The sequence below is a fragment of the Micromonospora sp. NPDC049048 genome, from assembly GCF_043197615.1.
Classification (GTDB): domain Bacteria; phylum Actinomycetota; class Actinomycetes; order Mycobacteriales; family Micromonosporaceae; genus Micromonospora.
In genome coordinates, this window is the sequence record NZ_JBICTM010000005.1 from 54,924 (window position 1) to 112,132 (window position 57,209).

General features: G+C 73.5%; 45 protein-coding genes and 5 tRNA genes (2 of these 50 cut by a window edge). 25 read left to right on the plus strand and 25 right to left on the minus strand.

Translation table 11 applies throughout. The features are described from left to right. Positions 1-335 carry the start of a VOC family protein gene (locus ACGFIG_RS17235; RefSeq protein WP_393003898.1) on the minus strand. 385 nt of this gene lie to the left of the window's left edge, so the window shows 335 of its 720 coding nt (coding positions 1-335); the start codon lies at positions 333-335; the stop codon falls past the left edge of the window. A 154-nt stretch (positions 336-489) separates the two neighbouring features. Further along, positions 490-1,092 carry a hypothetical protein gene (locus ACGFIG_RS17240; protein ID WP_393003900.1) on the minus strand — a complete coding sequence of 201 codons (603 nt, stop codon included), beginning with the start codon at positions 1,090-1,092 and terminating at the stop codon, positions 490-492. Between the two features lie 832 nt (positions 1,093-1,924). On the opposite strand from ACGFIG_RS17240, the gene ACGFIG_RS17245 reads away from it, so the two are divergent. The 3 genes from ACGFIG_RS17245 (at position 1,925) to ACGFIG_RS17255 (ending at position 6,263) form a co-directional block, all read left to right on the plus strand. After that, positions 1,925-2,746, plus strand: a complete 822-nt coding sequence (locus tag ACGFIG_RS17245) for a universal stress protein (protein WP_393003902.1) — start codon at positions 1,925-1,927, stop codon at positions 2,744-2,746. A 133-nt stretch (positions 2,747-2,879) separates the two neighbouring features. Further along, the gene (locus ACGFIG_RS17250) at positions 2,880-5,282 is read left to right on the plus strand and encodes a phosphoketolase (RefSeq protein WP_393003904.1); all 2,403 of its coding nucleotides are present in this window, start codon (positions 2,880-2,882) and stop codon (positions 5,280-5,282) included. 108 nt (positions 5,283-5,390) lie between these two features. Beyond that, positions 5,391-6,263, plus strand: a complete 873-nt coding sequence (locus tag ACGFIG_RS17255; protein WP_393003906.1) for a universal stress protein — start codon at positions 5,391-5,393, stop codon at positions 6,261-6,263. Between the two features lie 62 nt (positions 6,264-6,325). Here ACGFIG_RS17255 and ACGFIG_RS17260 read toward each other — a convergent pair whose 3' ends face one another. Beyond that, entirely contained in the window at positions 6,326-8,668 is a 2,343-nt protein-coding gene (locus ACGFIG_RS17260; RefSeq protein WP_393003908.1) for a heavy metal translocating P-type ATPase, read from the minus strand. 189 nt (positions 8,669-8,857) lie between these two features. On the opposite strand from ACGFIG_RS17260, the gene ACGFIG_RS17265 reads away from it, so the two are divergent. Next, positions 8,858-9,868 carry an Acg family FMN-binding oxidoreductase gene (locus tag ACGFIG_RS17265; RefSeq protein ID WP_393003910.1) on the plus strand — a complete coding sequence of 337 codons (1,011 nt, stop codon included), beginning with the start codon at positions 8,858-8,860 and terminating at the stop codon, positions 9,866-9,868. A 143-nt stretch (positions 9,869-10,011) separates the two neighbouring features. Further along, entirely contained in the window at positions 10,012-11,643 is a 1,632-nt protein-coding gene (locus tag ACGFIG_RS17270) for a GAF domain-containing protein (RefSeq protein WP_393004689.1), read from the plus strand. Positions 11,644-11,653: 10 nt separating this feature from the next. Here the strand turns inward: ACGFIG_RS17270 and ACGFIG_RS17275 are convergent, their stop codons facing one another. Then, positions 11,654-12,292, minus strand: a complete 639-nt coding sequence (locus ACGFIG_RS17275) for a response regulator (RefSeq protein ID WP_393003912.1) — start codon at positions 12,290-12,292, stop codon at positions 11,654-11,656. 327 nt (positions 12,293-12,619) lie between these two features. On the opposite strand from ACGFIG_RS17275, the gene ACGFIG_RS17280 reads away from it, so the two are divergent. After that, positions 12,620-13,609: an Acg family FMN-binding oxidoreductase gene (locus ACGFIG_RS17280; protein ID WP_393003914.1), complete on the plus strand. Its 990-nt coding sequence runs from the start codon at positions 12,620-12,622 to the stop codon at positions 13,607-13,609. 315 nt (positions 13,610-13,924) lie between these two features. Here ACGFIG_RS17280 and ACGFIG_RS17285 read toward each other — a convergent pair whose 3' ends face one another. Further along, complete coding sequence (locus tag ACGFIG_RS17285; protein ID WP_393003916.1) at positions 13,925-14,926, minus strand: NAD-dependent epimerase/dehydratase family protein; 1,002 nt, start codon at positions 14,924-14,926, stop codon at positions 13,925-13,927. A gap of 273 nt (positions 14,927-15,199) precedes the next feature. Here ACGFIG_RS17285 and ACGFIG_RS17290 point away from each other — a divergent pair, with 273 nt between their 5' ends. Continuing rightward, a complete protein-coding gene (locus ACGFIG_RS17290; RefSeq protein ID WP_393003918.1) occupies positions 15,200-15,574 on the plus strand; it encodes a hypothetical protein in 375 nt (124 codons plus the stop codon). Next, positions 15,574-19,140, plus strand: coding sequence for an AAA domain-containing protein (locus tag ACGFIG_RS17295; RefSeq protein WP_393003920.1), 3,567 nt, complete (start codon positions 15,574-15,576; stop codon positions 19,138-19,140). The genes ACGFIG_RS17290 and ACGFIG_RS17295 overlap by 1 nt, the downstream gene beginning before the upstream one ends. Before the next feature lie 24 nt (positions 19,141-19,164). On the opposite strand, the gene ACGFIG_RS17300 is transcribed toward ACGFIG_RS17295, so the two are convergent. Both ACGFIG_RS17300 and ACGFIG_RS17305 read right to left on the minus strand, forming a co-directional pair. Next, positions 19,165-19,239: transfer RNA gene (locus ACGFIG_RS17300), tRNA-Val, on the minus strand. Between the two features lie 48 nt (positions 19,240-19,287). Next, positions 19,288-19,360, minus strand: a tRNA-Gly gene (locus tag ACGFIG_RS17305). Positions 19,361-19,545: 185 nt separating this feature from the next. Here ACGFIG_RS17305 and ACGFIG_RS17310 point away from each other — a divergent pair. Then, positions 19,546-19,785 (plus strand): DUF6458 family protein, encoded by a 240-nt coding sequence (locus tag ACGFIG_RS17310; RefSeq protein WP_393003922.1) that lies wholly within the window; start codon positions 19,546-19,548, stop codon positions 19,783-19,785. A gap of 605 nt (positions 19,786-20,390) precedes the next feature. Here ACGFIG_RS17310 and ACGFIG_RS17315 read toward each other — a convergent pair. The 3 genes from ACGFIG_RS17315 to ACGFIG_RS17325 form a co-directional block, all read right to left on the minus strand. After that, a tRNA-Val gene (locus ACGFIG_RS17315) sits at positions 20,391-20,465 on the minus strand. 13 nt (positions 20,466-20,478) lie between these two features. Beyond that, positions 20,479-20,549 (minus strand) — tRNA-Cys (locus ACGFIG_RS17320). Positions 20,550-20,583: 34 nt separating this feature from the next. Then, a tRNA-Gly gene (locus tag ACGFIG_RS17325) sits at positions 20,584-20,656 on the minus strand. A gap of 297 nt (positions 20,657-20,953) precedes the next feature. Between ACGFIG_RS17325 and ACGFIG_RS17330 the strand changes: the two genes are divergently transcribed. After that, the gene (locus ACGFIG_RS17330; RefSeq protein ID WP_393003924.1) at positions 20,954-21,556 is read left to right on the plus strand and encodes a TetR/AcrR family transcriptional regulator; all 603 of its coding nucleotides are present in this window, start codon (positions 20,954-20,956) and stop codon (positions 21,554-21,556) included. A gap of 188 nt (positions 21,557-21,744) precedes the next feature. Next, entirely contained in the window at positions 21,745-22,320 is a 576-nt protein-coding gene (locus tag ACGFIG_RS17335; protein ID WP_393003926.1) for a TIGR03086 family metal-binding protein, read from the plus strand. Positions 22,321-22,469: 149 nt separating this feature from the next. Here the strand turns inward: ACGFIG_RS17335 and ACGFIG_RS17340 are convergent, their stop codons facing one another. After that, the gene (locus ACGFIG_RS17340) at positions 22,470-23,648 is read right to left on the minus strand and encodes an alkane 1-monooxygenase (protein ID WP_393003928.1); all 1,179 of its coding nucleotides are present in this window, start codon (positions 23,646-23,648) and stop codon (positions 22,470-22,472) included. A 274-nt stretch (positions 23,649-23,922) separates the two neighbouring features. Here ACGFIG_RS17340 and ACGFIG_RS17345 point away from each other — a divergent pair, with 274 nt between their 5' ends. Then, on the plus strand, positions 23,923-26,853 hold the full coding sequence (locus ACGFIG_RS17345) for a M36 family metallopeptidase (RefSeq protein ID WP_393003930.1): 2,931 nt from the start codon (positions 23,923-23,925) through the stop codon (positions 26,851-26,853). A 160-nt stretch (positions 26,854-27,013) separates the two neighbouring features. Here ACGFIG_RS17345 and ACGFIG_RS17350 read toward each other — a convergent pair whose 3' ends face one another. Beyond that, entirely contained in the window at positions 27,014-27,934 is a 921-nt protein-coding gene (locus ACGFIG_RS17350) for a hypothetical protein (RefSeq protein WP_393003932.1), read from the minus strand. 352 nt (positions 27,935-28,286) lie between these two features. Here ACGFIG_RS17350 and ACGFIG_RS17355 point away from each other — a divergent pair, with 352 nt between their 5' ends. Both ACGFIG_RS17355 and ACGFIG_RS17360 read left to right on the plus strand, forming a co-directional pair. Then, entirely contained in the window at positions 28,287-28,955 is a 669-nt protein-coding gene (locus tag ACGFIG_RS17355; RefSeq protein WP_393003934.1) for a class I SAM-dependent methyltransferase, read from the plus strand. Between the two features lie 9 nt (positions 28,956-28,964). After that, positions 28,965-30,128, plus strand: a complete 1,164-nt coding sequence (locus ACGFIG_RS17360; RefSeq protein WP_393003936.1) for a cytochrome P450 — start codon at positions 28,965-28,967, stop codon at positions 30,126-30,128. Between the two features lie 49 nt (positions 30,129-30,177). Here ACGFIG_RS17360 and ACGFIG_RS17365 read toward each other — a convergent pair whose 3' ends face one another. The 3 genes from ACGFIG_RS17365 to ACGFIG_RS17375 form a co-directional block, all read right to left on the minus strand. Then, positions 30,178-30,462 (minus strand): hypothetical protein, encoded by a 285-nt coding sequence (locus ACGFIG_RS17365; RefSeq protein ID WP_393003938.1) that lies wholly within the window; start codon positions 30,460-30,462, stop codon positions 30,178-30,180. 54 nt (positions 30,463-30,516) lie between these two features. Next, positions 30,517-31,245: a dethiobiotin synthase gene (gene bioD / locus ACGFIG_RS17370; protein WP_393003940.1), complete on the minus strand. Its 729-nt coding sequence runs from the start codon at positions 31,243-31,245 to the stop codon at positions 30,517-30,519. Between the two features lie 158 nt (positions 31,246-31,403). Next, positions 31,404-32,540: an 8-amino-7-oxononanoate synthase gene (locus tag ACGFIG_RS17375; RefSeq protein WP_393003942.1), complete on the minus strand. Its 1,137-nt coding sequence runs from the start codon at positions 32,538-32,540 to the stop codon at positions 31,404-31,406. Positions 32,541-32,694: 154 nt separating this feature from the next. Here ACGFIG_RS17375 and bioB point away from each other — a divergent pair, with 154 nt between their 5' ends. Genes bioB through ACGFIG_RS17390 form a run of 3 tightly spaced genes read left to right on the plus strand, consistent with a single transcriptional unit; the run spans position 32,695 to position 34,432 of the window. After that, entirely contained in the window at positions 32,695-33,690 is a 996-nt protein-coding gene (gene bioB / locus ACGFIG_RS17380) for a biotin synthase BioB (RefSeq protein ID WP_393003944.1), read from the plus strand. An 8-nt stretch (positions 33,691-33,698) separates the two neighbouring features. After that, complete coding sequence (locus tag ACGFIG_RS17385) at positions 33,699-33,920, plus strand: hypothetical protein (RefSeq protein WP_393003946.1); 222 nt, start codon at positions 33,699-33,701, stop codon at positions 33,918-33,920. 5 nt (positions 33,921-33,925) lie between these two features. Next, entirely contained in the window at positions 33,926-34,432 is a 507-nt protein-coding gene (locus ACGFIG_RS17390) for a GNAT family N-acetyltransferase (RefSeq protein WP_393003948.1), read from the plus strand. A gap of 94 nt (positions 34,433-34,526) precedes the next feature. On the opposite strand, the gene ACGFIG_RS17395 is transcribed toward ACGFIG_RS17390, so the two are convergent. Next, complete coding sequence (locus tag ACGFIG_RS17395) at positions 34,527-35,051, minus strand: DUF488 family protein (RefSeq protein WP_393003950.1); 525 nt, start codon at positions 35,049-35,051, stop codon at positions 34,527-34,529. Between the two features lie 167 nt (positions 35,052-35,218). Continuing rightward, a complete protein-coding gene (locus ACGFIG_RS17400) occupies positions 35,219-38,170 on the minus strand; it encodes a glycoside hydrolase family 9 protein (protein WP_393003952.1) in 2,952 nt (983 codons plus the stop codon). 377 nt (positions 38,171-38,547) lie between these two features. Here ACGFIG_RS17400 and ACGFIG_RS17405 point away from each other — a divergent pair, with 377 nt between their 5' ends. Together ACGFIG_RS17405 and ACGFIG_RS17410 are read left to right on the plus strand one after the other, a co-directional pair. Continuing rightward, positions 38,548-39,324 carry an LPXTG cell wall anchor domain-containing protein gene (locus ACGFIG_RS17405; RefSeq protein ID WP_393003954.1) on the plus strand — a complete coding sequence of 259 codons (777 nt, stop codon included), beginning with the start codon at positions 38,548-38,550 and terminating at the stop codon, positions 39,322-39,324. A 369-nt stretch (positions 39,325-39,693) separates the two neighbouring features. Continuing rightward, positions 39,694-41,259 (plus strand): aldehyde dehydrogenase family protein, encoded by a 1,566-nt coding sequence (locus tag ACGFIG_RS17410; protein ID WP_393003956.1) that lies wholly within the window; start codon positions 39,694-39,696, stop codon positions 41,257-41,259. 175 nt (positions 41,260-41,434) lie between these two features. Here ACGFIG_RS17410 and ACGFIG_RS17415 read toward each other — a convergent pair whose 3' ends face one another. Both ACGFIG_RS17415 and ACGFIG_RS17420 read right to left on the minus strand, forming a co-directional pair. Continuing rightward, positions 41,435-42,487 (minus strand): GNAT family N-acetyltransferase, encoded by a 1,053-nt coding sequence (locus tag ACGFIG_RS17415; protein WP_393003958.1) that lies wholly within the window; start codon positions 42,485-42,487, stop codon positions 41,435-41,437. Between the two features lie 123 nt (positions 42,488-42,610). Continuing rightward, positions 42,611-43,315, minus strand: a complete 705-nt coding sequence (locus tag ACGFIG_RS17420; protein WP_393003960.1) for an amino acid-binding protein — start codon at positions 43,313-43,315, stop codon at positions 42,611-42,613. Between the two features lie 153 nt (positions 43,316-43,468). Between ACGFIG_RS17420 and ACGFIG_RS17425 the strand changes: the two genes are divergently transcribed. Both ACGFIG_RS17425 and ACGFIG_RS17430 read left to right on the plus strand, forming a co-directional pair. Next, positions 43,469-44,557 carry a phosphotransferase family protein gene (locus ACGFIG_RS17425; RefSeq protein WP_393003962.1) on the plus strand — a complete coding sequence of 363 codons (1,089 nt, stop codon included), beginning with the start codon at positions 43,469-43,471 and terminating at the stop codon, positions 44,555-44,557. Further along, complete coding sequence (locus tag ACGFIG_RS17430; protein ID WP_393003964.1) at positions 44,557-45,771, plus strand: acyl-CoA dehydrogenase family protein; 1,215 nt, start codon at positions 44,557-44,559, stop codon at positions 45,769-45,771. The genes ACGFIG_RS17425 and ACGFIG_RS17430 overlap by 1 nt, the downstream gene beginning before the upstream one ends. Positions 45,772-45,900: 129 nt before the next feature. On the opposite strand, the gene ACGFIG_RS17435 is transcribed toward ACGFIG_RS17430, so the two are convergent. From ACGFIG_RS17435 to ACGFIG_RS17460, 6 genes are all read right to left on the minus strand, one after another. Further along, positions 45,901-46,947 (minus strand): LacI family DNA-binding transcriptional regulator, encoded by a 1,047-nt coding sequence (locus tag ACGFIG_RS17435; RefSeq protein ID WP_393003966.1) that lies wholly within the window; start codon positions 46,945-46,947, stop codon positions 45,901-45,903. Between the two features lie 85 nt (positions 46,948-47,032). Further along, positions 47,033-48,466: a GH1 family beta-glucosidase gene (locus tag ACGFIG_RS17440; RefSeq protein WP_393003968.1), complete on the minus strand. Its 1,434-nt coding sequence runs from the start codon at positions 48,464-48,466 to the stop codon at positions 47,033-47,035. Further along, entirely contained in the window at positions 48,463-49,305 is an 843-nt protein-coding gene (locus ACGFIG_RS17445) for a carbohydrate ABC transporter permease (RefSeq protein WP_393003970.1), read from the minus strand. Before ACGFIG_RS17445 ends, ACGFIG_RS17440 begins: the two co-directional genes overlap by 4 nt. An 11-nt stretch (positions 49,306-49,316) precedes the next feature. Then, complete coding sequence (locus ACGFIG_RS17450; protein WP_393003972.1) at positions 49,317-50,288, minus strand: carbohydrate ABC transporter permease; 972 nt, start codon at positions 50,286-50,288, stop codon at positions 49,317-49,319. Between the two features lie 239 nt (positions 50,289-50,527). Further along, positions 50,528-51,820, minus strand: a complete 1,293-nt coding sequence (locus ACGFIG_RS17455; protein ID WP_393003974.1) for an ABC transporter substrate-binding protein — start codon at positions 51,818-51,820, stop codon at positions 50,528-50,530. Positions 51,821-52,208: 388 nt separating this feature from the next. Then, positions 52,209-52,754, minus strand: coding sequence for a plasmid pRiA4b ORF-3 family protein (locus ACGFIG_RS17460; RefSeq protein WP_393004691.1), 546 nt, complete (start codon positions 52,752-52,754; stop codon positions 52,209-52,211). Between the two features lie 150 nt (positions 52,755-52,904). Between ACGFIG_RS17460 and ACGFIG_RS17465 the strand changes: the two genes are divergently transcribed. From ACGFIG_RS17465 to ACGFIG_RS17480, 4 genes are all read left to right on the plus strand, one after another. After that, positions 52,905-53,651, plus strand: a complete 747-nt coding sequence (locus ACGFIG_RS17465) for a pyrimidine reductase family protein (RefSeq protein WP_393003976.1) — start codon at positions 52,905-52,907, stop codon at positions 53,649-53,651. 155 nt (positions 53,652-53,806) lie between these two features. Next, positions 53,807-55,561, plus strand: coding sequence for an ATP-binding protein (locus tag ACGFIG_RS17470; protein ID WP_393003978.1), 1,755 nt, complete (start codon positions 53,807-53,809; stop codon positions 55,559-55,561). 16 nt (positions 55,562-55,577) lie between these two features. Next, complete coding sequence (locus ACGFIG_RS17475; protein WP_393003980.1) at positions 55,578-56,726, plus strand: exonuclease SbcCD subunit D; 1,149 nt, start codon at positions 55,578-55,580, stop codon at positions 56,724-56,726. Beyond that, positions 56,726-57,209, plus strand: the beginning of a protein-coding gene (locus ACGFIG_RS17480) for an AAA family ATPase (RefSeq protein WP_393003982.1). It continues 1,991 nt past the right edge of the window; only the first 484 of its 2,475 coding nucleotides appear in the window; its start codon is at positions 56,726-56,728; its stop codon lies beyond the right edge, outside the window. Before ACGFIG_RS17475 ends, ACGFIG_RS17480 begins: the two co-directional genes overlap by 1 nt.

A 57,209-nucleotide genomic window follows, 5' to 3' on the forward strand; every position in this document is an offset into this window, starting at 1 on the left:
CCCAACCCGTCGTAGTTCTTCCGCGCTCGGGGTCGGGTCATTCGCGGTGTGCCAGACACCAACACCTTGCCGTACGCGGCCCGCATGCCAGCGGCGAACGCCCGGTGCAGTCCCTCGATGTCCGAGGTGAGTACGAGGCAGGAGCCGTATGACTGCTCCGGGTCGAAGCCGGCGATCTCGAAGAAGTGCAGGTTCAGATCCTCGCGTTGCAGCGCCACGTACGGGTTGGGCTTGCGTTGCTTGTACGTCGTACGGAACCCGAGGACTTCGTAGAAGGCGGCGATGTCGTCGATGGATGCGCACGGCAGCAGGGGAACGGTCACCTCGTTGGCCATGCCTCATTCCTAGGTACCGAAGAACCTCCGTCGCACATGGAAATGACCGATCGTCCGGCCGGCTCACCCGATCGGGCCATCGGCACAGACGCCGCTGGCCGGCACCCCGGGTGGGGGGTACCGGCCAGCGGCATCACTCATTCACGTGCGCGGGTCAGCTGTTCCAGTGCTCGGTGACGAGGTCGGCGGCCATCTGCTCCCACTGGGCGTAGTGGTCCGGGTACGCCGACACCTGCACGGTCTGCGCGGCCTTGGTCAGGGGCATGTCCTGCCATCCGTCGACCTGCTTGAGGCCCTTCAGGAACGCGGTGGTGGAGTATTCGGGGTTGGTGATCTGCTCGACCGTGCCCCACCCGCTGGACGGGCGCTGCTGGAACAGGCCCTGCGAGTCGTGGTCGTTGCGGTCACCCAGGTGACCCAGGTTCTCCAGCTTCGACTCCTGCAATGCGGTCGCGATCGACACCACGGCGGCACGCTCATCCATGCCGGCCTTCTTCGTCGCCGCGATGATCGCCTTCACGTTGGCCACCTGCTCGTCGGACAGGTCGACCCGCGACTGCGCGCCCTGCACACCATGCGGCACCAACTTGCCCTTATCGACCGACGGCTTGTCAGCCTGCACCGCGACGGCGGTGATCGGGGCGGTGGCCTCGACGGGGGCGGTGGAGTCGGCATGGTTCAGCGGACCGGCGGCCAGACCACCGGCAACAGCCAGACCAGCGATACCCAGAACGCTCTTACGCATGAACGTGTTCATCACAGATGCTCCATTCGGGGGTCGACACCCACGCACCGAGGAGGATCGGCTACACGCGGGTGCAAGCACCGTCAGGCGCCCAATGAACTTCGAAAGGGGAAACTCCAGTAAGGGACTGGAGGAAGATCAGATCGGTCACGTCAGCCACGGAACCGGGCTGTCTCGCGGGGCGGGGGATGCCCTCACGTCGACCGTGACCATGTGTAACCACGACCGGCCCGCCACCATTCCCGGGGATCCCCGCCCGCCGGCTCAAAGCGAGGCGGTGTGGCCTCGTTCCCTTCGGGCGGATGGCCCTCCCCGCACGGAGCGGGTTGGCCCTGCTCGGTCGTACGCACGGTGTAACGACCCCGCCCCGGCCACGATTCCGCCCCCACGATGCGGCCGGTCACACCCCGAACCGGATATCCCGCCCTGACAGACCGACGGTGGAACATAACCGACCAACTCCAACCCGACACCCGCCCACAGACCGGATAGTCGACGTATCTGGGCCGAGATGACGGCTCGCCGAGATGTTGTTAGAAAACGGCCCCTGGAGGGGCACATTCCTACCAAGATCTCGCCAGACCGAGAACTCGGCCGGACCGGGACCGAAAGTCGCCGCGGGCGGACGCAGCAGTGGGGACCGACGCGGTGTGGCCCGCGTGCCCGGGCGCAGGGATCAAGCCTGACCGCCCGGAGCCGGGCACGGCGGGCCACCCCCACCACGACGCCCCGTAACAGACCCCCACGCACGAGCATCGCGACGCCCGCAATCCCGCCCGCAGTGGTACCGACGCGACTAGCCTCGACGGAAGGGCCGGGCGCGACGCCTGCGGAGGTGATTCGGATGGCCGCACCCACCGACGCGGCGGTGCTGGTCGGGCTCGGCACGGAGCGCAACCTGCCCGTGGTCAGGCTGGCGGCACAGGAGGCCGCCGCACACGGCCGCTCGCTGTGCCTGCTGCACGCGTTCAACTGGACGGCCGCGCTGGAAGCGCCGTCGGTCGCGGGGCCACGCGCGGACGCCGAGGAGCTGATGTCCCGGGCCGCGGAGATCGCCAACGAGGTCGCGCCGGCGCTGCCGGTGGGCGGCGAGATCATCGAGGGTGCCCTCGTCGAGACCCTGCTCCGCCGGTCGGAAACGGCGTTCCTGCTCGCCGTCGGGGACGGCGGCATGGCGACCTGCGGCGAGTGCGTGCCGGCCGACGCGCCGGCGGTGCAGCTCGCCGCCCGGGCCGGCTGCCCGGTGCTGGTGGTCCGCCGGGAGCCGCCGCCGCAGGGGCCGGTGCTGGTCGGGGTGGACGGCTCCGTCAGCTCGCAGGCCGCGCTGGAGTGGGCGTTCGAGTGCGCGGCCGGGCGGGAGTCGCGTCTGCTGGCGGTGCGCGTCGTCGAGCCGGAGGAGGACGGCGAGGATCCCGGGCTGCTCGCCGACATGGTGGAGCGCTCGGCGCAGCGGTTTCCGTCGGTGGCCACGGAGTGCCACACGATCCGGGGCGACCCCGGCACCGTACTGGTGGAGCAGTCCCGCTCGGCGCAGGTGGCGCTGGTCGCCGCCCGGGGCGACGAGCCGGGGCGGGGCATGCTCGGGGCGGTGAGCCAGGCGCTGCTCTACCACTCCCCCGCGCCGCTGATCGTGGTGCGCGGGCTGACGGGGATTCCGGTGGACTGACGCGAACGCCCGCCGCCCACGGGACCAACGGCCCTGATCCGCACCGGTGTCGACCGGAGATGCTGAGACCGGCCCGGACGAATCCGCGCGCTGAGGATGCAGTATCGCCCTACCCGCGAGAGGCTCATGCAGTATGGACACCGCTCTCGACCTGCACAGCCCCCTGACCGAAGACGAGCTGCGCCGGCTGGACGCCTACTGGCGGGCGGCGAACTACCTGACCGTCGGGCAGATCTACCTGCTCGACAACCCGCTGCTGCGCGAGCCGCTGGCCCCCGAGCACGTCAAGCCGCGCCTGCTCGGCCACTGGGGCACCAGCCCCGGACTCAACCTGCTCTACGCCCACCTCAACCGGGTCATCGTCGCCCGTGACCTGTCCGCCCTGTTCGTCACCGGCCCCGGTCACGGCGGTCCGGCGATCGTCGCCAACACCTGGCTGGAGGGCACCTGGAGCGAGCTGTACCACCACATCGGCCGCGACGAGGTCGGCATGGCCCGGCTGTTCCGCCAGTTCTCGTTCCCCGGCGGCATTCCCAGCCATGTGGCGGCGGAGGTGCCGGGTTCGATCCACGAGGGCGGCGAGCTGGGGTACGCGCTCAGCCACGCCTACGGCGCGGCGTTCGACAACCCGGACCTGCTGGTGGCCTGCGTCATCGGCGACGGGGAGGCGGAGACCGGCCCGCTGGCGGGAAGCTGGCTCTCCAATGTCTTCCTCAACCCGGCGCGCGACGGCGCGGTGCTGCCGATCCTGCACCTGAACGGCTACAAGATCGCCAACCCGACGGTGCTCGACCGGATCGGTGAGGACGACCTGCTCGCCATGATGCGCGGCTTCGGCTACGAGCCGTACGTGGTCGCGGGCGACGATCCGGCGACGGTGCACCAGGCGCTCGCCGGCACGCTGGACCGGGCGCTGGACGAGATCGCCGCCATCCAGCGACGGGCCCGCTCGGGCGGCGCCGCCGAGCGCCCCCGCTGGCCGATGATCGTCCTGCGTACGCCGAAGGGCTGGACCGGCCCCCGCGACGTCGACGGCAAGCAGGTCGAGGGCACCTACCGCGCGCACCAGGTGCCGCTGTCGGAGGTACGCCGGAACCCGGAGCACCTGGCGGAGCTGGAGCGCTGGCTGCGCAGCTACCGGCCGGAGGAGCTCTTCGACGCCACGGGCGCGCCGGTCGCCGAGCTGGCGGCGCTGCCGCCCCGGGGCGAGCGGCGGATGAGCGCCAACCCGGTCACCAACGGCGGGCTGGTGCTGCGTGACCTGGCGCTGCCGGACTTCCGCGAGTACGCCGTCGACGTGCAGCGGCCCGGCGCGACGGTGGCCGGCGCGACGGGTGCCCTCGGCCCGTGGGTTCGCGACGTGATCACCGCCAACCCGCAGACGTTCCGCCTCTTCGGTCCGGACGAGGTCGCCTCGAACCGGCTCGGCGCCGCGTTCGAGGTCACCGGTCGGGCCTGGATGGCCGGCATCGTGCCCGACGACGACCACCTCTCGCCCGACGGGCGGGTGATGGAGGTCCTCTCCGAGCACCTCTGCCAGGGCTGGCTGGAGGGCTACCTGCTGACCGGCCGGCACGGCATCTTCACCAGCTACGAGGCGTTCATCCACATCGTCGACTCGATGGTCAACCAGCACGCCAAGTGGCTGAAGGTGACCCGGGGCATCCCGTGGCGGGCGCCGCTGCCGTCGCTGAACTACCTGCTCTCCAGCCACGTCTGGCGGCAGGACCACAACGGCTTCTCCCACCAGGACCCGGGCTTCATCGACCACGTGATGAACAAGAAGGCCGAGGTGGTCCGCGTCTACCTGCCGCCGGACGCCAACACACTGCTCTCCACGATGGACCACTGCCTGCGCAGCCGGCACTACATCAACGTGGTGGTGGCCGGCAAGCAGCCCGCCCCGAACTGGCTGTCGATGGACGAGGCGATCCAGCACTGCCGGCGCGGCATCGGAATCTGGGACTGGGCCAGCACGGACGCCGGCAGCGAGCCGGACGTGGTGCTCGCCTGCGCCGGGGACGTGCCGACCCTGGAGACGCTGGCCGCCGCCGACCTGCTGCACCGGCACCTGCCGGAGCTGAAGGTACGGGTCGTCAACGTGGTCGACCTGATGCGGCTGCAACCGCCGACCGAGCACCCGCACGGGCTGTCGGACAAGGAGTTCGACACGATCTTCACGCGGGACAGGCAGGTCATCTTCGCGTACCACGGCTATCCGTGGCTCATCCACCGGCTCACCTACCGTCGGACCAACCACGAGAACCTGCACGTGCGCGGCTACAAGGAGGAGGGCACCACCACCACGCCGTTCGACATGGTGATGCTCAACGACCTGGACCGCTTCCACCTGGTCATCGACGTGATCGACCGGGTGCCGGGCCTGGCCGACCGGGCCGCCCACCTGCGGCAGGAGATGGTCGACGCGCGGCAGTCCTGCCGGGACTACACCCGCGAGCACGGCGAGGACGACCCGCGGGTCGCGGAGTGGCGATGGGTACGCGAGACGGACCCCGGCCTGCGCGGTGACCAGTGAACGCGAGGAGTGAGCTTGCGAGCCCCGCAGTCGTTCACGAAAGGCCAGCCCAGTGAACGCGAGGAGTGAGCTTACGAGCCCCGAGGCAACGGACGAGAGGTGGACGCGATGAGCGGCAACGAGATCCTGGTCGGCTACGACGGTTCCGCCGACGCCGACGCCGCCCTGGGGTGGGCGCTGGAGGAGGCCGGGCGCAGCGGGCGGCCGGTGCGGCTGGCGTACGTCTTCGAGTGGCTCACCGTGGCCGGCTGGATCGGTCCCGGCGTCGCCCCCGGCGTCTGGCCGGACGAGACGGCCCGCCGGCAGGTCGAGGAGCTGGTACGCAAGGCGGCGGCGGACGCGTCCGCCGCGCACCCGGAGCTGACCGTCACGGGTGAGGTGTTCGACGGGCCGCCCGCGCTGGTGCTCCAGGAACGTTCGGCGCAGGCCGACCTGCTGGTGCTGGGCACGCGCGGGCACGGCGGCTTCGGCGGGCTGCTCGTCGGCTCGACCGCGGTGGCCGTGACCGCCCACGCGCACTGCCCGGTCGTGGTCGTGCGCGGCGAGTCGGTCGCCGGCGGGCGCACCGGGCACGTGGCGGTCGGCGTGGACGGCTCCGACTGTTCCCTGCTGGCCCTGGGCTTCGCGTTCGAGCAGGCCGAGGCGCGGCGGGTACCGCTGCACGTGGTCCGGGCCTGGCAACCGCCCGCCGGCCAGCGTCCGCCGTCGGGCCCCGAGGCGCGGGAGGCCACGGCGGCCGACCGGGCCGAGCTGGACGAGCCGCTGGCCCGGTGGGGCACCACGTTCCCCGACGTGCCGGTGACCGTCGAGGTGGCGGAGGGCCGCCCGGCGTCCCTGCTGGTCGACGGGAGCCGCAACGCCTGCCTGGTGGTGGTGGGCACCCGGGGCCGGGGCGGCCTGAAGGGGATGCTGCTCGGTTCGGTGAGCCAGCAGCTCATCCAGCACGCGCACTGCCCGGTGGCGGTGGTCCGGGAACGCTGAGCGGTGAGGAGGGGTCCCCTGCGCATCGGAAACGCGATGGCAGGGGACCCCTCCTTGCCGGCCTACCGGCCGTCGGCCGGTTCCGCCGGGCTGAGCGAGAAGTAGTCCTCCTCCTCCTGCGCGAGGTGCAGCCGCAGGATCGCCGCCAGCCCGTAGAGGGCGGCGAGCAGGTCGGTGAGCTGGTCGCGGCGCAGCGGGCCGTCGCCGGCCTGCGCGAGGTGCGCGCCGATCCGGTCCACCAGCCGCCGGATCTCCACGTGACCGCGGCTCATCGTCGAGGTCGCCTCGGCGCTGCCCAGCGGGTCGGCCAGCGCCGGATAGAGCTGACGTTCCTCGGCCGCCTCGTGCGGCAGCACCTGGTCGACGAGCCGGCGGTGCGTCTCGCGCAACGCCGGCAGGCACTGGGGCGCGTCCGGCGCGGTGGCGACCAGGTCGGCGGTGTCCCCCAGCGCGGCGAGCACGTCGCGGATCCCGCTGTGTTCGGCCGCGTACCGGTCGAGCAGTTCCCGGGTGCCCGCCGGCACGTCGCGGCGGCGCAGCCCGCCCCCGAGGGCGCGCAACGCGTTGAGGATCACCAGCACGTCGATGCCCTCCTGGAGGAACGCCCCGGCGACCGGTGGCAGCCGACCCAGGGCCGCCACCAGCATCGCCAGCACCGCGAGACCCATCCCGACGGTGGCGCTCTGCACGGCGATCCGGCGGGCGTACCGGGCGATCTCCACCGCGTCGGCGAGCCGGTCCAGCCGGTCGATGGTGAGCACCGCGTCGGCCACGTCGGCCGAGGCGGTCGCCCCGGTGGCGCCCATCGCCACGCCCACGTGCGCCTCGGCGAGGGCGGGGGCGTCGTTCACCCCGTCGCCGACCATGACGGTGACGGCCCGGCGCGCCTCCTCGCGTACGCGGGTGGCCTTCTCCGGGGGCGAGCAGCGGGCCACCACGTCGTCCACGCCCACCACCCCCGCCACCTGAGCGGCGACGTCGGGCCGGTCCCCGGTGACCATCACGATGCGCCGCAGCCCCGCCTCGCGCAGCCGGCGCACGGTGCGGCGGGCGTCGGGGCGTACCGGGTCCTCCAGCAGGATCGCCCCGATCGGGCCCCGCTCGTCGCTGACCCAGACCACCGAACGACCGGCCAGCTCGGCCCGGGACCGGGCCCGCCCCGCCCAGTCGGGCAGGTCGACGTCGAGCTGACCGACCCGGATCTGCCGGCCGTCGACCGACCCGCGTACGCCCCGGCCCGGCTCCTCGGTCACCCCCGCCGGCTCGGTCAGCGGCAGGCCCCGCTCGCGCGCCTGCGCCACCAACGCGCGGGCCAGCACGTGCGGGGAGAGCTGCTCGACCGAGGCGGCGAGCCGCAGCACGTCGTCGCGGTCGCCGTCGGGGGCGGCCACGACCTCGGCGGCGCGGGGGCGGCCGGCGGTCAACGTGCCGGTCTTGTCGACCAGCAGGGTGGCGGCCCTGCCCAGCAGCTCCAGTGAGCCGCCGTCGCGGACCAGCACCCCGCGCCGGGCGGTGCGGGAGAGCCCGGAGACGATCGCGATCGGGGTGGCCAGCAGCAGCGGGCACGGGGTGGCGACCACCAGCACGGCCACCGCCCGCACGAACTCGCCGGAGAACAGCCAGCCCAACCCCGCCAGGACCAGGGTGAACGGCACGAACGCGGCGGCGTAGCGGTCGGCGAGCCGCACCATCGGCGCCTTGTGGGCGGTCGCCTCCTCGGCGAGCCGGACGATCCCCGCGTACGTGCTGTCCGCCGCGTTGCGCGTCGCGCGCATCCCGAAGCCGGCGCCGGCGTTGACCACGCCGCTGGCGACCTCCTCGCCGGCCGCGCGCCGCACCAGCTGAGACTCGCCCGTCACCACCGACTCGTCGAGGGTCACCGGCTCGTCGACCTGCCCGTCGACCGGCACCACGTCGCCCGGGCCGACCAGCAGCCGGTCCCCCGCCGCCACCCGGTCCAGCGGCACCTCCTCGACCTCCCCGCCCGGGCCGCGCCGGCGGGCGGTGCGGGGGGCGCGGGCGAGCAGCGCGCGCAGGTCCCGGGTCGCCCGCCGCTGGGCGTACGCCTCCAGGGCCCGGCCGGTGGCCAGCATGACCGCGATCACCGCCCCGGCCAGGTACTCCCGGATGATCAGCGCGCCGACCAGGGCCAGCACGGCGATCACGTCCACCCCGAACTGCCGGCGCCACAGCTGCCGCAGCACCGACCAGGCGGCGGGCACCAGGGCGGCCACGGTGGCCGAGGCCCACACCACGTCGGCCGCGTCCCGGCGGCCGGCGAGCCGCAGCGCCGCTCCGGCCAGCACCAGCGCCGTCACCCCGGCCAGGGGTGCCCAGAGCAGCAGGCGCGACCGGTCCCGCCGTACCGGCTGCTCCGGCACGCACTCCGACGGTTCGGTTCCCACCTGCGGATCGTCCCAGCGCCCACCGCGCCCCGGAGGGCATCCGCGCGAACCGGCCGGGGCGGAACGCCCTGCCGCGCCGGGACCTGCGTACCGTGCGTCGACAGGGGCGATGGCGCAGGATGAAGCGGCAACCCTGCCCGGGGCACCGTCGGGCTGGGGCACGATGGGGAAAAACGAAAGGTCGTGACCATGAGCCACGAGACGCCGGCGACGGACCGCCCGCTGACCACCGCACTCGCGGAGGCCGCCGCGACGGCCGGGCACGCCCCGTCGGTGCACAACAGCCAACCGTGGCGGTGGCGGGTCCTGCCGGACGCGCTGGAGCTGCGGCTGGTCCGCGATCCCCGGCTGGCGGCCACCGACCCCGAGGGCCGGCTGGTGGCGTACAGCTGCGGGGCGGCCCTGCACCACGCGCGGGTGGCGCTGGCCGCGGAGGGCTGGACGGCCGTGGTGCAGCGGACGCCCGACCTGGCCGACGCGGATCTGCTGGCCCGGCTGACCGGGCTGACCCGCGCGCAGGCCGACACGCAGGCCATGCGCCTGGTGCAGTGCATGCAGGTCCGGCACACCGACCGGCGTCCGGTCAGCGACGAGCCGGTGCCGACCGCCGCCCTCGGCGAGATCGCCTCGGCCGTCGCCGCCGAGGGCTGCCAGCTCCAGTTCCTCGACCGCGACAACGTCCTGGAGCTGGCCGCCGTCGCCAGCCGCGCCGCCTCCGTCGAGGCGGAGGACCCGCAACTGCGCGAGGAGCTGGAGTACTGGACCGACCGGGCCGGCACCGGCACCGGCCTGCCGCCGGAGGTGCTGCCCACGGAGGCGCCCCGGACCACCGTGCCGGCCCGCGACTTCGGCCGCCCCGGCACCCTGCCGGTCGGTCCCGGGCACGACCGGGCCGCCGTGTACGGGGTGCTCTACGGCGACGAGGACGAGCCGGACAGCTGGCTGCGCGCCGGCGAGGCGCTCTCGGCCGCCTGGCTGACCGCCACCCGGCTCGGCGTGTCCGTGGTGCCGCTCAGCGGGGTGGTGGAGGTCGCGGGCACCCGGCAGACGCTGCGCGGGCTGCTGGCCGGCCTCGGCTACCCGTACCTCGTGCTGCGCCTGGGGCTCGCGGACCCGGCGCACGCGGGCCCGCCGCGCACCCCGCGCCTCGACGTCGCGCAGGTGGTCGACACCTCGGCGGTGCGTTCCCGCGACGCGTAGCGCGGGCCGGGCCGACGGCTGCCGGGCGATACCATCGCCCGGTGGCCGCCAGCGAACCGTACCCCCGCCCCGAACCGCACGTGACCCCCTCGCTGGGGCTCAGCCCGCTGTCCCGGGTACGCCTCGACGAGCTGCTCCAGGAGATGCTGGACCGCGTCGGCGAGGTGGTGACCAGCCGCGAGCGGCTGCGTGCCCTGCTCGACGCGGTGGTCGGCATCGGCACCGACCTAGACCTGCGCAGCACCCTGCAACGGATCGTCGAGTCCGCCTGCGAGCTGGTCGGCGCCCGCTACGGCGCGCTCGGCGTCATCGGCCACGACCGCCTGCTGCACGACTTCATCACCCACGGCATCGGCCCGGAGCTGCACGCGAAGATCGGCGACCTGCCGCACGGGCGGGGCGTGCTCGGCCTGCTCATCGACGACCCGCGCCCGCTGCGGATGCCCGACATCACCGAGCACCCGAGGTCCTACGGTTTCCCGCCGTACCACCCGCCGATGCACAGCTTCCTCGGCGTGCCCGTACGCATCCGGGACCAGGTGTTCGGCAACCTCTACCTGGCCGAGAAGCAGGGCAGCGCGGAGTTCACCGAGGACGACGAGGAGATCGTCGTCGCGCTCGCCGCCGCGGCGGGCGTGGCGATCGAGAACGCCCGCCTCTACGCGCTGGCCCACCGCCGGGAGCGCTGGCTGGCCGCGACCGCCGAGATCACCGGCGTACTGCTGGGTGAGGTGCGCCGCACCGACGCGCTGGCGCTGGTGGCGCGGCGGGCCCGCGAGGTCGCCGAGGCGGAGATGGCCGTGGTCCTGCTCTACGACCCGGACGCCGAGGAGTTCACCGTCGAGGTGGTCGACGGCGCGTCCGAGCAGGCCGGGGCGCTGGTCGGCACGGTGCTGCCCGCCGCCGAGACGAGCTTCGCGGCGGCCGTCGCGGAGGGCCGGCACGACCAGGTGGCGGATCTGGCCCACGCCGCGCCCTGGCCCGCCCTGCTGAGCACCGGACCCGCGGTGATCTCCCCGCTGGCCACCGCCGACGTCCTGCACGGCGTGCTGGTGATCGCCCACCGTCCCGACCGGTCGCCCGCCGCCAGCGACGACGACATGGCCCTGCTGGGCAGCTTCGCCGGGCAGGCCGCGCTGGCCATGGAACGGGCCCGCGGGCAGGAGGAACGCGAACTGCTGGTGGTCCTGGAGGACCGCGAGCGCATCGCCCGGGACCTGCACGACGTGGTCATCCAGCGGCTCTTCGCCACCGGCCTGCAGTTGCAGAGCGCCGCGCCGATGGCGACGAGGCCGGATCTCGCCAAGCGGATCAACGCGGCGGTCGACGACCTCGACGCCACGATCAAGGACATCCGCCGCACCATCTTCGAGCTGCGCACCCCGATGAGCGCCGCGCTGCGCACCGAGATCCGCGAGGCGATCGAGGTGGCCGCCGAGTCACTCGGGCACCGGCCCCGCCTGGAGCTGAGCGGGCCGATCGACAGCGCCGTCCCCGACGCCGTACGCCCCGACCTCACCGCCGTGCTGCGGGAGGCGCTCTCCAACGCCGTACGGCACGCGCAGGCCGAACACGTGACGGTGGCGGTACGGGTCGACGCCGGCCGGGTGAGCGTGACCGTCACCGACGACGGGGTGGGCTGCGACCCGGCCGCCGCGCGGGGCGGTCTGGTGAACCTGCGCGAGCGCGCCGAGCGCCACGGCGGCGAGTTCGACGTACGCCGGGCCGAGCCCCGCGGCACCGAACTGCACTGGTCCGTCCCCCTGCGGGACTGACCAGCGGGCGTCAGTGGCTCTTGCCGAGCAGGCGGGTGGCGAGGACGGCCGCCTGGGTGCGGCGTTCCAGGCCCAGCTTCGCCAGCACGCTGGAGACGTAGTTCTTCACCGTCTTCTCGGCCAGGAACATCTTCCCGGCGATCTCCCGGTTGGTGAGGCCCTCGGCCACGTACTCCAGGATCCGCCGCTCCTGCTCGGTGAGCGACTTCAGCTCGCGCGGCTGCTCCACGCCGCTGCGGATGCGCTCCAGCACCCGCGTGGTGATCGCCGGGTCGAGCAGTGACTGCCCGGCCGCCACCCGCCGCACCGCGTCGACCAGGTCGGTGCCGCGGATCTGCTTGAGCACGTAGCCCGACGCGCCGGCCATGATCGCCGCGAAGAGTGCCTCGTCGTCCTCGTACGACGTCAGGATCAGGCCCTTGATCGAGGAGTCCACCGCCCGCACGTCCCGGCACACGTCGATGCCGTTGCCGTCGGGCAGCCGCGCGTCGAGGATCGCCACGTCCGGCCGCAGGGCCGGAATCCGCCGGGCCGCCTCCTGGGCGAGGCCCGACTCGCCGACGACCTCTATGTCCCCGCTGCTCTGCAGCAGGTCGGCCAGGCCACGACGGACGACCTCGTGGTCGTCGAGCAGGAACACGCGGATCATCCCTCGTTTCTACCCGCTTCCCACCGGCTTCGGCACGGGTCGAAGGTCCCGAACCGACAACAGGTCGCGGCAAGCGACGGCCGCGCCGGGCGGCGGCCCGGGGCGGGACAGGGCGGTCAGGTCGAGGCCCCTGACCAGCGACGGGGGCCGCTCGGGCTCCCGCAGCAGCGACGGGACCGGGTCGGGCCGAAGTTCCTGGACGGCGACGGGGCCGGTAGGGCCCGGCGGGACGGGACGTTGGGCCCTGCCCGGGCGACGCCCCGGTGACGCACCGTGGACACGTACCACTCCCGCCGGCGCACGACCTGCCACGGAAGGAGCACGACCATGGACACCGGCTTCACCGTCGAGCAGCTACGGGCCGCCGCCACCGACGCCGTCCGCGCGCCGTCGCTGCACAACACCCAGCCGTGGCGGTTCCGGCTGCGCGACGGCGGCATCGAGGTGCTCGTCGATCCGGCCCGCCGGCTGCCGGCCACCGACCCGAACGGCTGGGGCGTCCGGATCGCCTGCGGGGCGGCGCTGTTCAACCTGCGGCTCGCCCTGGCCGTGGCCGGCACCCCCGCGAAGGTACGGCTGCGCCCCTGCCCGGCCGAGCCGGACGTGGTGGCCCGGCTGGTCCCGGACGTGCCGCGCCGCCCCACCCCCGCCGAGCAGGCGTTGCACTCGGCCATCCCCCGCCGGTTCAGCAACCGCGCGCCGTTCTGGCCCGACCCGGTGCCCGCCGACGCCCGCTGGCGCCTCGCCGAGGCGGCCCGCGCCGAGCAGTGCTGGCTGGAGATGCTGGTCGGGGTCAGCGCCGTGAACGCGTTCGCCGAGATCGCCCGCAGCGCCCACCGGGTGCTGGAGCGCAGCCCGGAGTACCGCGCCGAACGCCAGGAGTGGGTACGCGCCACACCCGCCCCGGACGGGATCCCGGCCGCGTCGGGCGGCCCGCAGGGCGAGCCGCAGGACCTGCTGCCGTCGCGGGGCTTCGGCGGCCTGGACCGGGCGCCGGGGCGGGACTTCGAGCCGGAGCCGCTGGTCGCGGTGCTCGGCTCGCCCGGCAACACGGCGGTCGACCAGGTCGTGGCCGGGCAGGCGTTGCAGCGGGTGCTGCTGACCGCCACGGACTCGGGGCTGTCGGTGTCGATGCTGTCCCAGCCGATCGAGGTGCCGTCGGCGCGGGAGCAGCTGCGGCTGTCGCTGGGCCGGTTCGGCCCGCCGCAGATGGTGATGCGCATCGGCTACGGCCAGCCGGGCCGACCGACCCCGCGCCGCGACGTGGACGAGGTGCTCGACGTGTTCGCCAAGGCGGTCGCGGAGACCGCCAGCTGAGCGGTACGGCGCACCGGGCCGGTGACGGGCACCCGCCACCGGCCCCGGGGGGCGTGACTACCGGTAGCTCCAGACCACCGGCCGGGCCTTGTCGATCGCCGCCCCGGAGAGGTAGCGGTTGCCGACGTAGGAACCGTTCAGCACGAACCTTCCCGTTGACGGGCCCCGTCGGGACGTTGGCGGGTGCGGCCCACGGACCCCGGCCCGCACCACACTTACAGTGTTCGAACGTGTGCGTTCGATGACCGGATGGCATCGATAGCGTCGGATGGGCGACGGCACGTCAGGGCGCGCTTCTGCCGCGTCGAGGCCGCCTCAGCAGTCGGCCGTGGAGAGCAGTGCCGCCTCCCGGTCGGGGTCGAGCCCGACCGGGGCGCGCTGCGGGCGCCCGGCCCGCGGCGGGACCGTACCCACCTCCCGCAGCCATGCCCAGGTGTCCGCGACCGTCTCGGCCACCGGGCGGCAGGTCAACCCGGCCGCGTACGCCCGCTCGACGGCGCGCTCCTGCACCCAGCGGTACTCGTGCCCGGCCGGGACCCAGATCGGCAGCTCGTTCCACGGCTCCACGCCGGCGGCCAGGATCGGCCCCGGGTCGGTCCAGCGCAGCCGGGCGTCGGCGCCGGTGGCCGCGACGCAGGCGTCGAGCAGTTCCCCCATCGTCGCGTGCCCGGGGCGGCTCACCGCGTTGAACGTCCCGCCCGGGCCCGCCGCGCCCAGGTCCAGCATCCAGCTCGCCAGGTCCCGCACGTCGACGTACTGCACCGGCAGGTCGACCGGGCCCGGCGCCAGCACGTCCCCGCCCCGCGCAATGCGCGTCAGCCACCAGGGCAGCCGGCCGATGTCCTCCCCCGGCCCGAGGATCAGCCCGGCCCGCGCGATCAGCGCCCGCTCGCCGAACGTCTCCCGCACGGCCCGCTCGGCGCCGGCCTTGTTGGTCGGGTAGCCGCCCTCGTCGGCGTCCGGCTCCGCGTCCACCACCGGAGCGTCCTCGTCCACCCCGGCTGCGACGGGACGCGCGTAGACGGATCCGCTGGAGACGTAGACGTACCGGTCGACCCGGTCGACCAGCGCGCGGGCGGCGTCGCGCGCCGCGCGGGGCGCGCCGTCCCAGGTGTCGACCGCCAGGTCCCACTCGCCGTCCGCGAGCGCCGCCAGGCCGCCGGGCGCGGTCCGATCACCCTGCAACCGGTGTACGCCCTCCGGCGTCACGCCGTGCAGCCCTCGGTTGAACACGGTCACCGTCCAGCCCCGACGTACCGCCTCGGCGACCGTCGCGCCGCCCACGAATCCCGTCCCGCCCAGCACCAGCAGTCTCATGCACTCCACTGTGCCGGCTCGAAGCGGCGATCCGGGGGCGTGTTCACGGGCAGCGGATCTGCCCACGGCAGAGCCCGGCCGGACAACACCGATCCGAAGTGGACGGCGGACGCCGCTGGCCGGGTGCGGGAAGAGATGTCTGACAGCGCACATCCGGCTCGCCCGACAGGGCAGGATCGCGCACGGCCGTCGGGAACCCGACACGTCCGCCCTCGGCGCGCCGTCATTCCGTAGCGTTCCGGGTGCTTTCGGTTGGGTCTGGGGGAGGCACGGGTGTCCGAGGTCGTCGTTGAGGTCAGTTTCACGCCGCTGCCGGAGGACGACGACTTCGTCCTCGACCAGCTGACTGACGAGCTCGTGGAGGACCTGGGCGACATCGGCGAGGTGCGGCGGCTCGAGGTGCCCACCGGCCCTGACAGCAAGGGCGTCGGCGAGCTGGTGCTGGCCACCGTGGCCGCGGTCGCCGGTGCCGACCCGGGCTACGCGCAGGCACTCGTGGACCTGGTGGTGGGCTTCCTCAACCGCAACCAGGGTCGCCGGGCACACCTGAAGATCGGTGCCGTCGAGCTGACCATCGACCAGGCGACCAAGGCGGAGACCGCCCAGCTGATCGACCTCGTCCGTGATGCGATCGAGCATTCCCGCTGATGGGTCGGCACGCCCTGGTGCTCGGCACGGCGACCTACCACGCCGCCCCGAAGCTCACCGCGCTGCCCGGCGTCCGGCAGGACGTCGAACAGGTGCGGACCGTGCTGGACAGCGACGGCGACTTCGACAGCGTCGACGCCCACGTCGACCTGCCCGCGGCGCGGATGAAGCAGGTCGTCGAGGAGTTCTACGGCGCCCGGCGCACCGGTGATCTCGCGCTCTTCTACTACTCCGGCCACGGCATCCAGCACGACGACCGGCAGTCCCTCTTCTTCGGCACCATCGACACCGACACGACTCTCCTGCACACCACGGCGTTCGATGTCGAGGGCGTCCTCCGGCACATGCTCAACCACACCAAGGCCAGCCAGAAGGTGGTCCTGCTGGACTGCTGCTTCTCGGGCTCGTTCACCGCCCGTCACCGGTTCAGCGGCGGCGTACGGCAGGAGCCCCGGCGTCTCAAGCGCGAGCGTGGCACGTTCATGCTCCAGTCGAGCAGCCATCTGAAGGCGTCGAAGGCGCAGGGCCCGGACCGGCCCTCGGTCTTCACCGAGGTCCTGCTCACCGGCCTCCGCGGTGCGGCTCGAGCGACCGCTGAGGACGGCTGGCTCACCGCGAGCGACCTCTCCCGGTACGCGATGACTGAGATGTCACGTCGCCGGGAGGAGAAGCCGGTCGAGTCGAGCGAAGGTGTCACCGACCCGATCCCGCTGGTCGCGGGGTCGGACGAACGGCCACAGCGGAGCCCGGGTGTACGGAGCGACGAGCCGGAGGACGCACCTTTCGACACCGAGCGGTGGCGTCGTCTGCTCAACTACCACGTCGCCTGCCTGCAACGCTCCGCCGTCCTTCAGTTCTTCGTGAACCCGGCGAACAAGGACTCGTACCTCGCTGCGCCCGCGGGCCGGGAGATCATGCTCTCGGCCACCGAGCCGGTCGCGCTGAAGGAGCGCGGCCAGCGGCTGGCCGGGCTGGCCGAGGCGGGTGGCCGCTGCCTGCAGTACGGCTACCCGATCGTGGCGTTGCAGCAGAAGGGCACCCAGCACGTACGACTGGCGCCCCTGCTCGTCTCAGACCTGATCGTGGGGGACGACGGGTTGGCACACCCGGCGCCGCCGCAGCCCAGTCCGGCCCTGATCGACCATTTCCAGCTGGCTGCGGTCGAGGCGGACGAACTGCGGCAGGCAGTGGCCGAACGACTCGTCCCCGGCGAGCACAAGTCCCTCGCCGAGGTGGCCGATCTGGTGGCGAACACGTTCGGGCTGAAGCCGGTGTCCGCCCTCGACCCGGAGAACCTCGTCGGGACCGTCAACCGCGGACCCGTCAACCGGGTGCAGAACGCCGGAATGCTGTTCGCCGCAGGCAGCGCGGAGTCCCCTGAGCGACAGCTCATTGAGGACCTGCAGGACATCGTCAAGAACGCGGGGAAGATCGCATCGACCGCACTCGGTACGTTATCGAGCGGTGTCGTGGTCGGGGCGGATGCGCAGGATGCCGACGTCCTGACGGTGGCGTTGAGTGCGGTCAACGAGACTCAGGAGGACGTCATCCGGGCGGCGATGAGCCGACCCCTGACTGTCGCGCAGGGGCCGCCCGGCACCGGCAAGAGCCAACTGGTGACCGCCTTGCTGGCGACCGCCACGGCCGCCGGGCAGAGCGTGCTGATCGGCTCGACCAACAACCGGGCTGTCGACGAGGTCGTCGAGCGGGTCACCGGCATGGTCGGCCCGGGCCTGGTGCTGCGTACCGGGAACAAGGAGTACCGGCAGCAGGAGCCGCAGTACCTCGCCGAGGTGATGCAGGCATGGCCGCCGCCGGTGCCGGCGGCCGGCGGACCGGCCAACGAGCTACGACTCGTGGCGCAGGAGATCACGCGGTTACGCGAGGATCTCGACGAGCGTCGCCGCCTCGAACGGGATCTCGCCGACCTCGCCTTCGAACGGGACCGTTCACTCGCCGACACCGACGACGCCGTCCTGGCCAAGCTGGTCGACCTCACCGACCGGGCACTGACAAGCCGATGGTTCGGGTGGTGGTATCGCAGGCGACTGCGGTCGCGAGGCGTGTTCGACCGGGATGCGATCACCGCCCTCGGCGAACAGGCGGTCATCGAGCAGTGCTGGCGCGAGCGACGCCGACGACTCCGGTCCCGGCCGGGCACCGCCGAAGAAGTCTGGAGGCGGCTACGGACGCTGCAACGCGACACCAGACCCGAGCACAGCGACCAACTGGTGCGGGCCCAGATCGCCGCCCGGGTGGCCGGCAACACGACCCTGCTGCGCAACCGCGCCGACGAGATGGCCAAGCCGGAAGCAAGAAGCTGGGCCTACATGAGCGAGCTTCTCGCCGCGCTACCGGGTTGGGCGGTCACCGCGATGTCGGCCCGCCGGCTGCTGCCCAGGGCGGGGCTGTTCGACCTGGTGATCATCGACGAGGCCGCCCAGTGCACCGTCGCTGCCATCCTCCCGATGCTCTACCGGGCGAAACGCGCCCTGATCATCGGCGACCCGCGGCAGCTCACACCGGTCGTCGAGCTCTCCGACAGCGACGACCGGGGCGAGCAGGCCCGCGCCGGGCTCGGACACGAGTGGCTGACCAGCCGGCGGCTCACCCACCGGAACCACTCGGCGTACGAGGCGTTCGCGACCGCGGCGGGCAGCACCATCCTGCTCGACGAGCACTACCGCTGCCACCCGGAGATCATCGACGCCCCGAACCGGGTCGTCTACCAGAACCGGCTGACGGTTCTCACCGACCCGGCCCGGCTGGCCGCGCCGGCCGAGTCCGCCACCCGCTGGGTGGACGTGTCCGGCCGCTTCACCCGAGGCGCCACAGGTTCCGGCCGCAACGCTGACGAGGTTCACGCCGTGGTGGGCGAGGTCCAGCGGCTGCGCAAGGAGTACCCGGGCGTCACGATCGGCGTGGTGACGCCCCTGGCCGAGCAGCAGCGGATCCTCGACCGCGCGCTCCAGGACGCCGGCCTCGCCGACGACCTGCGGTGCGCGACCATCCACAAGTTTCAGGGCAGCGAGGAGGACATCATGGTCGTCTCGCCCGTCGGCGCTCACGGCATCAGCGAGCGCACCCGTGGCTGGCTCGTCGAGCAGACGAACCTGTGGAACGTGGCGATCACCCGCGCCAGGTCCCAGCTGATCGTCGTGGGTGACCGTTCGTGGTGGTCCGGGCAACGCGGACTGCTGGCCGATCTCGCCAGCCCGCCCGCGCCGACGGCCACGGACGCCGGCCTCGACGCGCGGCCCGTCGACCAACTGATCGCCGGCCTACGCGACGCCGGACTGACAGTGCGTTGGGGCACGCCACTGCCGGGTTATCCGGTCGACCTCACGCTCAGCCTTCGCGACAGGAGCCTCGCGGTGCTTGTCGACGATCCCGAGGGTGACCCGGACGGAAGACCGCTACGGCGGATCCTGAGCAGGCTCGACATCGTCGCCGCAGCCACGGAGGTCAGGCGGGTACCGGCCTGGCGCTGTCTCGCCGAACCGGAGCAGGTGGTGAAGGAACTGCGTGACGCAGTCGAGGGAGGCACTCGCAAGGGCGACGTCTGATCACCGTTCGGCAGGGAAGACAGCTGGTGGGCGATACTGGGTTTGAACCAGTGACCTCTTCCGTGTCAAGGAAGCGCGCTCCCACTGCGCCAATCGCCCGGGGTGACCGCCCGACCCGGCAGGCCGGATCACGAGGGGCGGATCGCGAGCGGACGACGGGATTCGAACCCGCGACCCTCACCTTGGCAAGGTGATGCGCTACCAGCTGCGCTACGTCCGCGTGTCACCGGTGTTCCTCGGCGACGGGGGCAACTCTACCCGACGGCAAGATCGCTTGGCACGCCACCCCGCCCGTCCGGCCCACGTCCCCCGCCGCCGGCCCGGCATCGCGGTGGTTGCGCTGGCCACCCACGGGGTAATGAGGTCCATCGACAGCACACCACATCCCTGACGAAGGAGGCTGTCGTGGGTATCGGCACCAGCATCTTCCTGATCGCGCTCGGCGCGATCCTCACCTTCGCGCTCGATGCGAGCCTCGGCGGCCTCAACCTCGACGTCGTCGGCTGGATCCTGATGGCGGCCGGCGTGCTCGGCCTCATCATGACCACGCTCATCTGGGGCCGCCGCCGCCAGGTGGTCAGCACGACCGAGCCCGTCGAGTACCGGCGGGTCGAGGAGCGCCGGGACGTCGCCCCGCCCCTCTGACGCTCATCCACGCGGCCGCCGGAGCTGAACGGTCGCGCAATGCACTGCCGACGTGCCGGTCGCCCGGAGCAGGGTGGCCGGCACATCGCGTCCGCCAGCCGTACGACCAGCCCCGGCGCCCGACAGACGAACGGCGGACGGCGGACGGCGAACGGCGGATGGCGGACGGCGGACGGCGAACGGCGGACGGCGGACGGCGAGGCATGCTGCCGTATCGACGCTGTCGAGCTGATGTCACAGACGACTCAAGCCCCGACCGGTGACCTCCGCGGAGCCGCCCCCGGCCCCGGGCCGAAGCAGTCGCCTGCCAGCGCCGGCGGTGATGTCGCAGGTGGTGGGCACGGACCCTGCTCGCCGCCGTGATCGCCCGGGCGATGATGTCGTAGACGACTCACCTCGACAGGCACACCCACGAGGCACCGCCCGGCCCATCTCAAGCCAGGGCCACGAGGCACCGCCCGTCCTCGGCGAACTGGCCCACCGGTCCGCCGCCGGTGGCCGCGGGTGCACCCCGCCGTGGCCGTCGGCGTTGGCGCAGTCACGAGAGCTCGGCACAGGCGGGAAACGACGAAGGCCCGTCACCGAATGGTGACGGGCCTTCGTGTTGGTGGGCGATACTGGGTTTGAACCAGTGACCTCTTCCGTGTCAAGGAAGCGCGCTCCCACTGCGCCAATCGCCCTCGCTTCTTGCCGAGGTGGGGACGGGATTTGAACCCGCGTACACGGCTTTGCAGGCCGTTGCCTCGCCTCTCGGCCACCCCACCGAGGTTGCCCCCGTCATGCGTGGCGGCAGCTCCGAGCGGACGACGGGATTCGAACCCGCGACCCTCACCTTGGCAAGGTGATGCGCTACCAGCTGCGCTACGTCCGCTTGTCTCCGGCGTTAACCGGTGACGGGTGAGAACTTTAGCCGAGCCGGCGAGCGGTTGCCAAATCGGGGTGACGCCCGGCGCGTCAGGCAGGTAGCCACCGGGCGCCAGCGGTGGCGGAACGGGTGAGGGGCCTCCCTCGGCCTAGGCTTCCTAGGAGGATGAGCCGGCTTCGCCCGCAGGGTCTGGGCGATCCACCCGGATGCGGGCCCGAACTGTCCGGCTTCCGACTGTCGTGAGCGCAAACGGGCCGTCATCCGTAACTGCTCGTGTTCGTCCGAATGGGCTACGGTAACGGCGTGACGAGACGTGCGGCCGAGATCCGCCTGGATGCCCTGCTGCGCACGGCCTGTGACGTGATCGTGGAGCGTGGTCTGGCCAACACCCGCACGGCCGACGTGGCGCAGGCCGCAGGCGTGAGCCAGGCACTGGTCTTCTACCACTTCGCCACCAAGGATCGGCTGCTCGCGCAGGCCTTCGCGTACGCGGTCGAGCAGGATCTGGCCCGGCTGGACGCGGTGATGCGGTCCAGCGCCCCGCCCCTGACCAAGCTCCGCCGGATCGTGCGGCTCTACACACCGGCGGGCCGGGCGACGTCCTGGGCCATGTGGATCGACGGCTGGGCGGAGTCGCTGCGTACCCCGGAGCTGGAGAAGGTCTCCCGCCGGCTCGACCTGCGCTGGCGCGAGGACCTGGCGAAGGTCATCTCGGACGGGGTCCGCGAGGGCACCTTCGAGTGCGCCGACCCCGCAGGGGCGGCGTGGCGGATCAGCGCGGTGATGGACGGGTTGGCGGTGCAGCTCGCGGTGCACGAGCGGGTCATCTCCCGCCGGCAGTTCGCCGAGTGGGTACGCCTGCTCACCGCCCGCGAGCTGGGGCTGGACCCGGCACAGCTGGACTGACCGGGGCGACGGCCACGCCTGGGCCGTCGCTGACGGCCGAGGTCGCCGCTGACCGGGTCGCCGCTGAAGGCCCGGATCGCCGCTGACGGCTGGGCAGCGGGGAGGCCGACCGGGCGAGACCCGCGAGCACGACCGCGAAGCGGGGCAAAACAGCTCGGCTCTCGGGGGCAGCCGGAACAATCGTCGGCATGGACCCGCTGGAGACGTACCGCCGCAGCCTGGCCGACTTCACCGACCGCGTGGAGCAGGTCGGCCCCGGCCAGTGGTCGGACCCGACCCCCTGTCCCGACTGGGACGTGCGGACGCTGGTCAACCACGTGGTGGGCGAGGACCGCTGGAGCGTCGCGTTGCTCGCGGGGCGAACGATCGAAGAGGTGGGCGACCGCTACGACGGCGACGTGCTCGGCCCGGACCCGGCCGGCGCGGCCCGGGAGGCGGCGGGGCAGGCCGAGCTGGCCTTCACCCACCCCGGGGCGCTGGAGCGTACCGTCGCGCTCTCCTCCGGCGAGACGCCCGCCGACGAGTACCTGCACCAGCTGATCGCGGAGCACCTCATCCACGGCTGGGACCTCGCCGTGGCGATCGGCGCGGACCCCCGGCTGGACGCCGACGCGGTCGCCGAGTGCGCGCGGTGGTTCAGCCGGCGTATCGGTGAGTACCAGCGGGGTCGGCTGGTCCGGCCGGAGGTCGACGTGCCGGCGCGGGCGGACGAGCAGGACCGCCTGCTCGCCGCGTTCGGCCGCGACCCCGGCTGGACGCCCTGAGCCACCACTGCGCGACCCCGGCCGGGACGCGGCGACGCGTGGAACCGACCTCCGGCACGGCCGTCCGGTGAGCCGACGCGCGGGCCCGCGGCCGTCCGACGGGCGGAGGCCCCGGCCCGGCCGTCGGGCGGGCGGGTGCCCCTTGGCCGTCAGGCGGCTGCCTGGCCCTGGCGCCAGCGCCGCAGCAGCCGGCGCCGGGCCGGCGGATGGACGTTGGCGAGCGTCAGGTCCCCGCCGTAGTGGGCGAGCACCCGGTGGTCCATCAACCGGCGCCACACCGGCGGCACCAGGGCGGCCACCACCATCGTGGCGTAGCCGGCGGGCAGTTGCGGGGAGGACTCGAAGGTCCGCAGGGTCTGGTAGCGGCGCAGCGGGTTCGCGTGGTGGTCGCTGTGCCGCTGGAGCTGGAACAGGAAGATGTTGGTCACGCTGCGGTCGCTGTTCCAGCTGTGCCGGGGGTCGACCTTCTCGTAGCGGCCGGCGGAGGTGCGCTGCCGGGCCAGCCCGTAGTGCTCCAGGTAGTTGACCACCTCGAGCAGGGAGAACCCGACCACCGCCTGGAGCGCCAGGAACGGCAGCACGCCCGGGCCGAAGGCGACGGCGAGCGCCGCGTAGAGCACGAGGGTCATCGCGAACGCGTTGAGGACGTCGTTGCGCCAGGTCCACGGGCTGCGGCCCCGGACGCGGAACCGGCTGGTCTCCAGCCGCCACGCCGAGCGCAGCCCGCCTGAGACCGTACGCGGCCAGAACGCCCAGAAGCTCTCCCCCAGCCGCGCGCTGGCCGGGTCCTCGGGCGTGGCGACGCGCGTGTGGTGGCCCCGGTTGTGCTCGACGTAGAAGTGCCCGTACGCCGCCGGCGCGAGGGCGATCTTGGACAGCCAGCGCTCCACGGTCTCCCGTTTGTGGCCGAGCTCGTGGGCCGTGTTGATGGCGATGCCGTCGACCACCCCGATCGTGACGATCAGGCCGACCGCGCCGGCCACCGTCAGGTCGCCCCGGGCCCAGACCGCGCAGCAGAGCACCAGGGCCGCGTACTGGGCGGGCAGGTAGAGGTAGGTCAGCCAGCGGTAGTAGCCGTCGGCGGCCAGCCGGGGCACCGCCTCGTCTGGCGGGTTGCACCGGTCCTCGCCGACCAGCATGTCGACCACCGGGATCAGGACGAACACGGCGGCGGGGGTGAGCCACCAGGCCCAGGCGTCGCCGGTGGCCCGCCAGACCAGCCAGGCGTCGAAGGGCAGTGCCGGGACGACCAGCGCCAGCGGCCACCAGGGGCGGCGCACGTCCCGCCAGTCGGCGGTGGCGCCCGTGGTTGCGGGGTCGACGGCCATGGACAGTCTCCGATCTGTCGCAGCCTTCCTCCGACTGTGACAGCCGCCACGACTCTGTACAAGAGACTGTTTTTGTCGATATTGGCGCGGGGCGGACCGCAGGCGCCCGATTCCGGGAGTCACGGCAGGCCGGGCGGCCTCGCGCTCGCCGGACGGCTTGAGTAGGCGCGACCCTTGTTCCCGCCGGGGCGGGCTGATATTCACAGATGCGCATGCGTAACGCGCTGCGCGGGCCGGCGGAGGGCCGGCCACCCCGCTCCCACGAGGAGGTTCCGTGGCACAACCGGAGTGGACACCCTGGATGAGCCGGCGCCGACGCCGGCTCATCCCCGTCCTGGCGGCGACCGCGGTGGCGGCCGCGCTGCTGCCCACCGGCCCCACCGCCGCCGCCCCCACCGGTGGCACCTCCGCCGAGCGGCGCTCCGGCCCGTTCGCCGAGGGGCAGCACCAGCACGCCGACGTCGACAACCGCCCCGGCACCGCCGCCCCCGACGCGCGGCAGCGGGGCCTGGCGCGCAAGGCCGACCCGGACACCCGCTGGAACCGGCTCGGCACCCCGCACGCGCTCGGCCCCGGCAGCGCGCCACTCGCCACCGGCCTGCCCGCCGCGCCGGAGGCGGCCGCCCGCGCGTACCTCGCCGGCCACCGCGACCTCTTCGGGCTGGACGCCACGGCGGTCGACGCGATGGACCGGGTACTGGTCCGGCCCATCGGCGCCGGCGCGGTCGTCACCCTCCGGCAGCGCTTCGGCGACCTGCCGGCCGGGCACGACGGCCTGGTCACCGTCGCGGTCGCCGACGGCAAGGTCCTCGCGGTCAGCTCCTCGCTGTCCCGGGACACCGCCGCGCCGGCACCGGCCACCCTCACCGAGGAGCAGGCGTACGCGGCGGCGCGCGCCGACGCCGGCCTGACCGCCGAGGCGGTACGCAGCCACAGCGTCCGCGCCGTCGCCGTGCCCACCCCGCTCGACGGGCCCCGGGCCGCGTACGAGGTGACCCTGATCGGCGCCGACGCCGACCACCCGGCGGCGTTCACCACGTACGTCGACGGGATCACCGGGCAGGTGCTGGTCCGCGAGGACCTCGTCGACTTCGACTCGGACAACCCGAGCTGGGCGGTCTTCCCGGCCACCCCGCCGCGCGACCTCGGCCCCGGGCAGGATCCCCGGGTGCGCTGGTGCGGCGACCCCGCGCCGAACTGCGAGGCCGCCTTCCGCGACCCGGCCACCGGGCAGCCGTGGGACGTCGACGCGGCCACCGGCACGCCGACCGGCACCGCCCGGGGCAACTCCGCCAACACCGTGCTCTCCTGGGGCGGCGGCACGCCGGCCGTACCGGCCACGCCCAGCCCGGAGCGCCGCTACGAGTACCCGTTCACCGACCAGTGGCACCAGGCCCGCTGCAACCCCGAGGTGTTCACCTCGGCGCAGCGCAACGACGGTGACGCCGCGATCGCCAACCTGTTCGCCATGCACAACCGGATGCACGACTGGGCCTGGCACCTGGGCTTCACCGAGGCGACCTGGAACCTCCAGGCCGTGAACCTGACCCCGGAGGGCCTGGGCGGCGACGCCGAGCAGGGCCGCGCCCAGCAGGGCGCGCTCAGCGGCAACCGGAACAACGCCAACCAGGGCACGCCGCGCGACGGCCTGCCGCCCACCACCAACATGTACCTGTGGCAGCCGCAGGCCGGCGGGCCGTACCCGCCCTGCGTCGACGGCGACTACGACATGACGGTGATCGGGCACGAGTACACCCACGCCATCACCAACCGCATGATCGCCGGCCCGGACAGCGGCATCAGCGGCCACCAGGGCGGCTCGATGGGCGAGTCGTGGAGCGACCTGCTCGCCGCCGAGTACCTCTTCCAGCACGGGCTGCGCGCCCCCGGCGAGACGCCCTACGTCACCGGCGGCTACGTCACCGGCAACCTGGTCAGCGGAATCCGCAACCACGACTTCAGCCGCAGCCCCCTGAACTACTCCGACGTCGGCTACAACACCGGCGGTCCGGCCGTGCACGCCGACGGCGAGATCTGGAGCGCCACCAACTTCCGGGTACGCGCCGCGCTGATGAAGCGCTACGGCGCCGGCACCCCGCGGCTACAGCTCGACTGCGCGCGCGGGCTGGTGGCGGTCGACGAGTGCCCGGGCAACCGGCGCTGGTCGCAGCTGGTCTTCGACTCGTTCCTGCTCCAGGCCGCCAGCCAGGTGAGCATGCTCGACATGCGGGACAACATGCTCACCGCCGACCTGCTGCGCTTCGGCGGCGCCAACCAGGACCTGCTCTGGGCCGAGTTCGCCCGCTCCGGGATGGGCCGCGACGCCGCCACCAACGGCGCCGCCGACACCGACCCGACGCCGAGCTTCGCCGCCCCCGGCGCCGACAACGCGGTGCTCACCCTGCGCCCGAAGGGCGACAGCGCCGAGGCCCCGATCCGGGTGTACGTCGGCGCGTACGAGGCGCGGGCGGTGCCGGTGGCCGACACCGACCCGGCCACCGCGCTGCCGGACACCGTCGAGCTGGTGCCCGGCACGTACCAACTGCTCGCCGTCGCACCCGGCTTCGGCCACCAGCGGCTCACCGTGGTCGCCAGGCCCGGCAAGCAGGGGTACGTCGACCTGCGGATGAGCCGGAACCTGGCGTCCACGGCATCCGGCGCGACGGTCACCGGTGACGGGGTCAACCTGGACCGGATCGCCGACGACACCGAGGCCACCAACTGGGCCTCCCTGGACGGGGTGGCCGGCCGGCAGGTCACCGTGGCGCTGCCGGGGGACGCCCCGCAGGTCGTGAAGCGGGTGAACGTCAGCGCCATGCTGCGCCCGGCGATCTCCGGCGACGCCGACCCGGGCAGCCAGAACGCGCTCAGCGCGCTGCGCTCGTTCGCGGTGTCGGCGTGCAACGCGAAGAAGGCCGACTGCACGGATCCGGCGAACTGGCGTCGGATCCACACCAGCGCGCCCGACGCCTTCCCGGGCGGGGCGTACCGGGCGTACGTGCCGGACATCAACCTGCGCGGGTTCCGGGTGCCGACCACGCTGGCCACGCACCTGCGGCTGGAGGTGCTGGCCAGCCAGTGCACCGGCGGCCCCGCCTACGCCGGTGAGCAGGACGACGACCCGGCGACCACCACCGACTGCGCGACTGCCAGCCCGGCGCGTACCCAGGTGCGCATCGCCGAGTTCCAGGCGTTCTCGAAGTGACCGCCCGTCGGGGCCGGTCGGCGTACCGGCCGGCCCCGACGGACCACCACGAGACCTGACCATCGCCAACCTGAGCACCGCCGGCCTGATTACGACCGGCCTGACGACCACGGGCCTGGGCACCCGCCAGCCTGTCCGTCGTCGGCACGAGCGGTGCGGGTCACCGGCGCCGGCGGTCCCCGAGCAGCGGCGCGGCCCGCCACCGACCGGCCCCGGCAGGGCGGTCCCCACGCCGGTCCGGCCCGGCGTCGCCGTCGGAACGGCCTGCCGGTGCGCGACGCGATGGTGGCGGCCCGGCATCGGCGCCGGCCGCCGTCAGGTGCCGCAACCGCAGCAGCAGGCCGAGGCCGAGCGAGAGCAGCAGCCCGCCGAGCAGGAACGCCGCCTGCACCGCCCCGAAGCCGCCGCTCCCGGCCAGCGGCCGTCCCGCGTCGGCCGCGGTGGGCGCCTCGTCGGACACCGGCTCGTCGGTGGCGGGCTCGTCGGTGGCGGGCACCTCCCCGGCCTCCACCGCCCCGGTCTCCTCGGCCGACGGGTCGGTCGGCTCGGCGGTGGTGGCATCGGGCTCCGGCTCCTCGCTCGGGGCAGTCCGCGCATTCGGGCCGATCACCGACCGCGTCGCCGTCTGCCGCGACAGCAGCCGCAGGTTCGCGTCGTACGCCTCCGCCGCCAGGGTGATCCGCCCCCGGGTGACGTCCCCGGCGAAGGCCACCCGGTAGCGGGCGGTGACCGTCCGTCCGGGGCAGAGCGTGCCCGGGTCGAGCCGGCGGTCCGTCAGCCGGGCCACGTTCCCGTCGGCGCGGATGTCCAGCGGGAACGAGCCGTTCTCCTCGATCCGGTCCATCCTGACCTGGTCGAGCCGGAGCCCACGTACCCGCAGCACCATGGACCAGCGCACCTTGACGCAGCCCCCGCCGTCGCGGGAGACCACGGCGGAGAGGGTCTCGACCCGGTCCCCCGCGGTGAACTCGTCCGGCAGGCCGCTCAGTTCCGTGGCGAAGGCCGCCTGCGCGGGCGCGGGCAGAGCCGCCCCGGCCAGGCAGGCGAGCACCACCGCGACCCGTTGCGCGTACCGCCACACCGTCGCCACCTCCCGTCGGTCGCCGCCTCCCCCGCCACGCTGCCAGCGCCGCCAACCGGCCGGTAGACGGGCGTGTTCGCACCGGTCGCCAAGCACGGCGGCCACTTTCACCGAGAGTGGTGAACCGGTCACCCCTCCCCCGCGACACGCCGAGGCGGCCGCCAGCGCGGCGGAGGCGGTCGGCCGGGTGGCAGCGATCGGCGCGGTCCGGCGACCGAGACGGTTCAGGTGGCGGTCGTCGGCGCGGTCGGGCGGCGGAGACGCTGGGATGGCGGCCGGCGCGGCCAGGCGGCGTGGCGGGCCCGGGGTGGCGGCGGTCGGCGGGTTCGGGCGGCGGGAGAGAATCGTCGGCGTGTCCGAGCTCTCCGCCGCCTTCGTCCGGCTGCACGCCAGCCTCACCCCGGTCGCCTTCGTGCCCGAGGTGCGGCTGCACCAGGCCCACGACGCCATCGGGCTGTGGGAGTTGACCGAGGGCGAGTTCCGCAGCGCCCAGCCGCCGCCGTTCTGGGCCTTCGCCTGGGCCGGCGGGCAGGCGCTCGCCCGGTACGTCACCGACCACCCGGAGCTGGTCGCCGGCCGCCGGGTGCTCGACCTCGCCGCGGGCTCCGGCCTGGTCGCCATCGCCGCCGCGCGGGTCGGCGCCGCCACCGTGCGCGCGGTGGAGATCGACGAGCTGGCCGTCGCGGCCGTCGCGGTCAACGCCGACGCCAACGGGGTACGCGTCGACGCCGAACTCGGCGACATCCTCGACGGTGACGCCGCCGGGGCCGAGGTGGTGCTCGCCGGCGACGTCTTCTACAGCCAGGCGATGGCCAACCGGGTGCTGCGCTTCCTGCTGCGGGCCGCCCGCGCCGGGGCCCGGGTGCTGGTCGGCGATCCCGGTCGGGCCTTCCTGCCCCGCGAGCGCTTCGACGAGCTGGCCGTCTACGACGTGCCGGTGCCCGAGACGCTGGAGAGCGTACGGGTGAAGCGCACCACCGTGTGGCAGTTGCGGGCGGGGCTGCCGAGGGCCGGCCGCTAACGTGTCGGCGTGCTGTTCCGGAGCTGGGCGCAGACCGCCGACGCGCACTGGCCGGACCTGGCCCGGGTGCGCGACCACGTGGGCGTCACGCACCTGGTGGTGACCCGGCACGCCCTGGTCCGCCAAGTGCTCACCGACGCGGCGACGTACCGGCCCGACAACGCGCTGGACGCGGTGACCCCGGTTCCCGTGGCCGCGCTGCGGGTGCTGGCCGGGCACCGGTTCCGGCTGCCGCCGACCCTGGCGAACAACGGCGGCGCCAGCCACCCGGCGATCCGGGCGATCGTCGCCGACGCCCTGCACCCGACGCGGATCGCGGCACAGCGGCCCTGGCTGACCAGCCTGGTCCGGGAGCGCGTCGGCAGGATCGACGCCACCCTGGACGCGGGCGCGCCGGTGGACCTCTACGCCGAACTCGCCGCCGACCTGCCGCTGCTGGTGCTGGCCCGGCTGGTCGAGCTGCCGGACGCGCCGGTCGGCGCGGTGAAGGAGTTCGCCCGCGCCGCGCTGGAACTGTTCTGGGCGCCGCTGGACGCCGAGCGGCAGCAGGCCCTCGCCGCCGAGGTGGGCCGCTTCCACCGGGTACTGCGGGAGTTCGCGGCGACCGGGGGCGGGCTGGCCGGGTCGCTGCGGGCCGCCGGGCACCCGCCCGACGTGGTGGTCGGCGCGCTGTTCTTCCTGCTGGTGGCCGGCCAGGAGACCACCTCGCAGTTCCTCACCCTGCTGCTGCACCGGCTGACCGGCGAGCCGGCCGTACTGACCGGCCTGCGCGACGGCACCGTCGCGGTCACCGACGTGGTCGAGGAGGGGCTGCGGCTGGAGCCGCCCATCGTGACGTGGCGACGGGTGGCGGCGGTGGACACCACGCTGGGCGGTACGGCGGTGCCGGCGGGCACCAGCATCGTGCTCTGGCTGGCCCGCGCCGGCCGGGACCCGGCCGCCGTCGACGCGCCGGACGAGTTCCGTCCCGGGCAGCGCGGCTCCCGCCGGCACCTGGCCTTCGGCGCGGGCGCACACCGCTGCGTCGGCGACCAGTTGGCCCGGATGGAGGCGGCCGTGGTGGTCGCCGAGACCGCCGGGCTGCTGGACGGGGTCACCGTGCTCCGTGAGCCCTGGTGCCCGGACAACCTGACCTTCCGGATGCCCGACGCCCTCGTCGTCCGCCGGCGCTGACCGGGCACTCACGCGAGCGTTGCCCGCGCAGTGGCACGAGGCTCGGTGATCAGGACGCCATGAAACTCTCCCGGCGGTAGCTGAACACCGGGATCGCGAAGAGGAAGTTGCCGCCCAGTAGTGACCCGAGCACCACGGCGACCAGGGCGGCCACCGGCCATCGCCGGCTGACCGCGACCGCCGCGGCGAGCAGCAGCAGCGCGCCGACCGTCAGGGCGATGGCCCGCCCCGAATGCGGCGGAGTGACGCCCGCGTACCCGATCGGGGCGGCGGTGGCCGCCCACAGGACCAGGTCGGCGGTTCGTCGTCGGGCTGCGGACCCCCAACTTTCCACGGCGGCCAGGCTACCCACGCCCGACCTGCGTCGACACCGACGAAAGTCAGGTGCTCAGCTGATCTCCTCGGCCCAGGCGCGCCAGTCGTCGAGCACGCCGTACAGGGCCGGAGTGAGCCAGCCGGACGCGGACCGGCGGAAGACCCCCGGATCCATCGCCCCGGTACCGGCCGGCAGGGCACCCAGCAGCTTCGGCACCATGTCGGTCAGGTTGGCCCAGTGCACCAGCTCCGGCGCGGCCGGCCAGGCCCCGACCACGACACCCGCCGGTATCGCCCGGCGCTCCAACGCCTCCAGCGTCAGCGCCGTGTGGTTCAGGGTGCCCAGGCCCGCCCGGGTGACCACCACGGCCCGGCAGTCCAGCGCCACCGCCAGGTCCGCGACCGTCCAGGGCGTCCCCTCCGGCCGCAACCCCATCGGTACGAGCAGGCCGCCCGCGCCCTCGACGAGCACCAGGTCGTGCTTGTCGGTCTCCTCGCGGATCGCGTCGACGGCGGTCTGGAGTTCCAGCGGCTCCAGCTCGGCGACCCGGGCCGCCGCCAGCGGGGCGAGCGGGTCGGGGAAGCTGGCCAGGGTCCGGCCGGTCAGCGGGGCGGCCAGCCGGTTGACCGCGTCGACGTCGCCGGGCTCACCGCCGGCCGTACCCGTCTGGGCGGGTTTGACCACCGCGACCCGCAGGCCGGCCGCCTGCGCGGCGGCGGCGATCGCCGCGGTGACGACCGTCTTGCCGACGTCGGTGTCGGTGCCCGTCACCAGCACCGGCCCCCGCCACGGCCCGGTCATGACACCACCCCGACTCGCAAAACCGGCTCACTCCTCGCGCTCACGGGGCCACCTTCGTTCGCGACTGCGGGGCTCGCAAACCCCGCTCACTCCTCGCGCTCACGGGGCCACCTTTGTTCGCGACTGCGGGGCTCGCAAACCCCGCTCACTCCTCGCGCTCACGGGGCACACTCCACTATGGCCTCCAGGGCCCGCTCGAAGTCCGCCCGGGGGACGCCCGCGCTGATCGTCAACCGCAGTCGTGACCGGCTGTCCGGCGTGGACGGCGGCCGGAAGCAGCCGACGGCGACGCCCCGGTCGCGACAGTCGGCCGCCCAGGCGGTCGCCGCCTCGGGGCCGGGAGCGGCGACCGAGACGACCGCGCCGTCGGGCGCCGAGACCGTCAGCCCGGCGGCGCCGAGCCGGCGCACGGCCAGGGCGGCGCGGTCCGCCAACTCGGCGCGCAGGTGGTCGCCGTCCCGGGCCAGCCCCACGGCGACGTGCACACCGGCGGCGACGGCCGGGGGCAGGGCGGTGTCGAAGATGAAGGTACGGCCGGTCTCGATCACGTGCCGGACGAACTCCTCCGGCCCCGCCACCAGCCCGCCCGCGCCGCCGAGGGCCTTGGAGAGGGTGGCCGTGACCACCACGTCGGGCTGGCCGGCGAGGCCGGCGGCGGCGACACCCCCGGCGCCGGCCGGGCCGGTCACGCCGAGGGCGTGCGCGTCGTCGACCAGCAGCAACGCGCCGTGCTCCCGGGCGACGGCGTGCAGCCGGGCCAGCGGGGCGAGGTCGCCGTCGACGGAGAAGACCGACTCGGTGACGACCACCGCCGGCCGGCCCGGCGCGGCAGCCAGCGCGGCGGCCACCGCCGCGACGTCGGCGTGCGGGGTCACGACGGTCTCCGCGCCCGAGATCCGGCAGCCGTCGATCAGCGACGCGTGGTTGTGGGCGTCGGAGACGAGCAGCGTACGGGGCCGCACCAGTGCCCGTACGGCGGCGAGGTTGGCCAGGTAGCCGGAGGAGAAGACGAGTGCCCGGGCGGCGCCGAGCCAGTCGGCGAGGGCACCCTCGAGCGCGTGGTGGGCGTCGGTGGAGCCCCGCACCAGCCGCGACCCGGTGGCCCCCAGCCCGTACGCCGACAGGGCCCGCGCCGCGGCGGCGGTGACCTCGGGGTGGGTGGCCAGGCCGAGGTAGTCGTTGCCGGCCAGGTCGATCATGGCGTCGCCGGCGGCCCGGGGTCGCAGCCGGCGGGTGAGTCCCGCCTTCGCGCGCAGTACGGCGCGGCGGTCGAGCGCCGCCAGCCAGTCCGCCACCGTCACCCCCACACGCCCGCGCCGGCCGCCGTCGGCCGCTTCCGCCGGGCGAAATTACCACCCGCCGGCCACCGCCCGGCGTGTCCACCCGGCGTCCCCGGCCCCGACACGCGGGCCATTCTCCCCGCTGGGGCGGCCTTGTAGGGTACGAGCCATGCCAGAGATCCTCGACCAGGCCCGTACCCAGGTGCTGGAGAACGGCGTCGGTCTCGACGAGGCCGGCGTCCTCGCCGTGCTGAACCTGCCCGACGAGCACCTTCCCGCCGCCCTCCAGCTCGCCCACGAGGTGCGGATGCGCTGGTGCGGGCCGGAGGTGGAGGTCGAGGGGATCGTCTCGCTGAAGACCGGCGGGTGCCCGGAGGACTGCCACTTCTGCTCGCAGTCCGGCCTGTTCACCTCGCCGGTGCGCGCGGTCTGGCTGGACATCCCCTCGCTGGTCGAGGCGGCGAAGCAGACCGCGGCGACCGGCGCGACGGAGTTCTGCATCGTGGCGGCCGTGCGCGGCCCGGACGCCCGGTTGATGAAGCAGATGCGCGAGGGCGTCGCCGCGATCAAGGCCGAGGTCGACATCCAGGTGGCGGCGTCGCTGGGCATGCTCAGCCAGGAGCAGGTCGACGAGCTGGTCGACATGGGCGTGCACCGCTACAACCACAACCTGGAGACCTGCCGCTCCTACTTCCCCAACGTGGTCACCACGCACTCCTGGGAGGAGCGCTGGGAGACGCTGCGGATGGTCCGCGAGTCGGGCATGGAGGTCTGCTGCGGTGGCATCCTCGGCCTCGGCGAGACGGTGGAGCAGCGGGCCGAGTTCGCCGCGCAGCTCGCCGAGCTGGACCCGCACGAGGTCCCGCTGAACTTCCTCAACCCCCGTCCCGGCACGCCGCTGGGCGACCGGCCGGTGGTGGAGGGCAAGGACGCGCTGCGCGCCATCGCCGCCTTCCGGCTGGCCATGCCGCGCACCATCCTGCGGTACGCGGGCGGCCGGGAGATCACCCTCGGTGACCTGGGCACCCGCGACGGCCTGCTCGGCGGCATCAACGCGGTCATCGTCGGCAACTACCTGACGACCCTGGGTCGACCGGCGACGGCCGACCTGGAGCTGCTCGACGACCTGAAGATGCCGGTCAAGGCGCTCTCCGCGACGCTGTGACCACCCCGGTGACGAGCAGCGACACGGTGCCGGCGGCCGACGGGGCGTCGGCCGCCTGGTGCGACCGCTGCGGCGAGGCCGTGGCGGCCGGGTCGCACGACGCGTGCGCGGCGGCCCGCATGCTGGAGCCGCCGCGCTTCTGCGCGTACTGCCGGCGGCGGATGAAGGTGCAGGTGCTGCCGGTCGGCTGGGCGGCGGTCTGCGTCGAGCACGGCGAGATCCGGGGCTGAGGCGGATGCTGCGGGGGCGGATGGTGACCCTGCGGCCGGCGACGGCCGCGGACGTGCCGGCGCTCGCCGCGATCCGGGCAACCCCCGAGGTCCGACGCTGGTGGCGCGGCGGCGACGACCTCGCCGCCGCCGTCCGGGCCGACCTCGCCGACGAGGCCCTGACGGTGTACGCGGTCGAACACGACGGCCGCGTCGTCGGCGCGATCCAGTGGTACGCCGAGGACGACCCGGACTACCGGCACGCCAGCATGGACGTCTTCCTCGACCCGGCGGTACGCGGCGCGGGGCTGGGCGGGGACGTTATCCGCACCCTGGCCCGGCACCTGATCGACGCGCACGGGCACCACCGGTTCACCATCGACCCGGCGGCGGCGAACACGGCGGCCGTGCGGGCGTACGCGAAGGTCGGCTTCCGTCCCGTCGGGGTGCTGCGCCGATACGAGCGCGGCGAGGACGGGCGCTGGCACGACGGGCTGCTGATGGACCTGCTCGCCGACGAACTGGTCGACTGACCCGGACGCGCCGGGCCGAGAGCCCGACCGCCGGACGCGCCCGCCCCGCCGTCGGCCACCTGCCCGCCCGTCGATCAGCCGCCCGCGCCGCCGGTCAGCCGTCCCAGACGAGGTCGCCGTCGGGTAGCCGGCGGGCACCCTCGGCGGGGCGGTGCGGGGTGAGCCGACCGTCGGGCATCAGGTGGCGTACCGGCACGCCGCGCCCCAGCACGGCGACGTCGGCGATCAGCCGCCGGTGACAGCGCCACCAGACGCTCTCGCTGCACATCACCGCCGTGCTCCGGGCCGCCGCGTCGGCCAGCACCGCGTCCAGCGCCGCCCGGAAGTCGGCGGTACGGGTGTACGCCGCGTACGCCCGGAAGGCCGCGACGGTCCACCAGGTGTCCGGCTCGTCGACCCCGGCCGGGGTGTGTCGCCGGCCGCCGAGGCGCTGCTCCCAGCGGTAGTCCACGCCGGCCGCCGGCAGCCAGCGGGCCAGCTCCTCCCGGCGTACGTCCGGGTTGGTCCGGCTGGCCGGGAACCGCCGCACGTCCACAACGAGCGCGACCCGGGCGCCGGTCAGCAGCTCGCCCAGCCGCTCCCGGTCCGCCGCCCCGTGCCCCACCGTCACCAGCTCCACGGGGAGGGAATGCCCCGAATCGCGGCCGGCTACCGCCCGGATCTCCGCGCGGGGCGGCGGGCGGCGCGGCCGGCCGCGAGGGTGGGACGGATTCCCCGTGAACGGCAACTGTCCGAGATTCCGCCGGTGGCGCGGACGGTGACGTCCGCGCCACCCACGGTGGTGCGTCAAGAGGCGGTGCAGGGGGTGCCGTTGAGGGTGAAGGCGGTGGGTTTCGGGTTCGAGCCGGTGTGGGTGCCGTTGAAGCCGAAGCTCGTCGACGCCCCCGGCGCGAGCCTGCCGTTGTAGGCGATGTTGGTGGCGGTGACCGCGGTGCCGGTCTGGGTCCAGGTCGCCGACCAGCCCTGGCCCACCTTCTGCCCGGCACTCGGGAAGGTGAAGGCGAGGGTCCAGCCGTCGATCGCGGTCGTGCCGGTGTTGGTGACCGTGAGGTTCGCGGTGAAGCCGGTGTCCCAGCTGTTGGCCGTCCAGGTGACGGCGCAGCCGCCGGACGCGGGCGGGTCGGCGGTGGTGACGGCGACCGGCGCGGACGCCGTCGAGACGTTGCCGGCCGCGTCCACGGCCACCACGTGGAACTGGTACGCGGTGGCGGCGGTCAGCCCGGTCACCGCCAGCGTGGTGCCGGTGGGCGAGCCGACCAGTGTGTCCCCGCCGGTGGCCGACCGGTAGACCCGGTAGCCGGTGACGCCGACGTTGTCGGTCGACGCCGCCCAGCTCAGGGTGAGCCCGGTGGCGGTGACCGCCGAGGCGGTCGGCGTACCGGGGCGGGTCGGGGCGACCGTGTCGGGGGCCGGCGCGGCGGGCGTGGTCACCTCGGCCACGGGCGAGGCGGCCGAGCGGTTGCCGGCGCCGTCGCGGGCCCGCACCGTGAACCGGTACGTCCGCTCCGGCAGCAGCCCGGTCACCGCCAGGGTGTTGGTGGCCGTGTTGAGCAGGACGAGCGCGTCGCTGCCCACCTGTGCCTGGGTGACCTCGTAGCCGGCCAGCCCGCTGCCGCCGGCGTCGGTGGACGCGGGCCAGGTGAGGGTCAGCCCCGTGGCGGTGACGGCCGAGGCGACGGGGGTGCCGGGGGCGGTCGGCGGGGTGGTGTCCGGGGTGGCCGGCCCGGGTTCCTCGCCCCAGATCCGGGTGCCGCCGGAATAGAGCGTGACCTTCCGGTTCGGCCCCGCCGTCGCCTGGTACGACGGGTCGTTCGTCGGGTCCCAGGTGCCGCCCTCGGGCACACCGATCTTGAACTGCACCTCCATCCGGTGCTGCGACTGCCCGGCGGGCGCGATGGTGTGCCCGGTGCAGTCCACCTCGACGTACCAGATGTCGCCGGAGAACTGCCTGGCCGTGGTCGGCGACGGGCAGCCCTGGGTGTAGCCGGGGGTGACCGTGACGGGGCCGGTGCCGTCGGGGCGGAAGTAGTAGCGGAACTTCCCGTCGGTCAGGGCGCGGGCCGGGAAGGCCGACTTGTTGTAGATCATGGTCTTCAAGCCGGTGGCGCGCGGCTCGGCCTGCATGACCGTGGTCTCGACGGTCAGCTCGTCGATGTCGGGGGTCTCGGCGCGGGGGAAGCCGGCGAGCGGGGTGCCGCCGTACTCCTGGGTGAGCCGGGCCAGCGCGGAGGTGAAGCCCGCGTTGTAGTCGGTGGCGACCTCGTTCATCACGTAGTCCGACCGGCTGTCGGTGTACGCGTCGTTGGCCGCCGACGGGCCGCCGACGAGCGCGCCGTAGAGGGTGTGCCGGGTCTCGACGGGCACGGTCTGGCTGTCCCACCAGGAGCCGTGCGCGGTGCGGTGGTGCGGGTTCTTCGGCGGGTTGGCGCCGAACCCGATGACGTAGCTGGAGGCGCGCGGGTTGTCGCCGAGCGCGTAGTCGATCTGCCGGACGGCGAAGTCCTTGTAGCGGGCCTTACGGGTGGCGTCGGTGGTCTTGTCGCTGTAGACGAGGGCCGCGAAGGCGGTGTTCGCGGCGTAGCGCAGGGCGCCCCACGAGTCGAGCACGGCCATCCCGCCGGGCGAGTACGGCACCCGCTGCCCGTTGACGCCGACGGTCCAGTAGTCCAGCCAGCGGTTGGCGTCGTCGACGTACTTCTGCTTGCCGGTCAGGTTGGCCAGCAGCACGTACGCCCCGAACTGCTTGTTGTCCCAGGCGATGGTCCACTTGTAGGACCGGGTGGTGCTCTGGTTCTCGGTGCCGAGCCTGTCGTACTCGCTCTCGGCCTTGGCGAGGTAGGCGGCGTCGCCGGTGGCCCGGTACAGCCAGATGGCGGACCACACCAGCTCGTCCTGCCAGCCGCTCCAGGAGCGGTAGAAGCTGGTCGCGTCGGTGATGCACTCGTGGTAGCTCTTCCGCACGGTGTCGGCGAAGGTGTGGAGCTGCTTGGCGTGCCCGAGCAGCCGGTCGGCGTAGGCGGCGTCGGTGGGCCGGAAGACCATCGACGACGCGGCCATCGCCGCCGCCGTCTCCCCCGCCAGGTCCGCGCCGCCACAGCTCGCGTCGATCTTGTACGCCGGCCGCGCCATCGGCAGCACCTCGGCCGGGCCCCACCACTTGTGGTCGTCGTCGCCCTTGCCGACCTGCCCGTAGAGCACGTTGGGAGCTGGGTGCGCCTTGACGAAGTAGTCGTTGACGAAGCGCAGGTTGTTGAGCAGGTGCGGCAGCTGGCCGCTGGCGACGTAGCCGTCGCGGTACTCGACGGCGCCCCAGGCGAGCATGGTGGCGCTGAACGCCATCGGGAAGCCGAACTTCACGTGGTCGCCGGCGTCGTACCAGCCGCCGGTGAGGTCCACTCCGACGTCGGCCCCGTCGGTGAGCGCGGAGTCGCCGCGCCAGGAGACCCGGTTCCAGCTCGGCAGCGGGCCGGACTGCTGCGCCTCGTAGAACAGGAGCGACTTCTGCAACGCCTCGGCGTAGTTGAATGCGCCGGCCGCGGCGGGCGCGACCCGCGTCGTGTCGCCGGCGGACGCAGCGTTGGTGGCCGCGGCGGTCCGCGGCTCGTCCCCGGCCGCGGAGGCGGTCGCCGGACCGGCGCCGGCGAGGGCGAGGCCGGCGGCGAGGGCGGCGCCGGCGGCCAGCAGGCGGCGCGACCGGGGCTGGCCGCCCGGCGGGCGTGGACGTCTCGGATGGCGCATGGCGGTGCTCCTGTCGGTGGTGTCGCCGTCGGCACCGGAAGGGCGCGGTACTGCGGGCGGTGCCGGTCCGCGTGGCGACGAGGTGGTGGGGACGGTGGGGTACGGCCGCGGGGCGCGGGAGCGCTCCCATGGATAGTCGACAATGTAAGACGGGCACGGCTGATTTGTGAAGGACCGTCGCGCCGGACGGGGCGACCCGCAGCGCCTCCGGGACCGAAATCGTTACATCGAAACGCCCACCGAGCGTGATGGACTCACGGCCGAGCCGAGGAAGGGTGACGCGTATCGGCAGCTCGGGCCGATCAGCCGATGCCCAGGACCGTCACTCACCGTGCGATCATGAGCCATCCCCCTCGATCAACTCCGAAGGAATCCTCATGGCACACCGTCGGCGCGTGGCGCGCGCGGCCGTTTCCACCGCCGCCGCCACCGTCTGCCTGGCCCTCGCCACCCCCGCCTGGGCGTCGAGCACCATCCAGATCAACCCGGACCACAAGGACGAGACGGCCGGCGAATTCTCCACGGAGGACTGCGCCGATCCGCGATTCGCGGACCGCCCGGCGGACCACGACGGCTGGCACTTCGTCCTGCCGGGCGGCAAAGCCTCGGGCAGCTTCGAGACCCTCACGCTGACCTTCGAGACCGGCACCGGCCAGGTCACCGTCACGGTGCCGGACGCCGACGACGCCTACCCCGACGCCCTGTACCCGGCCGAGAACCGGCTGATGCACGCCTACCTCTTCACCCCGGCCGGCTGGACCCTGCTGGACGGCAGCGCCGTCATCACCGGCACCGCCAGCAAGTTCAACCTGAGCCACACCTGCGCGGGCACCGCGCCGTCGCAGTCGCCGAGCCCGACCCCGTCGCCGAGCGTCTCGGAGTCGCCGGAGCCGTCGGCGTCCCCGTCGGAGTCGGCCTCCCCGAGCGAGTCCCCCTCGCCGTCGGAGTCGGAGTCGCCGTCGGAATCGGACTCGCCGTCGACCCCGCCCACCGCCTCGCCGTCCGCGAGCACCGGTGGCGGCGGCGGTGAGGGCGGCCTGCCGCTGACCGGCGTGGCCACGACCAGCATCGCGCTGGGCGGCCTCGCCCTGATCGGCGGCGGTGCGCTGCTGATGCTGCGCCGCCGTCGCGACAACGTGACGTTCACCAGCTGACCCCACCCGGCGCCGGGCCACCTGCTCGGCGATCCCCGTGGCGCAGCCGACCGGCCGCCGGACACCCCGTCCGGCGGCCGATCTCTTCTTCCCACCCCGACGACCCGCCGCGACGGACGCACAGCGGGCCCGCCACGCCCACCGGACATTCGTCACACCATTCAAGTATGTCGATACGTCAACGACGTAGGCGCAGTTCAGGGACCCGAGAGACACTCAGCGACACGCGGTGGGGCCGGCGCGACGCAGGGCGGGCGTTCCGGCATACGAACGTACTGTTGCCGCACCGCTTTCCGGCGCGCGACAGTACGCCACACCAGCGGTGCCATCGACGCCGCCGCTCCCCCGGTCAACCCTGAGGAGATCTCGATGGCTCTACGACTCGCCGACGGTACCGCCTGGTCCGACACCCTCGCCCGCGCGGTGGCCGCCGCACCGGAGGCGTTCGGCGCCCCGGTCGACGGCGTCACCACGCTGCACAACCTCGTCCGCGGCGGCTGGCACGCCGTGGGCTCGCCCAGCCCGGTACGCACGCCCGTGGACAACACCGTGCTGGTCAACCTGGCCCGCCTCGACGCCGACTCCGCCCGTACCGCGGTCGCGCACGCCGCCGCCGCGCACCGGACGTGGGCCGACACCCCGCTCGCCGACCGCAAGGCCCGCGTCACCGACGCCCTGGACGCGCTCACCGCCCACCGCGACCTGCTCGCCCTGCTCCTGGTCTGGGAGATCGGCAAGCCGTGGCGGCTGGCCTGCGCCGACGTGGACCGCGCGCTGGACGGCGTCCGGTGGTACGTCGGCGAGATCGACCGGATGCTCGCCGACGGCCGGGAGCCGCTGCCGGGACCGGTCAGCAACATCGCGTCCTGGAACTACCCGATGAGCGTGCTCGTGCACGCCGAACTGGTGCAACTGCTCGCCGGCAACGCGGTGATCGCCAAGACCCCGTCGCAGGGCGGGGCGGTCTGCCTCACCGTCGCCCACGCGCTGATGCACCGGGCCGGGCTGCCCGCCACCCTGGTCTCCGGCGGCGGCGAGGAGCTGTCCGAGGTGCTCGTCCGGGCGCCGGAGATCGGCGCGGTGGCGTTCGTCGGCGGGCGCTCCAACGGCGGCAAGGTCGCCGCCGCGCTGCTCGACTCCGACAAGCGGCACTTCATCGAGCAGGAGGGCCTCAACGCGTGGGGCATCTGGGACTTCTCCCAGTGGGACCTGCTCGCCGGGCACCTGAAGAAGGGCTTCGAGTACGGCAAGCAGCGCTGCACGGCGTACCCGCGTTTCGTGGTCCAGCGGGACCTCGTCGACGAGTTCCTCGACATGTACCTGCCGGTCGTGCGCTCCGTCCGGTTCGGACACCCGCTCGCGGTCGACGCCGACTGGAGCGCCGGTGACCCGCTGCCCGAGCTGGACTTCGGCCCGCTGATCAGCGCCGCCAAGGCCGACGAGCTGCGCCGCAAGGTCGACGAGGCGGTACGCGGCGGCGCGGTGCCGCTGCACCGGGGCAAGCTGCACGGCGCGCCGTTCCTCGACGGGCAGGACACCTCCGCGTACGTGGCCCCGTCGGTGCTGCTGGCCCCGCCCGGCCGGTCCCGGCTGATGCACGCCGAGCCGTTCGGCCCGGTCGACACCATCGTCGTGGTGGACACCACCGACGAGCTGCTGGCCGCCATGAACGCCTCCAACGGCGCGCTGGTCGCCTCGCTGGCCTGCGACGACGAGGAGCTGGCCGGCAAGCTCGCGGTCGACCTCCAGGCGTTCAAGGTGGGCATCAACAAGCCGCGCTCCCGGGGCGACCGGGACGAGCCGTTCGGCGGCCGGGGCGCCTCCTGGAAGGGCGCGTTCGTCGGCGGCGACCTGCTGGTGCACGCGGTGACCCAGGGCGGCGACGCCCGCCTCTACGGCAACTTCCCCGACTACAGCAGCTACCCGGCTACCTGAGTCGCGAGGAAGGGCACCCTGTTGACGCACGGCGGTTGCAGGGTGTCCTTCCTCGCGTCAGCGGCGACCCGCCTGACCCGCTAGCCTCGACCGGTGTCCGCACTGGCGCAGATCTCCCTCGGGGTGAACGACTGCGACCGGGCCGGTGCCCTACCTCGTGCCGTCGGGCGACGGCTCAACCGTGTCGCGTGGACGCGCCCTCGACGAGCGCGACGGTGACGGTCACCAGGGCGCCGTCGCGCTCGGTCGGGGTCGGCCGGCCGAGCCGCCGCACCGTACGCAGCATGGCGGCGTTCTCCGCGTGCACGTGCAGCACCAGGGCCGCGTAGCCGATCTGCTCGGCGTGGCGCACCAGCCGGCGCAGCAGGGCCGAGCCGAGGCCGCGCCGCTGCCAGTCGTCGCGCACCAGCAGGGCCACCTCGGCCTCGTCGCCCTCGGCGATCAGGTTCGCCATCGCCACCACCGGTTCCGGCTGTCCAGCGTCGCCGCCGGCGGTGGCGAGCAGGGTCACGCCCCCGGCCGGCTCCAGCAGCCGGCGCAGCCGGGCCGCCGACGGCACGGTCGCGCCGCCCAGGTAGCGGCGGTGCCGGCTGCGCGCCGAGCACCCCTCGTGCAGCTCGAGCACGCCGGGCAGGTCGTCGACGGTCGCGGGTCGTACGGCCGCCTCGGCGCCGTCGGGCAGCACCAGCGTGACCTGCTCGGCGGCCCGGCGCGTGACGGCGGCCGACAGTTCGACCAGGGCCTGCGCGCGGGCGTACTCGGCCGGGGTGAAGCCCGGCACGGCGCGGCGCAGCGCGTACGACCCCCCGAGCGGGTCGTCCAGCCGCATGAGGGTGTCGGCGAGCCCGTTCCCCGCGCCGGCCGGCGCGGGCCGCCAGGTGACCGCGTCCGCGCCGAGCAGGGTGCGCAACGCCTCCCCGGTCGAGTCCGGGTCCCGCACCAGCCGGGTGGCCAGGGCGAGCGCCCGGGTCGGCTGGTCGGCGAGACCACGCGCCTCGCTGCGGGCCACCCAGCAGTCCCGCCCCCGCCCCCGCTCCACGGCGGCGACGAGGCCGGCCTCGTCGAGCGTGTCGGGCGCGTCGACCAGGAAGTCGTCGACGGCGCCCCGCTCGGTGGTGTGCACCTGCACGGCGAGGATGTTGACCCCGCGCAACGCCAGGCTCGTCGTCAGCACCGACAGGTAGCCCGGCCGGTCGTCCACGGTCGCCCGGATCCGCCACAGCGTCATGTTCGCTCCCTTCCCCCTGACGAGGCTCGCCGGTCGCTGTTGCGGGCCGGTTGCCCCCGGGTGACGGCTCCGGTTCGCCACGGCGAGCTGCGCCACACCGCCCGCCGCCCCGGGCGCTCCGGCTCAGGGGTTCGCGGCCACCGGCCGCGCCCCGACCAGGTCGAGCCGGTCGCCGAGGATCACCGCGGCGGCCCGGACGAGCTGCGCCAGCCGGTCCACCTCCGTGCTGTGGAACGCCGCCGCGGCGGGCGTCCCGGCGCACTGCCGGGCCACCACCAGCACCAGGCCGGCCCGGCCGAACGGCGCGACCGCGAAGTGCGTGCCGTCCGAGACGCTGATCGCCCGGGCGCGCAGCGGGGTCACCTCCGGCAGCGGCGGCGGTACGGGCGCGCGCCAGCTTGCGTACCCGACGGTGGCCTCCCCGGCGGCGCCGGTCCGCAGCGCCCAGTCCAGCGGTACGACCGCGGCGACCGCCCAGTCGGCGGCGAGCAGCCCGGGCACGGCGTCGACCAGGGTGGCGACGCCGTCGACCGGGTTGGCCGCGACCTGGGCCAGCAGTTCGGCGTCCTGCCCCGAGGTGGTGGGCGCCCCGATCGCCCGCCACACCCCGTCCACCCGGACCCCGGGGATCGCCGCCAGCCCTGCCAGCAGCCGTTCGACCCGTGCCGCGCCCGGCCAGAGCACGGTGAAGTCGTCCACCGCCCGCCCGCCGAGGCGCTCCAGGACGACCACCTGGACGATGTCCGCACCGGACACGCCCATGGTGCGCGCTATCTGGCCGAGCGTGCCGGGACGGTCCGGCAGGGTGACCCGAACTCGCAGCAACATCTCCGTACCCTCCGCTCGGCGGGCCGGCGCCGGTGGCCGGCAGGCTGGGTCCCAGCGTCGCCGGTGGCCGTTTCGCCCCTGTTGCCGCAGCATGTCCCCACGGTCAAAATCCCCGACCTTGACAACATGGCGGAGCTGCCATCAACTAATCGGATGACCGAGCCGGCCGTCGACACGCACGGGCCGGGCAGTTCGCCTGCCTCCGCCACCTCCCCCCGTGGGCTGGATCTCGACCGGCTCGCCGGTCACCTCGCCCGGCACCGGCCCGACCTGGCCGACGGTCCGCTGCGGGCCCGGCTGATCGCGGGCGGCAAGTCCAACCTGACCTACCTGCTCGGAGTCGGCGAGCGGGAGATGGTGCTCCGCCGCCCGCCGCTCGGGCACGTGCTGGCCACCGCGCACGACATGGTCCGGGAGTACCGGGTGATCTCCGCGCTGGCGCCGACCGACGTGCCGGTGCCCGCCGCGCTGCTGCTCTGCGAGGACGCCGAGGTGATCGGCGCGCCCTTCTACATCATGGAACGGGTGCCCGGCGAGGTGCTCCGCACCCGCGCCCAGACCGATCCGCTCACCGACGGGCAGCGGCGGGAGCTGGCGCTGGCCATGATGGACACCCTGGCCGCCCTGCACGCGGTCGAGCCCGCCTCGGTCGGGTTGGCCGACTTCGGCCGACCGGAGGGCTACCTCGCGCGGCAGGTCCGCCGCTGGGCCGGCCAGCTCGACCGGTCCCGCAGCCGGCCGCTGCCCGGCATCGAGGAGCTGCGCGACCTGCTCGCCGGCACCGTGCCGGAGGGCGCCAACGCCGGCCGGATCGTGCACGGCGACTACCGGCTGGACAACCTGCTCGCCTCCGTCGACCCGGTGGCCGTACGGGCCGTGCTCGACTGGGAGATGGCCACCCTCGGTGACCCGCTGGCCGACCTCGGGCTGCTGCTGACCTACTGGGACGTGCTCGGCGGCAGCGAGTCGGCCGTCGGCAACCCCGTCGCCGACGGGCTCGGCCCGCTCGCCGGGTTCCCCACCGGGTCGGAGCTGATCGAGCGGTACACCGGGCGTGGCGACATCGACGTCGGGCCGCTGCACTGGCACGTCGCGCTCGGTTGTTTCAAGCTCGCGGTGATCTGCGAGGGCATCCACTACCGGCACACGCTCGGGCAGACGCTCGGCGAGGGCTTCGACCGGATCGGCGACATGGTGGCACCGCTGGTCGAACATGGGCTGACCGCCGCCAGGGAGCGTTGATGGACTTCACCTACGACACCCGCACCGAGCAGCTGCGGGCCGAGCTGACCGCTTTCCTGGACGAGCACGTGTACCCGGCCGAGTCCGTGCACGCCGCGCAGGTGGCCGACGCCGGCGACCCGTGGGCCCGGCCCCCGGTGATGGCCGAGCTGAAGGCCGAGGCGCGCAAGCGTGGCCTGTGGAACCTCTTCCTGCCCAACCCGCGCCACGGCGCCGGCCTGACCAACCTTCAGTACGCCCCGCTCGCCGAGCTGACCGGGCGCAGCCCGCACCTGGCCCCGGAGGCGCTCAACTGCGCCGCCCCGGACACGGGCAACATGGAGCTGCTCACCGATTTCGGCTCGCCGGAGCAGCAGGAGCGCTGGCTGCGTCCGCTGCTGGAGGGCGAGATCCGCTCCGCGTTCTGCATGACCGAGCCGGAGGTGGCGTCCTCCGACGCGACCAACATCGCGACGCGGATCACCCGCGACGGCGACCACTACGTGATCAACGGGCGCAAGTGGTGGTCGTCGGGGGCGATGGACCCGCGCTGCGAGATCTTCATCGTGATGGGCAAGACCGACCCGGGGGCCGACCGGCACCGCCAGCAGAGCATGGTCCTGGTGCCCCGCGACACCCCCGGTGTCGAGGTGCGCCGGGGCATGACGTTGTTCGGCTACAGCGACGCGTCGCACGGCGGCCACGCCGAGATCGACTTCACCGACGTACGCGTACCGGTGGAGAACCTGGTCGGGGCGGAGGGCGACGGTTTCGCGATCGCCCAGGCCCGGCTCGGCCCGGGGCGGATCCACCACTGCATGCGGCTGATCGGCATGGCCGAGCGGGCTCTGGAGCTGCTCTGCCGGCGGGCGCTCGCGCGGGTCGCGTTCGGCCGGCCGCTCGCCGAGCAGGGCGTGATCCGCGAGTGGATCGCCGAGTCCCGGGTACGCATCGAGCAGGCCCGGCTGCTCGTGCTCAAGACCGCCTGGCTGATGGACACGGTCGGCAACAAGGGCGCGCACACCGAGATCCAGGCCATCAAGATCGGCACTCCCGCGATGGCCGAGTGGGTGATCGACAAGGCCATCCAGGGGCACGGCGGGGCCGGCGTCAGCCAGGACACCCCGCTGGCCACCCTCTGGGCGCAGGCCCGCATGCTGCGCCTGGCCGACGGCCCCGACGAGGTCCACCGCTCCTCGCTGGCCAAGCGCGAACTCCGCCGCTGGTCGAACTAACCCCACCCACCCCGCTCCCACCCCACCCGGCTCGTCGATCATGAAGTTGTTGTCACCTCGCCCGGCGTGTCGCGGCAACAACTTCATGATCAACCCAGGAAAGGCCCGGGGAGGCGGGTGGGGGGTGGGTCAGGCGGAGGCGCGTTCTATCAGTTGGGTGTCGAGGAGGATGTGGGGGGACGGGAGTTCGTCGCCGCGGATGCGGGAGACCAGCAGGCGGGCCATCTGCCGGCCCATCTCCTCTACCGGCTGGAAGACCGTGGTCAGCGGCGGATCGGCCTGCCGGGCGATCGGCGCGTCGTCGAAGCCGATCACCGCGACGTCCTCCGGCACCCGCCGGCCCGCCTCGCGCAGCGCCCGCAGCGCCCCGAACGCCATCAGGTCGGAGGCGACGAAGACGGCGTCCAGGTCGGGGCAGAGCTCCAGCAGGCGGCGCATGCCGGCCGCCCCGCTGCCCTCGCTGAAGTCGCCGTACGCGATCAGGTCGGGGTCGACCCCGCCCCCGGCGGCCTTGACGGCCTCCTTGTAGCCGGTCAACCGGCCCAGGCCGGCGCCCATGTCCTGCGGGCCGGCGATGGTGGCGATCCGCCGCCGCCCCCGGCCGGCCAGGTGTTGCACCGCCCGCCGGGCGCCGCCGACGTTGTCCACGTCGACGTAGTACGCCGGCTGCGCACCGGGTTGCAGCATCCGGGCCGGACGGCCGCCGAGCACGGTGGGCAGGCCGCGCTCCTCCAGCAGGGTGGGCAGCGGGTCGGAGTCGTGCAGCGACAGCAGCAGGACCCCGTCGACGTGCTGGTTGGTCAGGTGGTGCTCGACCCGCTCCCGCTCGATCGGCGACTGCACCATCGCCAGCCAGAGCTGCAACGGGGTCTCCAGCAGCCCCGAGCTGACGCCCCGGACGATGCCGGCGAAGAAGGGCTCGGTGAAGACCCGGTCACCGGATTCGGAGACCACCAGGGCGATCGAGTCGGTGCGCTGCGTGACCAGGGCGCGGGCGGCCCGGTTCGGCACGTACCCCAGCTCGGCGATGGCCTGCTGCACCGCGGCGCGCGCCTCGGGGCTCACCTGGGGCGAGCCGTTGACCACCCGGGAAACCGTCCCGCGACCGACGCCGGCGCGGGCGGCGACGGCGTCGAGGGTCGGGCGCCCGAGCGACCGGGTGCGCTGCGTTGTCATTGTCTGCTCCTCCGACGGCGGACCGGCCCCGGCGCCACCCGGTGCGGGGTGGCGCCGGGGCCGACCGTTGATGGCTGGCCCTGGCCTATTGTGCGGCCAGACCGTTGCGTCGGATCACCTCGGCGTACCACCTGGCGCTGGACTTGGGGATGCGGACCTGGGTGTCGTAGTCGACGTGGATCATCCCGAACCGCTTGGTGTAGCCCCAGGCCCACTCGAAATTATCCATCAGCGACCAGGCGAAGTATCCGCGCAGGGGCACCCCGGCCTCGATCGCCTCGTGCGCGGCGCGCAGGTGGGCGTCGAAGTACGCCAGCCGGTCGAGGTCGTCCACCTGCCCGTCGACCACCTCGTCGACGAAGGCGGAGCCGTTCTCGGTGACGTAGAGCGGCAGGTCGGTGTATTCCTCGTGCACCCGACGCAGCGTCTCCACCAGACCGGGGGCGTCGATCTCCCAGTTCATGTCGGTGACGGGGACGCCCCGGGTGACGAACCGGACGTCCTCGCTGCCCGGCCAGCACGACGGCGCCCGCCAGTACGGCTCGGGCTCGGCGCCGGGCACCGGCGCGGCGACGACGTGACGGCTGTAGTAGTTGACGCCCACCACGTCCAGCGGGGTGGCGATGGTCGCCAGGTCGCCGTCGCGCACGTGCCCGAAGTCGGTCACGCCGGCGAGGTCGGCCATCAGGTCCGCCGGGTAGGACCCGCGCAGCAGCGGGTCCAGGAAGAAGCGGTTGGCCAGCCCGTCGATGCGTCGCGCGGCGTCGACGTCGGCGGGGGCGTCGCTGGCCGGGGTGACCGGGTAGAGGTTGACCGTCACCCCGACCTCGGCGCCCGGCCGGGCCGCGCGCAGCGCCCGTACGGCGAGGCCGTGCCCGAGCATCAGGTGGTGCCCGGCGCGTACGGCGTCGGCACCGTCCGAGCGGCCCGGCGCGTGCACCCCCGAGCCGTAGCCGAGGAACGCCGAGCACCACGGCTCGTTCAGCGTGGTCCAGTAGCGCACCCGATCGCCGAGCGCGTCGGCGACCAGCGTGGCGTAGTCGGCGAACCGCGCGGCGGTGTCCCGGGCCGGCCAGCCGCCGGCGTCCTCCAGCGGCTGCGGCAGGTCCCAGTGGTAGAGGGTGAGCCACGGCTCGATCCCGTGCGCGAGCAGCTCGTCGACGAGGCGTGAGTAGAAGTCGAGCCCTTCGGCGTTCGCGGGGCCCCTGCCACCCGGCTGCACGCGGGGCCAGGAGACCGAGAAACGGTACGACTTCAGCCCCAGCTCGGCCATGAGCGCGACGTCGGAGCTGAGGCGGTGGTAGTGGTCGCAGGCCACGTCGCCGGTGTGCCCCTCGACGACCCGCCCGGGGGTGTGGCTGAAGGTGTCCCAGATCGACGGGGTCCGGCCGCCCTCGGCCGCCGCGCCCTCGATCTGGTACGCGGCGGTGGCCGCGCCCCAGAGGAAGCCGGGCGGGAAGGTCAGCGGCGGACGGTCGTCGACGACGCTGGCGGCGGGCGGGCTGGCGGGGTTGCTCACGACTTGACGGCACCTTCCATGATGCCGCCCACGATCTGGCGGCCGAACAGGATGAACACGATCACCAACGGTAGGGTGCCGACCGCCGTGGCGGCGAACACCTGCGAGTAGTCGGTGTAGTAGGCGTACGACAGGAACGCCAGCGAAACCTGGAGGGTGGGGTTCTCGGAGGTCAGCACCGCGTACGGCCACAGGAACGAGTTCCAGGTCTCCATGAAGGTGAGCAGGCCGAGCACGGCGGCGGCCGGGCGCAGCGCGGGCAGCACGATGTTCCAGTAGATCCGGAAGGTGCTCGCCCCGTCGACCCGGCCCGCCTCGATCAGCTCGTCGGAGATGGCCTGGGTGGCGTACTGCCGCATCATGAACACGCCGAACGCGCTGACCAGGAACGGCACGGTCACCGCGTAGAGGGTGTCGAACCAGTTCAGGTCCTGGATCATGCCCCAGAGCGGGATGAGCCCGAGCTGCGTCGGGATCATCATGGTGACGATGATCGTCAGCAGCAGGGCGTTGCGGCCCCGGAAGCGCAGCTTGGCGAAGGCGAAGCCGGCCAGCGATCCGGTGATCACCACGGAGACCGTCACGATGCCGGAGACGATCACCGAGTTGAGCAGGCCGGTGAGGAAGTTCGCCGCCTCGTTGTCGAGCACACGGCCGAAGTTGTCGCCGAACGAGCCGGCCGGCGTGACCGGCGGCGGGACGTCGTTGATCGAGTCCAGGCTGCGGGTGGCGATGACCACCATGTAGTAGAACGGGTAGATCGAGAAGAGCGTCGCCAGGACGAGCGCGACGTAGGTCAGCGGGCTGGTGCGCCACAGGCGCCGGGATGCCGAGTTCATCTGGGCGTTCCTCACTTCACCGTGCGGCGGACGAGCAGGAAGTTGATCCCCGAGACGAGGGCGATCATCAGGAACATCGCCCAGGCGACCGCGGCGCCGTAGCCGGCGGTGTTGAGGTTCTCGATGCCCAGCTCGTACATGTACATGGCCAGGGTCTGGAACTCGCGCTGGTCACCGCCGATGATGTTGCCGTTGGCGAAGACGAGCGGCTCGGTGAAGAGCTGGAGCCCGCCGATCGTGGAGAGGATCACCACGAAGACGAAGGTCGGCGTGAGCATCGGCAGGGTGATGCGCCAGAACTGCTTCCACTGGCTGGCCCCGTCGAGCGCCGCCGCCTCGTACAGGTCGCGCGGGATGGCCTGCATGCCGGCGAGCAGGATCAGGGTGTTGTAGCCGGTCCACCGCCAGTTGACCATCGAGGCGATGGCGGTCCAGGAGCTCCAGCGCTCGGCGTCCCAGTCGACCGCGTCGATCCCGACGAAGCTCAGCAGCCAGTTGATCACGCCGAAGTCGCGCTGGAAGAGCATGCCGAAGACGATCGCCACGGCGGCCACCGAGACCACGTTCGGCATGAAGATCGCCATCCGGAACAGCGTGCGCGCGCGCAGGAAGGTGCGGTTGAGCAGGTTCGCCAGGAACAGGGCGAGCAGCAGCTGCGGGATGGTCGAGAGCAGGAAGATGCCGAAGGTGTTGAGGGTGGCGTTCCAGAAGTACTCGTCCTTGACCAGGGCGGCGTAGTTGTCGAGCCCGATGAAGCTGTGGTCGCCGATCAGGTTCCAGTCGTGCAGGGACATCCAGGCGGTCCGCAGCATCGGGTAGAGCCCGAAGATGCCGAAGACGACGAAGAACGGCGCGATGTAGAGGTACGGCGAGTACTTCAGGTCCAGCCGGGTCAGCGAGTGCGACCTGGACCGGCGCCGCGCGGGCGGGCGGGGTGGCTTTGCGGCGGGCGACGGCGGCGCCGTCGTGGCCGAGAGGCTCATGCCGTCGCCTCCCTGCGGTCGGCGCCGGCACGAGGCTCATCGGTGCTGGGCTGGCTGGTTCGCTCGCTGTGCTCGCTCATGTGGGGTCCTTTCCCGGCGTCGGTACGGGCGCGCGCCGACGCCCAGGCGCTCTTACGCGAAAACGGGACGGCGCCGATGGCGTCCGGGGACGGAACGGGGACGGCGCCGGTGGCGCCCGGGTGTGTGAGGACCCGGGCGCCACCTGGCGACGAGGTGGGTCAGAAGGCGCCCTGCGTCTTGGCGTCCTTGGCGAACTGCTCCCAGGCCTTGTCCTTCGTGGCCTGTCCCTGTTCGTACGAGCGAAGCGCCGGCTCGAACGCGTTCTCCTTCACCGCCTGGTGCTTCGGACCGAGGTGCAGCGGCTGGATCTTGGCGACGCTCTCACCGAAGATCTTGCCGGTCGGCGCGTTGTTGAAGTACTCGTTGGTGTAGCCGAGGAACTCCGGGTTCTTCAGCGCCTCGAGGTTGGTCGGCAGCGGGCCCTTGAGCTTGAACGCGGCCACCTGGCTCTGCGCGTTGGTCAGGTACTCGGCGAGCTTCGCCGCCTCCTTGGGGTACTTGCTCTGGGTCGGGACGCCGAGCCAGGAGCCACCCCAGTTGCCGGCGCCGCCGGGCACCGGGGCGACGTCCCACTTGCCCTTGTTCTGCGGGCCGGAGTTGTCCGCGACGATGCCGAGCATCCAGGACGGGCAGAAGGTCGCCGCGAAGGTGCCCTGCTTGAAGCCGGCCGACCACTCCGGGGACCAGGTGGCCGTCTCGGCGGTGATGTTGGCGTCGGCCATCGCCACCGCGGTGTCCCAGGACGCCTTCACCGCCGCGCTCTTGTCGGCGACGACGTTGTCGTCCTTGTCGTAGAACAGGTCGCCGCCCTGCTGGAACATGACGGCGCTGGCGGCGGTGGTGACCGAGTCGAGCAGGCCCTTGCCGGTGGCGGTGCGGTACTTCTTACCGGTCTCGATGAAGGCGTTCCAGTCGGGCCAGAGGGCCGCGACCTGGTCCCGCTCGACCGGCAGCTTGGCCGCCTCGAAGAGGTCCCGGCGGTAGCAGACGGCGAGGCTGCCGACGTCGGTCGGCAGGCCGATCAGCCGGCCGTCGGGCGCCTTGCCCAGCTCCCACTTCCAGGGCAGGTAGTCCTTGCTGTGGTCGGCGACCAGCGGAGCGAGGTCGGCCCAGTTGGCCGGGTTGGCCTTGAACTCGTTGAGGATGCCCTCTTCGAGGGCGACCACGTCGGCCGCGCCCTTGCCGGTGGCCAGCGCCCGGACGATCTTCGGCCGGTACTCGTTGAGCTGGGCGGTCTTGCGCAGCTCGACCTTGATGCCGGTGTCCTTCTCGTACTGCTTGATGATCTCGTCGTACCCGAACTCGCCGAACGTGTCGACGACCAGCTTGGCGGGCTTCTCGCCGGCCGCGGGCGCGTCGTCGTCCTTGCCGCAGGCCGCGAGACCGCCGATGGCGGTGATCGCGGCGAGGGCGGCAGCCGCCATGCGGGTGCGCCGCGTGGTGAGGCTCATCGGAGACCCCTCTTTCGGTGGTGAGGCTGACTGGGTGTGGTGGGGGGTGCCGTGCGCGCTGTCGTCACCGGCGGGCCGGAGGTCGACGACCGGGAACGGGGCGCGGGTGAGTCGTGCCACGTTCGCGGGAGCGCTCCCATGAGGTTGCCGGCAGGTGTCGGGAGTGTCAATAGGCCTATGGGAGCGTTCCCAGATCGTTACCGCATGTGCGGTCCGCCACACCGCCGGACAGCGGCGAACGGGGGTGAGGAGACGAGTGCCGGATGGCCGGCCTGCGCGACCAGCCCGCCGGAAGGCGACGGGCCGGGAGGCGACCGGCCGGGAGGCGCCGGGGCGGCAGGCAGCGGGCCGGAAGGCGACCGGCCGGCAGGCTACGGGACGGAGCGGGTCAGCAGAAGCGGCGCAGCAGGGTGCCGGCGCGGCGCGCGTCGAAGGCGGCCGGGTCGAAGAAGTCGCCCACCCAGCCCCTCGACTCGTGGTGGTCGGGATGCCCCGGGTCGGCCAGCACGGCCAGCAGCGCCTGGTAGCCGGCCGGGCCGCCGACGCCCTCCGGCGGGCACGCCCGCTCGCCGTCGGAGCAGGACGGGTAGCGCTCGTCCGGATCGGCCGTGAAGGCGTCCTCCACCACGAGGTCGTGCTCCCACCAGTCGCCGAAGTCGTACGTGTAGTGGAAGCGGCTGCCCTTGCCGACGACCGCGTCGAGCCGGACGTCCAGCTCGTCGTGCAGGGCCAGCTCACCGTCGGGGTCCGGCTCGCCGTACTGGCGGCCGTCGATCTCGAACGAGTGCAGGTGGCAGTCCCGCCAGCCCATGGCGTGCTGCACCACCCGGTGCAGGCGGTCCAGGGTGTAGCCGCCCGGGACGAGCACCCGACGCCAGACGGCCGGCCGGACCCCGGCCAGGGAAATCTTCAGCTGGAAGATCTGACGCGGCATGTTGTCCCATCCTTCCTCGGCATAGGCTGCGGGCATGATCTGCCGAGCGTGCCGGGCCAGGCGGCACGACGACTGTCCGGGGCGCAACTGGTGCGACTGCCAGCACCGTACCCCCCGACCCACCCCTCCGGTCACCGGTCCGGCCGGCGAATGAGCGTCGGAATCCCGATTTCGGCGCTCTGGCCGCAACCCTCGGCGCACCCGCTCGACGACGCCGCGCTCACCGCGTGCTACGGCCGCGCCGACCGCCCCCACCTGCGGATGAACTTCGTGACCAGCATCGACGGCGGCGTCTCCGTCGACGGCTACTCGGCGGGCCTCTCGGGCGAGCCCGACAAGCGCGTGTTCGGGCTGCTGCGCATGCTCTGCGACGGCCTGGTCGTCGCCGCCGGCACGCTGCGGCACGAGGGCTACCGGGCGGTGCGCCTCGACGCGCGGCGCCGGGCGTGGCGCCGCGAGCACGGCCTGTCCGAGTATCCGACGCTGGTCGTCGTCTCCGGCTCGCTGGGTCTCGACCCGGCGCAGGCCGCGTTCGCCGACGCGCCGGTGCGGCCCGTGGTGCTCACCCGGGCCGACGCCGTGGCACCGCCCGGCCTGACGGAGGTCGCCGACGTGGTGCGCTGCGGCGGCGACGGGGTCGACCTCGCGGCGGGCCTGGCCGAGTTGCGCCGCCGCGGTCTCGGCCAGCTGCTCTGCGAGGGCGGCCCGCTACTGTTCGGCGCGCTCACCGCCGCCGACCTGGTGGACGAGGTCTGCCTCACCGTCGCCCCGCTGCTCGCCGGGGCGGGCCCGGGGCGGATCACCGCCGGCGCCGCCAGCGAGGTGCGCCACCTGCCGTTACGGCACGTGCTCGCCGCCGCCGACGGCACGCTCATGCTCCGTTACGCGCGCGACTGACGACGCGACCGACCGTGGCCGGCCGGACACCCTGCGGCTGAGGGCCGCGGCGGCGGCGTGGCTTCCGCCGCGTCGCGTGGCGACCTGTCGTACTCCTCGGGCAGGATGCAGGGCGTGTGCCCCGACCGTGACGACCAGCCGACCGGAGTTGCCCGATGACTGACGACGGGTTCGACGGCCCGGGCGAGGTGGTCGGCCGGGTGCTGGGCACCGCCGACGCCACCCCCCTGCAGTTCTGGACGGCGGTCTCCCCCGACAGCTACCTCCAGCTCGACGACGTCGTGGTCACCCGGCGGGAGCTGCCCGACCGGGAGCCGGTGACGATCGCCGGGGTGGTGACCCAGGTGCGCGCCCGGCACGAGGGCGCCCAGTTCGACTCCGACGTCTTCGCCATCGCCGACGGCACGCTGCCCGCCCAGGTGCAGGAGGCCGCCGAGGTCACCACCACCCGCGTCGACCCGGAGCTCTACGTGCCGCCGTCGCCCGGCGCCGTGGTGCACCGCGCCGAGGGCGACGCCCGGGCCCGGGCGCTGCACTTCGACCGGATGGAGCGGCGCATCCCGATGGGCATGGGCCGCGACGGCGTGCCGGTCTACCTCAACGCCGACTTCCTCGACGGCAGCCGGGGCGCGCACGTGTCGATCTCCGGCATCTCCGGGGTCGCCACGAAGACGAGCTTCGCCACCTTCCTGCTCTACTCGGTCTTCCGCTCCGGGGTGCTCGGTGGCGACGCGGTCAACGCCAAGGCGCTCATCTTCAACGTCAAGGGCGAGGACCTGCTCTTCCTCGACCACCCCAACACCCGGCTGGACGACGCCACCCGCGCGGCGTACGCGAAGCTGGGCCTCAGCGCCGGCGCGTTCCCCGACGTGCGGGTCTACGCCCCGCCCCGGGTCGGCGACTCCTCCGGCACGCCCGACGTGAGCAGCCGACTCACCGGGGTGGACAGCTTCTACTGGACGCTGAGCGAGTTCTGCGCCGACCGCCTGCTGCCCTACGTGTTCGCCGACGCCGACGACGAACGCCAGCAGTACACGATGGTGGTGCACTCGGTCACCGCCCACCTGGCCCGGCACGCCCAGCCCGCCGACGGCGGCATCAGCATCGACGGGGTGCGACTGGGCTCCTACGCCGACCTGGTCGACCACGTCGTCGAGCAGCTCAACGACGACGAGACCCGTTCCGACTGGGCCGGCAGCGCCGTCGGGCTGGGCACGGTCAACGCGTTCGCCCGGCGGCTGATCGGCAGCAAGAAGGACCTGTCCCGGTTGATCCGGGGCGACCTGGCCACCCGCCGCCCGCACAGCATCAACACCGCCGAGAGCGCCCAGGTCACCGTCGTCGACCTGCACAACCTCCCCGACCGCGCGCAGCGGTTCGTGGTCGGCGTGACGCTCAAGAGCGAGTTCGAGCGCAAGGAGAAGGCCGGCACCGCCAAGCCGCTGCTCTTCGTGGTGCTCGACGAGCTCAACAAGTACGCCCCCCGCGAGGGCTCCTCCCCCATCAAGGAGGTGCTGCTCGACATCGCCGAGCGGGGCCGCTCGCTCGGGGTGATTCTGGTCGGCGCCCAGCAGACCGCGAGCGAGGTGGAACGGCGCATCGTCACCAACTCGGCGATCCGGGTGGTGGGCCGGCTCGACCCGGCCGAGGCGTCCCGCCCCGAATACGGCTTCCTGCCGCCCGCCCAGCGGCAGCGCGCGCTGCTGGCCAAGCCGGGCACGATGTTCGTCAACCAGCCCGACATCCCGGTGCCGCTCTGCCTGGAGTTCCCGTTCCCCGCCTGGGCCACCCGGGTCTCCGAGGCCGGCCGCGCCCCGTCCGAGACGCTCCGGTCGCTCACCCAGTCCGTCGACCCGTTCGCGGTCGTCGGCTCCGGTGGCGGCGCCAGCGACGACGACATCCCGTTCTAGGGGCAGGAGGCAACCCGTGAAGATCCTGCACACCTCCGACTGGCACGTCGGCAAGGTCCTCAAGGGGCAGTCGCGGGCCGAGGAGCACAAGCGGGTCCTGGCCGGCGTGATCGACGTCGCCCGCGCCGAGGCGCCCGACCTGGTCATCGTCGCCGGTGACCTCTACGACACCGCCGCCCCGACGCCGGAGGCCACCCGACTGGTCACCCGGGCGCTGACGGCGTTGCGCCGCACGGGCGCCGACGTGGTGGCCATCGGCGGCAACCACGACAACGGCCAGGCTCTCGACGCGCTGCGGCCGTGGGCCGAGGCCGCCGGGATCACCCTGCGCGGCGGGGTCCGGGACAACCCCGACGAGCACGTCATCGACGGCACCACCGCCGGCGGCGAGCGCTGGCGGCTGGCCGCGCTGCCGTTCCTCTCCCAGCGCTACGCCATCCGCGCGGTGGAGATGTACGAGCTGACCGCCGCCGAGACCACCCAGACCTACGCCGACCACCTGGGCCGGGTGCTGGGCCGGCTCACCGAGGGCTTCACCGAGCCCGACCGGGTGCACCTCGTCACCGCCCACCTGACCGTGGTCGGCGCTACGACCGGCGGCGGGGAGCGCGACGCGCACACCGTACTGGGCTACGCGGTACCCGCGACCGTCTTCCCGGGCACGGCGCACTACGTGGCGCTGGGCCACCTGCACCGCTCGCAGCGGGTCCAGGGCCCCTGCCCGATCCGCTACAGCGGCAGCCCGCTCGCGGTCGACTTCGGCGAGCAGGAGAACGTGCCGTCGGTGACCGTCGTCGAGGTCACCGCGACCACGGCGGCGCAGGTACGCGAGGTGCCGGTGACCGCCGCCACCACGCTGCGTACGGTCCGGGGCACCCTGGCCCAGCTCGCCGAGATGCAGGTGCCGGACGCCTGGCTGCGCGTGTACGTGCGCGAGCAGCCGCGCGCGGGCCTGCGCGAGGAGGTGCAGGAGCTGCTCCCGCAGGCCCTGGAGATCCGGATCGACCCGGAGCTGGTGCCCGCCCCGGGCAGCGGCGCCCGGGTGGCGCAGCGGGCCGGCCGTTCGCCCCGGCAGCTCTTCGCCGACTACCTCGACAGCCGGGGGCACACCGACGACGGGGTGCGGGAGCTCTTCGACGAGCTCTTCGAGGAGGTCGAGCACTGATGCGGCCGATGCGGCTGGACATGGCGGGCTTCACCGTCTTCCGCGACGAGACCACCGTCGACTTCACCGACGCCGACTTCTTCGCGCTGGTGGGGCCGACCGGCTCCGGCAAGTCGACGGTGCTCGACGCCATCTGTTTCGCCCTCTACGGCACGGTGCCCCGCTGGGGTGGGGCCCGGGGCCTGGCCAACGCCCTGGCGCCGTCGGCCGCCGAGGCGCGGGTCCGGCTGGTCTTCGAGTCCGCCGGGTCCCGTTACGTGGCGACCCGGGTGGTCCGCCGCGACGGCCGGGGCAACGTCAAGACGGCGAACGCCGGGTTGCAGCTGATGCCGGCCGGCTTCGACGTGACCAAACTCGACACCGGGCTGAGCCCCGACGACCTCGGCGAGGTGGTGGCCGGCACCCCCGCCGAGATGGAGCAGGCGGTGCTGGAGGCGGTCGGGCTGCCGTACGAGCAGTTCACCAGCTGCGTGGTGCTGCCGC

What these genes read in the sequence shown, in the direction of transcription:
- ACGFIG_RS17240 (WP_393003900.1), bottom strand. Translation starts at nt 1,092, where the DNA reads ATGAACACGTTCATGCGTAAGAGCGTTCTGGGTATCGCTGGTCTGGCT.
- ACGFIG_RS17245 (WP_393003902.1), top strand. Translation starts at nt 1,925, where the DNA reads ATGGCCGCACCCACCGACGCGGCGGTGCTGGTCGGGCTCGGCACGGAG.
- ACGFIG_RS17250 (WP_393003904.1), top strand. Translation starts at nt 2,880, where the DNA reads ATGGACACCGCTCTCGACCTGCACAGCCCCCTGACCGAAGACGAGCTG.
- ACGFIG_RS17255 (WP_393003906.1), top strand. Translation starts at nt 5,391, where the DNA reads ATGAGCGGCAACGAGATCCTGGTCGGCTACGACGGTTCCGCCGACGCC.
- ACGFIG_RS17265 (WP_393003910.1), top strand. Translation starts at nt 8,858, where the DNA reads ATGAGCCACGAGACGCCGGCGACGGACCGCCCGCTGACCACCGCACTC.
- ACGFIG_RS17270 (WP_393004689.1), top strand. Translation starts at nt 10,012, where the DNA reads ATGCTGGACCGCGTCGGCGAGGTGGTGACCAGCCGCGAGCGGCTGCGT.
- ACGFIG_RS17275 (WP_393003912.1), bottom strand. Translation starts at nt 12,292, where the DNA reads ATGATCCGCGTGTTCCTGCTCGACGACCACGAGGTCGTCCGTCGTGGC.
- ACGFIG_RS17280 (WP_393003914.1), top strand. Translation starts at nt 12,620, where the DNA reads ATGGACACCGGCTTCACCGTCGAGCAGCTACGGGCCGCCGCCACCGAC.
- ACGFIG_RS17285 (WP_393003916.1), bottom strand. Translation starts at nt 14,926, where the DNA reads ATGAGACTGCTGGTGCTGGGCGGGACGGGATTCGTGGGCGGCGCGACG.
- ACGFIG_RS17295 (WP_393003920.1), top strand. Translation starts at nt 15,574, where the DNA reads ATGGGTCGGCACGCCCTGGTGCTCGGCACGGCGACCTACCACGCCGCC.
- ACGFIG_RS17335 (WP_393003926.1), top strand. Translation starts at nt 21,745, where the DNA reads ATGGACCCGCTGGAGACGTACCGCCGCAGCCTGGCCGACTTCACCGAC.
- ACGFIG_RS17340 (WP_393003928.1), bottom strand. Translation starts at nt 23,648, where the DNA reads ATGGCCGTCGACCCCGCAACCACGGGCGCCACCGCCGACTGGCGGGAC.
- bioD (WP_393003940.1), bottom strand. Translation starts at nt 31,245, where the DNA reads ATGACCGGGCCGTGGCGGGGGCCGGTGCTGGTGACGGGCACCGACACC.
- bioB (WP_393003944.1), top strand. Translation starts at nt 32,695, where the DNA reads ATGCCAGAGATCCTCGACCAGGCCCGTACCCAGGTGCTGGAGAACGGC.
- ACGFIG_RS17390 (WP_393003948.1), top strand. Translation starts at nt 33,926, where the DNA reads ATGCTGCGGGGGCGGATGGTGACCCTGCGGCCGGCGACGGCCGCGGAC.
- ACGFIG_RS17400 (WP_393003952.1), bottom strand. Translation starts at nt 38,170, where the DNA reads ATGCGCCATCCGAGACGTCCACGCCCGCCGGGCGGCCAGCCCCGGTCG.
- ACGFIG_RS17405 (WP_393003954.1), top strand. Translation starts at nt 38,548, where the DNA reads ATGGCACACCGTCGGCGCGTGGCGCGCGCGGCCGTTTCCACCGCCGCC.
- ACGFIG_RS17410 (WP_393003956.1), top strand. Translation starts at nt 39,694, where the DNA reads ATGGCTCTACGACTCGCCGACGGTACCGCCTGGTCCGACACCCTCGCC.
- ACGFIG_RS17415 (WP_393003958.1), bottom strand. Translation starts at nt 42,487, where the DNA reads ATGACGCTGTGGCGGATCCGGGCGACCGTGGACGACCGGCCGGGCTAC.
- ACGFIG_RS17420 (WP_393003960.1), bottom strand. Translation starts at nt 43,315, where the DNA reads ATGTTGCTGCGAGTTCGGGTCACCCTGCCGGACCGTCCCGGCACGCTC.
- ACGFIG_RS17425 (WP_393003962.1), top strand. Translation starts at nt 43,469, where the DNA reads ATGACCGAGCCGGCCGTCGACACGCACGGGCCGGGCAGTTCGCCTGCC.
- ACGFIG_RS17430 (WP_393003964.1), top strand. Translation starts at nt 44,557, where the DNA reads ATGGACTTCACCTACGACACCCGCACCGAGCAGCTGCGGGCCGAGCTG.
- ACGFIG_RS17435 (WP_393003966.1), bottom strand. Translation starts at nt 46,947, where the DNA reads ATGACAACGCAGCGCACCCGGTCGCTCGGGCGCCCGACCCTCGACGCC.
- ACGFIG_RS17445 (WP_393003970.1), bottom strand. Translation starts at nt 49,305, where the DNA reads ATGAACTCGGCATCCCGGCGCCTGTGGCGCACCAGCCCGCTGACCTAC.
- ACGFIG_RS17450 (WP_393003972.1), bottom strand. Translation starts at nt 50,288, where the DNA reads ATGAGCCTCTCGGCCACGACGGCGCCGCCGTCGCCCGCCGCAAAGCCA.
- ACGFIG_RS17455 (WP_393003974.1), bottom strand. Translation starts at nt 51,820, where the DNA reads ATGAGCCTCACCACGCGGCGCACCCGCATGGCGGCTGCCGCCCTCGCC.
- ACGFIG_RS17460 (WP_393004691.1), bottom strand. Translation starts at nt 52,754, where the DNA reads ATGCCGCGTCAGATCTTCCAGCTGAAGATTTCCCTGGCCGGGGTCCGG.
- ACGFIG_RS17465 (WP_393003976.1), top strand. Translation starts at nt 52,905, where the DNA reads ATGAGCGTCGGAATCCCGATTTCGGCGCTCTGGCCGCAACCCTCGGCG.
- ACGFIG_RS17470 (WP_393003978.1), top strand. Translation starts at nt 53,807, where the DNA reads ATGACTGACGACGGGTTCGACGGCCCGGGCGAGGTGGTCGGCCGGGTG.